Source organism: Streptomyces sp. NPDC001617 (genome assembly GCF_053596855.1).
In genome coordinates, this window is the sequence record NZ_JBSFHA010000025.1 from 57,672 (window position 1) to 114,731 (window position 57,060).

The 57,060-nt window shown below is 71.5% G+C and carries 48 protein-coding genes and 1 pseudogene (2 of these 49 running past the window's edge); 36 read left to right on the top strand and 13 right to left on the bottom strand.

The features are described from left to right. A protein-coding gene (locus ACWC09_RS20435; protein WP_450851965.1) for a Tat pathway signal sequence domain protein crosses the window boundary here: on the top strand, positions 1-488 show its 3' portion. Its footprint begins 166 nt before the window's first position; the window shows 488 of its 654 coding nt (coding positions 167-654); its start codon lies off the left edge, out of view; it ends in the stop codon at positions 486-488. 18 nt (positions 489-506) lie between these two features. Here the strand turns inward: ACWC09_RS20435 and ACWC09_RS20440 are convergent, their stop codons facing one another. Continuing rightward, positions 507-1,424 carry a lytic polysaccharide monooxygenase auxiliary activity family 9 protein gene (locus tag ACWC09_RS20440; RefSeq protein ID WP_450851966.1) on the bottom strand — a complete coding sequence of 306 codons (918 nt, stop codon included), beginning with the start codon at positions 1,422-1,424 and terminating at the stop codon, positions 507-509. Positions 1,425-2,053: 629 nt separating this feature from the next. On the opposite strand from ACWC09_RS20440, the gene ACWC09_RS20445 reads away from it, so the two are divergent. Both ACWC09_RS20445 and ACWC09_RS20450 read left to right on the top strand, forming a co-directional pair. Continuing rightward, positions 2,054-2,701, top strand: a complete 648-nt coding sequence (locus ACWC09_RS20445) for a ScbR family autoregulator-binding transcription factor (protein ID WP_450851967.1) — start codon at positions 2,054-2,056, stop codon at positions 2,699-2,701. A 72-nt stretch (positions 2,702-2,773) separates the two neighbouring features. Beyond that, the gene (locus tag ACWC09_RS20450) at positions 2,774-3,943 is read left to right on the top strand and encodes a damage-control phosphatase ARMT1 family protein (protein WP_450851968.1); all 1,170 of its coding nucleotides are present in this window, start codon (positions 2,774-2,776) and stop codon (positions 3,941-3,943) included. 18 nt (positions 3,944-3,961) lie between these two features. On the opposite strand, the gene ACWC09_RS20455 is transcribed toward ACWC09_RS20450, so the two are convergent. Beyond that, complete coding sequence (locus tag ACWC09_RS20455) at positions 3,962-5,224, bottom strand: cytochrome P450 (RefSeq protein ID WP_450851969.1); 1,263 nt, start codon at positions 5,222-5,224, stop codon at positions 3,962-3,964. A 271-nt stretch (positions 5,225-5,495) separates the two neighbouring features. Between ACWC09_RS20455 and ACWC09_RS20460 the strand changes: the two genes are divergently transcribed. From ACWC09_RS20460 to phsA, 6 genes are all read left to right on the top strand, one after another. Next, positions 5,496-6,455 (top strand): ABC transporter substrate-binding protein, encoded by a 960-nt coding sequence (locus tag ACWC09_RS20460; protein ID WP_450851970.1) that lies wholly within the window; start codon positions 5,496-5,498, stop codon positions 6,453-6,455. Between the two features lie 16 nt (positions 6,456-6,471). Further along, entirely contained in the window at positions 6,472-7,272 is an 801-nt protein-coding gene (locus tag ACWC09_RS20465; protein WP_450851971.1) for an ABC transporter permease, read from the top strand. Continuing rightward, positions 7,269-8,252: an ABC transporter permease gene (locus ACWC09_RS20470; protein WP_450851972.1), complete on the top strand. Its 984-nt coding sequence runs from the start codon at positions 7,269-7,271 to the stop codon at positions 8,250-8,252. The genes ACWC09_RS20465 and ACWC09_RS20470 overlap by 4 nt, the downstream gene beginning before the upstream one ends. After that, the gene (locus tag ACWC09_RS20475; protein ID WP_450851973.1) at positions 8,249-9,010 is read left to right on the top strand and encodes an ABC transporter ATP-binding protein; all 762 of its coding nucleotides are present in this window, start codon (positions 8,249-8,251) and stop codon (positions 9,008-9,010) included. The genes ACWC09_RS20470 and ACWC09_RS20475 overlap by 4 nt, the downstream gene beginning before the upstream one ends. A 476-nt stretch (positions 9,011-9,486) precedes the next feature. Further along, entirely contained in the window at positions 9,487-11,679 is a 2,193-nt protein-coding gene (cyc2, locus tag ACWC09_RS20480) for a germacradienol/geosmin synthase Cyc2 (protein WP_450851974.1), read from the top strand. A gap of 382 nt (positions 11,680-12,061) precedes the next feature. Then, the gene (gene phsA / locus ACWC09_RS20485) at positions 12,062-13,948 is read left to right on the top strand and encodes an O-aminophenol oxidase PhsA (RefSeq protein WP_450851975.1); all 1,887 of its coding nucleotides are present in this window, start codon (positions 12,062-12,064) and stop codon (positions 13,946-13,948) included. Here the strand turns inward: phsA and ACWC09_RS20490 are convergent. Continuing rightward, positions 13,936-14,670 carry a CTP synthase C-terminal region-related (seleno)protein gene (locus ACWC09_RS20490; RefSeq protein ID WP_450851976.1) on the bottom strand — a complete coding sequence of 245 codons (735 nt, stop codon included), beginning with the start codon at positions 14,668-14,670 and terminating at the stop codon, positions 13,936-13,938. The genes phsA and ACWC09_RS20490 overlap by 13 nt on opposite strands. 87 nt (positions 14,671-14,757) lie before the next feature. On the opposite strand from ACWC09_RS20490, the gene ACWC09_RS20495 reads away from it, so the two are divergent. The 5 genes from ACWC09_RS20495 to ACWC09_RS20515 all read left to right on the top strand — a co-directional run bounded on the left by ACWC09_RS20495 (position 14,758) and on the right by ACWC09_RS20515 (position 19,442). Continuing rightward, positions 14,758-15,624: a LysR family transcriptional regulator gene (locus ACWC09_RS20495; protein ID WP_450851977.1), complete on the top strand. Its 867-nt coding sequence runs from the start codon at positions 14,758-14,760 to the stop codon at positions 15,622-15,624. 118 nt (positions 15,625-15,742) lie between these two features. Further along, on the top strand, positions 15,743-16,321 hold the full coding sequence (locus ACWC09_RS20500; RefSeq protein ID WP_450851978.1) for a PDZ domain-containing protein: 579 nt from the start codon (positions 15,743-15,745) through the stop codon (positions 16,319-16,321). Between the two features lie 261 nt (positions 16,322-16,582). Further along, the gene (locus ACWC09_RS20505) at positions 16,583-17,203 is read left to right on the top strand and encodes a LysE family translocator (protein ID WP_450851979.1); all 621 of its coding nucleotides are present in this window, start codon (positions 16,583-16,585) and stop codon (positions 17,201-17,203) included. Between the two features lie 117 nt (positions 17,204-17,320). After that, complete coding sequence (locus tag ACWC09_RS20510; RefSeq protein WP_450851980.1) at positions 17,321-18,448, top strand: aminopeptidase P family protein; 1,128 nt, start codon at positions 17,321-17,323, stop codon at positions 18,446-18,448. 46 nt (positions 18,449-18,494) lie between these two features. Beyond that, positions 18,495-19,442 carry an aminoglycoside phosphotransferase family protein gene (locus tag ACWC09_RS20515; RefSeq protein ID WP_450851981.1) on the top strand — a complete coding sequence of 316 codons (948 nt, stop codon included), beginning with the start codon at positions 18,495-18,497 and terminating at the stop codon, positions 19,440-19,442. A 33-nt stretch (positions 19,443-19,475) separates the two neighbouring features. Here the strand turns inward: ACWC09_RS20515 and treZ are convergent, their stop codons facing one another. Next, positions 19,476-21,221: a malto-oligosyltrehalose trehalohydrolase gene (gene treZ / locus ACWC09_RS20520; protein ID WP_450851982.1), complete on the bottom strand. Its 1,746-nt coding sequence runs from the start codon at positions 21,219-21,221 to the stop codon at positions 19,476-19,478. 172 nt (positions 21,222-21,393) lie between these two features. Here treZ and ACWC09_RS20525 point away from each other — a divergent pair, with 172 nt between their 5' ends. The 3 genes from ACWC09_RS20525 (at position 21,394) to ACWC09_RS20535 (ending at position 23,887) form a co-directional block, all read left to right on the top strand. Continuing rightward, the gene (locus ACWC09_RS20525) at positions 21,394-21,945 is read left to right on the top strand and encodes an FHA domain-containing protein (RefSeq protein ID WP_450851983.1); all 552 of its coding nucleotides are present in this window, start codon (positions 21,394-21,396) and stop codon (positions 21,943-21,945) included. 158 nt (positions 21,946-22,103) lie between these two features. Continuing rightward, positions 22,104-23,468: a M14 family zinc carboxypeptidase gene (locus ACWC09_RS20530; RefSeq protein ID WP_450851984.1), complete on the top strand. Its 1,365-nt coding sequence runs from the start codon at positions 22,104-22,106 to the stop codon at positions 23,466-23,468. Beyond that, complete coding sequence (locus ACWC09_RS20535; RefSeq protein WP_450851985.1) at positions 23,465-23,887, top strand: SSI family serine proteinase inhibitor; 423 nt, start codon at positions 23,465-23,467, stop codon at positions 23,885-23,887. Before ACWC09_RS20530 ends, ACWC09_RS20535 begins: the two co-directional genes overlap by 4 nt. A 104-nt stretch (positions 23,888-23,991) precedes the next feature. On the opposite strand, the gene ACWC09_RS20540 is transcribed toward ACWC09_RS20535, so the two are convergent. Then, on the bottom strand, positions 23,992-25,242 hold the full coding sequence (locus ACWC09_RS20540; RefSeq protein ID WP_450851986.1) for a M14 family zinc carboxypeptidase: 1,251 nt from the start codon (positions 25,240-25,242) through the stop codon (positions 23,992-23,994). Positions 25,243-25,419: 177 nt separating this feature from the next. Further along, positions 25,420-26,874, bottom strand: a complete 1,455-nt coding sequence (lpdA, locus tag ACWC09_RS20545; RefSeq protein ID WP_450851987.1) for a dihydrolipoyl dehydrogenase — start codon at positions 26,872-26,874, stop codon at positions 25,420-25,422. Positions 26,875-26,961: 87 nt separating this feature from the next. Between lpdA and ACWC09_RS20550 the strand changes: the two genes are divergently transcribed. Continuing rightward, positions 26,962-27,873 (top strand): LysR family transcriptional regulator, encoded by a 912-nt coding sequence (locus ACWC09_RS20550; protein ID WP_450851988.1) that lies wholly within the window; start codon positions 26,962-26,964, stop codon positions 27,871-27,873. A 25-nt stretch (positions 27,874-27,898) separates the two neighbouring features. Here the strand turns inward: ACWC09_RS20550 and treY are convergent, their stop codons facing one another. Continuing rightward, on the bottom strand, positions 27,899-30,253 hold the full coding sequence (gene treY / locus ACWC09_RS20555; protein WP_450851989.1) for a malto-oligosyltrehalose synthase: 2,355 nt from the start codon (positions 30,251-30,253) through the stop codon (positions 27,899-27,901). A gap of 718 nt (positions 30,254-30,971) precedes the next feature. Between treY and ACWC09_RS20560 the strand changes: the two genes are divergently transcribed. Both ACWC09_RS20560 and ACWC09_RS20565 read left to right on the top strand, forming a co-directional pair. Then, the gene (locus ACWC09_RS20560) at positions 30,972-31,244 is read left to right on the top strand and encodes a hypothetical protein (RefSeq protein ID WP_450851990.1); all 273 of its coding nucleotides are present in this window, start codon (positions 30,972-30,974) and stop codon (positions 31,242-31,244) included. 56 nt (positions 31,245-31,300) lie between these two features. After that, on the top strand, positions 31,301-31,486 hold the full coding sequence (locus ACWC09_RS20565; protein WP_450851991.1) for a hypothetical protein: 186 nt from the start codon (positions 31,301-31,303) through the stop codon (positions 31,484-31,486). On the opposite strand, the gene glgX is transcribed toward ACWC09_RS20565, so the two are convergent. Then, complete coding sequence (gene glgX, locus ACWC09_RS20570; protein ID WP_450851992.1) at positions 31,483-33,600, bottom strand: glycogen debranching protein GlgX; 2,118 nt, start codon at positions 33,598-33,600, stop codon at positions 31,483-31,485. The genes ACWC09_RS20565 and glgX overlap by 4 nt on opposite strands. Before the next feature lie 161 nt (positions 33,601-33,761). On the opposite strand from glgX, the gene ACWC09_RS20575 reads away from it, so the two are divergent. From ACWC09_RS20575 to ACWC09_RS20590, 4 genes are all read left to right on the top strand, one after another. Next, complete coding sequence (locus tag ACWC09_RS20575) at positions 33,762-34,568, top strand: Tat pathway signal sequence domain protein (protein ID WP_450851993.1); 807 nt, start codon at positions 33,762-33,764, stop codon at positions 34,566-34,568. A gap of 56 nt (positions 34,569-34,624) precedes the next feature. Continuing rightward, entirely contained in the window at positions 34,625-35,944 is a 1,320-nt protein-coding gene (locus ACWC09_RS20580; RefSeq protein WP_450851994.1) for a copper amine oxidase, read from the top strand. 103 nt (positions 35,945-36,047) lie between these two features. After that, positions 36,048-37,295, top strand: coding sequence for an SAV2148 family HEPN domain-containing protein (locus ACWC09_RS20585; RefSeq protein ID WP_450851995.1), 1,248 nt, complete (start codon positions 36,048-36,050; stop codon positions 37,293-37,295). A 103-nt stretch (positions 37,296-37,398) separates the two neighbouring features. Next, positions 37,399-38,121 (top strand): exonuclease domain-containing protein, encoded by a 723-nt coding sequence (locus ACWC09_RS20590; RefSeq protein ID WP_450851996.1) that lies wholly within the window; start codon positions 37,399-37,401, stop codon positions 38,119-38,121. An 82-nt stretch (positions 38,122-38,203) separates the two neighbouring features. Here ACWC09_RS20590 and ACWC09_RS20595 read toward each other — a convergent pair whose 3' ends face one another. Then, positions 38,204-39,154, bottom strand: coding sequence for a DMT family transporter (locus ACWC09_RS20595; protein WP_450851997.1), 951 nt, complete (start codon positions 39,152-39,154; stop codon positions 38,204-38,206). Positions 39,155-39,235: 81 nt separating this feature from the next. Between ACWC09_RS20595 and ACWC09_RS20600 the strand changes: the two genes are divergently transcribed. Continuing rightward, entirely contained in the window at positions 39,236-40,150 is a 915-nt protein-coding gene (locus ACWC09_RS20600) for a LysR family transcriptional regulator (RefSeq protein WP_450851998.1), read from the top strand. Positions 40,151-40,227: 77 nt separating this feature from the next. Here ACWC09_RS20600 and ACWC09_RS20605 read toward each other — a convergent pair whose 3' ends face one another. Further along, a complete protein-coding gene (locus tag ACWC09_RS20605) occupies positions 40,228-41,091 on the bottom strand; it encodes a phosphotransferase enzyme family protein (RefSeq protein ID WP_450851999.1) in 864 nt (287 codons plus the stop codon). A 196-nt stretch (positions 41,092-41,287) separates the two neighbouring features. Between ACWC09_RS20605 and ACWC09_RS20610 the strand changes: the two genes are divergently transcribed. The 5 genes and pseudogenes from ACWC09_RS20610 to ACWC09_RS20630 form a co-directional block, all read left to right on the top strand. After that, positions 41,288-42,229 carry a carbohydrate ABC transporter permease gene (locus ACWC09_RS20610; RefSeq protein ID WP_450852000.1) on the top strand — a complete coding sequence of 314 codons (942 nt, stop codon included), beginning with the start codon at positions 41,288-41,290 and terminating at the stop codon, positions 42,227-42,229. After that, positions 42,226-43,059, top strand: a complete 834-nt coding sequence (locus ACWC09_RS20615) for a carbohydrate ABC transporter permease (protein ID WP_450852001.1) — start codon at positions 42,226-42,228, stop codon at positions 43,057-43,059. Before ACWC09_RS20610 ends, ACWC09_RS20615 begins: the two co-directional genes overlap by 4 nt. After that, positions 43,059-44,336: an ABC transporter substrate-binding protein gene (locus ACWC09_RS20620; protein ID WP_450852002.1), complete on the top strand. Its 1,278-nt coding sequence runs from the start codon at positions 43,059-43,061 to the stop codon at positions 44,334-44,336. Before ACWC09_RS20615 ends, ACWC09_RS20620 begins: the two co-directional genes overlap by 1 nt. 264 nt (positions 44,337-44,600) lie before the next feature. After that, the gene (gene erm, locus ACWC09_RS20625; protein WP_450852003.1) at positions 44,601-45,377 is read left to right on the top strand and encodes an ErmE/ErmH/ErmO/ErmR family 23S rRNA (adenine(2058)-N(6))-methyltransferase; all 777 of its coding nucleotides are present in this window, start codon (positions 44,601-44,603) and stop codon (positions 45,375-45,377) included. Further along, a pseudogene (locus tag ACWC09_RS20630) lies at positions 45,347-45,566 on the top strand (hypothetical protein); the annotation flags it as partial. The gene erm and the pseudogene ACWC09_RS20630, both read left to right, overlap by 31 nt. A gap of 167 nt (positions 45,567-45,733) precedes the next feature. Here ACWC09_RS20630 and ACWC09_RS20635 read toward each other — a convergent pair. Next, entirely contained in the window at positions 45,734-47,989 is a 2,256-nt protein-coding gene (locus ACWC09_RS20635) for an MMPL family transporter (RefSeq protein ID WP_450852004.1), read from the bottom strand. Between the two features lie 386 nt (positions 47,990-48,375). Here ACWC09_RS20635 and ACWC09_RS20640 point away from each other — a divergent pair, with 386 nt between their 5' ends. Continuing rightward, the gene (locus ACWC09_RS20640) at positions 48,376-48,924 is read left to right on the top strand and encodes a DUF1697 domain-containing protein (RefSeq protein WP_450852005.1); all 549 of its coding nucleotides are present in this window, start codon (positions 48,376-48,378) and stop codon (positions 48,922-48,924) included. On the opposite strand, the gene ACWC09_RS20645 is transcribed toward ACWC09_RS20640, so the two are convergent. Further along, a complete protein-coding gene (locus tag ACWC09_RS20645) occupies positions 48,911-49,771 on the bottom strand; it encodes a transglutaminase-like domain-containing protein (RefSeq protein WP_450852006.1) in 861 nt (286 codons plus the stop codon). The genes ACWC09_RS20640 and ACWC09_RS20645 overlap by 14 nt on opposite strands. A gap of 84 nt (positions 49,772-49,855) precedes the next feature. Between ACWC09_RS20645 and ACWC09_RS20650 the strand changes: the two genes are divergently transcribed. The 4 genes from ACWC09_RS20650 (at position 49,856) to ACWC09_RS20665 (ending at position 54,907) form a co-directional block, all read left to right on the top strand. Further along, a complete protein-coding gene (locus ACWC09_RS20650) occupies positions 49,856-50,884 on the top strand; it encodes a ketopantoate reductase family protein (protein WP_450852007.1) in 1,029 nt (342 codons plus the stop codon). Between the two features lie 25 nt (positions 50,885-50,909). Further along, positions 50,910-51,503 (top strand): TIGR03086 family metal-binding protein, encoded by a 594-nt coding sequence (locus ACWC09_RS20655; RefSeq protein ID WP_450852008.1) that lies wholly within the window; start codon positions 50,910-50,912, stop codon positions 51,501-51,503. Positions 51,504-51,558: 55 nt separating this feature from the next. Next, positions 51,559-52,176 carry a mycothiol-dependent nitroreductase Rv2466c family protein gene (locus ACWC09_RS20660; protein WP_450852009.1) on the top strand — a complete coding sequence of 206 codons (618 nt, stop codon included), beginning with the start codon at positions 51,559-51,561 and terminating at the stop codon, positions 52,174-52,176. A 124-nt stretch (positions 52,177-52,300) separates the two neighbouring features. Continuing rightward, on the top strand, positions 52,301-54,907 hold the full coding sequence (locus tag ACWC09_RS20665) for a fibronectin type III domain-containing protein (RefSeq protein WP_450852010.1): 2,607 nt from the start codon (positions 52,301-52,303) through the stop codon (positions 54,905-54,907). Positions 54,908-55,001: 94 nt separating this feature from the next. On the opposite strand, the gene ACWC09_RS20670 is transcribed toward ACWC09_RS20665, so the two are convergent. Then, on the bottom strand, positions 55,002-56,297 hold the full coding sequence (locus ACWC09_RS20670) for an MFS transporter (RefSeq protein ID WP_450852011.1): 1,296 nt from the start codon (positions 56,295-56,297) through the stop codon (positions 55,002-55,004). 56 nt (positions 56,298-56,353) lie between these two features. On the opposite strand from ACWC09_RS20670, the gene ACWC09_RS20675 reads away from it, so the two are divergent. Next, on the top strand, positions 56,354-57,060 hold the 5' portion of the coding sequence (locus ACWC09_RS20675; RefSeq protein WP_450852012.1) for an ArsR family transcriptional regulator. Its footprint extends 304 nt past the window's final position; only the first 707 of its 1,011 coding nucleotides appear in the window; its start codon is at positions 56,354-56,356; the stop codon falls past the right edge of the window.

Consider the following 57,060-nt stretch of genomic DNA (forward strand, 5'->3'; position numbering starts at 1 on the left):
CCAGCGCCACCCTCTACTCCAGCGCGACCGGCACCAGTGGCGTGAAGTGCACGTCCTCGACGTTCACCGCGACCGTCACCGACAACCCCACCGCGCCCGGCACGGCCACCGAGTCGGTCAGCGGCCAGACCTTCGACAGCAGCAGCTGCACCAGCAACGTCGTCGGCGTGCTCGGCGTCAGCAGCATCACGGTCGACAACCTGCCGTACACCACCAGCGTGGCCTCCGACGGCACCCTCACCGTCACCCCGGCCAGCGGCTCCACCATCCAGACCACCGTCAAGCTGACCACCCTGCTGGGCAGCATCACCTGCGTCTACCAGGCCGCCAGCCTGACCGGCACGGCCAGCAACACCGACAACAGCATCAACTTCACCAACCAGGCGTTCACCAAGACGTCCGGCTCGTCGCTCTGCTTCAGCGCCGGCTACTTCACGGCCAAGTACGCCCCGGTGACCGACAACGGCGCCTCGGTCTACGTCAACTGACGCCCGTAGAGCCGTAGTTCAGCGTCGACGCAGACGCAGGGCCAGGGCGGCGCCGCCGGTGAGCACCAGTACCGCCGCGGCGCCGCCCGCCATCATCGGCGCTGAGGGGCCCGAGTGGGCGCTCTCGGTGGAGGCGACGGGGGTGCTGTCGGGGTTCGACGGCGCCGTCGTCGCCTCCGGCGTGGTCCGCGCGGGAGCGGTCTGCCTACGCCGATCGGCCGCCGTCGGGGCTGCCGTGGAGGAGGGCGACCTGCTCTCCGGCGGGGCCGACGTCGCGGAGCCGCCGCTCTGGGCGCCTCCGGGGAACACCACGTCCGAGCACGAGTAGTACGTGTCCGTCGTGCTGCTGTTCTGCCAGATCGTGTAGAGCACCTGATGTCCCGTCCGGTCGGACGGGAGCTTCGCCGTGATGCGGTAGGCGCCGCCCGTCAGTGCCGGGTCCTTGACCGAGGCGAAGGGCTGGGTGGGCAGCTCGGACCAGGTCAGCGGCTTCGTCGGGTCGTAGCCCTGCTTGGTGAGGTAGAGCTTGAACGTCCCGGTGTGCGGGATCGTGGACGCGTACTTCATGGTCAGCGTCGCGCCCGGCTTCAGGTTCGTCGACGGCCAGTCGGCGCGGGCGAGGTCGAGGCCCTTGTAGTCGGGCAGGCCGCCGCTGCACAGCTTGCCGTCCGGGATGACCTGTCGGTCACGACCGTTGACATCGGCTACGCGCTCGTTGTCCCAGAAGGTGAAGGGGGCGCCGTTCGCGGCGACGGCCGCCTTGCAGGCCGCCGACTTCGCGTTCGCCCCGCCGTCCGGGGAGCAGGCGTACGCCCGGCTGACCGGGTCCGTCGGCGCGCCGTGCGCCTGGGCAGGGCCCGCCGCCCACAGGGACAGCAGGAACGGCGTCACGAGGGCGGCCGCCAGGGCGGTGCGGTGTGTGGTCATCCGGGACATCCGGAACGTCTCCTCGGCCGGCGCGGAACGGGTGCTCCCGTGGAGTACGGGAAGTGAGCCGCGTGCGTTCACCCCGTGATGAGCGGGGCCAAGCGGGCATTTCCCGCCAACCGGCCGGCCCGCGGGGGCTTTCCGGCCGGATCGAGACGCTTCGAGCGAGACGGAGGGCACCTGGAAGCTGCGCGTCCAGGACGCGGCGGCGCAGGACACGGGCACGCCGAACAGCCGGAAGCCGACCTGCTGAGGCGGTCCCCGCAAACGGGCGGGCCGGCCGGTGCGAGCGGGCATCGGCCGGCCGCCGTCCGCTCACCGGCCGGTCAGTCGGTGTCGTTGAAAACCAAACGGTTGCCTCGTACGCTGACGCTCGCTGGTGCAAACATGCAGACGCCCCCGGTCGGTTCGACGGGTGACACGTGTCCTCACGGGCCGCCCCGAGCCCGGACGGTCACTCAACTCCCGTACGGGAAAGCCGAGTCGGCGGTCATCGGGTGCACCGTGGACGCCGCCGCACGGTGAGATATCGTGTACGGGGAGTAAGAAACAAATGGCTTGCCCTGTTCTATCCAGTCCCGGGAGGGTTCAGGTCTTTCCCAGGAGTGTTCGGTTCCGGTCCCAGGAGTGTTCAGTCGATGGCGAGGCAGTTACGGGCCGAACAGACCCGTGCGACGATCATCACAGCCGCAGCAGACCTGTTCGACCGTCACGGTTACGAATCGACCAGCCTCAGCGACATCGTCGAGCACGCCCAGGTCACCAAGGGTGCCCTGTACTTCCACTTCGCGGCGAAGGAGGACCTGGCCCACGCCATCATGGAGCTCCAGTCCCGGGCCTCGCGCCAGGTGGCGAGCGAGCTGGAAGGCCGCGGCTACTCCTCGCTCGAGACCCTGATGCGCATCACCTTCGGCATCTCCCGGCTCTCCGTCGACGGCCCGATACAGCGGGCCGGGCTGCGCCTCGCGACCGGCCCGGTGGAGGTGCGGCCGCCGCTCACCCACCCGTTCACCGAATGGCGCGACCTTGCCTCCCGCAAACTCCATGGCGCCGTCAGGGAGTCCGACGTCCACCCGGACATCGACATCGATGCCACCGCCCACGCCCTCGTCAGCTGGTTCGTCGGCACCCGCGTCGTGGGCCGCACGCTCGAACCCGTCGCGCGCCAGCCCCGCCGGGTCGCCGAGATGTGGCACGTCATGATCCGCGGCCTGGTCCCGGTGACCCGCCGCGCCCGCTATCTGAGCCTGGCCGCCCGCCTGGAGCGGGAGCCCGGAACCGCCTGAGGCGCGGGACGGCAGAGCCGTACGGGCCGCGCGACGGCAGAGCCGTACGGGCCGCGCGATACGGTGAGGCGCATGTCCCACGCCCTGTTCGCGCCCGTGATCCTCGGCAACGAGCCAGGTTCCTTCCCGCACAGCGTTCTCGCCGAGCGGCACCCCGCGATCATCCGGCAGGTACGGGAGGCCTTCCCGTACGACCCCGCCCGGCACCGCGCCCTCGACGCGCTCCTCGACAGCTGCACCAAGGGCGTGATCGAACCGCTCCCCACCGACGCGCACGACCGCGACCGCTGGGAGGCCTGGGGCCTCACGGAGCACACCGGCCGCCCTTGGTACGACGTCCCCTGGCTCTGGTCGGAGAGCTACTTCTACCGCCAACTCCTCGCCGCCGTCGGCTACTTCACCCCCGGCCCGTGGCAGGGCATCGACCCCTTCCGGCCGTCCAAACTCGCCGAACTGGCCACCCCGGAGACCGACGAGGAGCTGACCGCTCTCGACGACCTGCCCGCGGAGAACACGGGCCAGGCCCTCCTCCACGGTTCCCTCTGGGGCAACCGCGCCGACCTCGGCTTCCGCCTCTCCGACGCGACCGCAGGCACAGCGGAGGCCGCTCCCGGCCTGGTCGCCGACGACAGCGACACCCTGTGGTCGCTCCTCCCGCCCTCCGGCGCAGGCATCCTGCATCTGATCGCCGACAACGCCGCCCGCGAACTCATCCCCGACCTCCTGCTGATCGCGCACCTCCTGGACAGCGGTCGGGTGCGCCGCGCGGTCCTGCATGTGAAGCCGTATCCGTACTACGTCTCCGACGCGACCATGGCGGACGTACTCGACGCACTGCGACGGCTGAACGAGGCGCAGGACACCGCATCCTCGTACGGCCGCACGCTCTGGTCGGCGATGACCGACGGCCGCCTCGCCGTCCGCGCACACCCCTTCTTCTGCGCCCCGCTGCCGTACGCGGAGATGCCCGCCGACCTCCGTGAGCAACTCGCCGAGGCCACGCTGACGGTGGTGAAGGGAGACCTCAACTACCGCCGCCTGGTGGGGGATCGCCGCTGGCCCCCGACCACCCCCTTCGCCGCGGTCACCGCCCACTTCCCGGGCCCGGTGGCCGCTCTGCGCACACTCAAGTCCGACGTGATCACGGGCTTGGACGCGGAGACGGAGGCCGCTTTGGTGGCGGCGGAGGAGCAGCGGTGGCGGACGGGCGGGACGCATGCGCTGGTGCAGGTGCGGACGTAGGTGGTGCGGGCTCGTGCCTCAAGTGGCCTGCACCGGCAGTGACTTGAGCCCGTTGATGAAGTTCGACGTCAGCCGTCTGGCCGGCCCCGCCGTCCGCAGGACCGGAAACGTCCGCAGTGCCTCCCCGTACAGCACCCGCAGCTGCAACCGCGCGAAGTGCGCGCCCAGGCAGACGTGCGGGCCGTCCCCGAAGGAGACGTGCGGGTTCGGGGTGCGGGACACGTCGAGGCGGTCGGGTTCGGTGAAGGCCCGTTCGTCGCGGTTGGCGGAGGCGTGGAAGACGACCACCTTGTCGCCGGCGCCGATGCGTCGGCCCGCGAGTTCCGTGTCCTGGGCGGCGGTGCGGCGGAAGGTGAGGACGGGTGGGTGCCAGCGGAGCAACTCATCCACGGCGGAGGAAAGTTCGACCTTTCCGGTGCGAAGGAGGCCGTAGGCGTCGGGGTGCTCGGCCAGGGCGAGCAGTCCGCCGGGGGCGGCGCTGCGGACCGTGTCGTTGCCGGCGACGGTGAGCAGGAAGAAGAACATCTCCAGCTCGGGGTCGGTGAGTTCGGGGTCCTGGGCGAGCGTGGTCAGCACATCGTCGGCGGGATGCCGGCGCTTGTACGCGGCCAGCTGCTGGGCGTAGGCGAACATGTCCCGAAGTGCCGCGGGGGAGCGGGGGTTGACCGGTCTGCCGTCCTCGTCGAGCAGGGGTGGGCCTGCCTCGTCCGGGTCCTGGTAGCCGATGACCCGTTGGGTCCAGTGCAGCAGCAGGCCGCGGTCGGTCTCCGGGACGCCGAGCAGGTCGGCGAGATTGAGCAGGGCGTAGTCGTCGGTCACCGTGGTCACGAGATCGACGGTGCCGTCGGCCGCGCGGGCCCCCCGCAGTGCCTCGGCGAACAGCGTGCGGGCCCGGTCCCGGGCGACGGCCGTGAAGCGGTCGATACGGCCTGGGGTGAAGGCACGGCTGACGAGGCGTCTCAATCTCCCATGTTCCGGCGGGTCCTGATTCAGCATCATGCGCCGGATGAAGGGCAGGTCGTCGGGATCGGGGTCGCGGATCTGCGTCGCACCCAGGTGCGAGGAGTACGTCGCCGAGTCCTTGAGTACACGGACGACATCCGAGTGCCGGGTCACCGCCCAGAACCCCGGCCCGGTCGGCCAGCCCAGCACCTCGGACTCCTCCTGCCAGGCCACCGGGTGATGGTCGCGCAGGACGAGATAGGCGGCGTACGGCACCTCGACGGCGTACCGCCGCGGATCGAAGACGTCCGGGACGGGCGGGGCCTCGCGCATGGTCATGGGATCACGGTGACGCCGGGGCCCGACGTGGGCAATACCTTTCAGGGAGGGGAGGTGGTGGTACGGCCGCTGCATGAGGTTGGCGTGCCCCTCCTGCTCGAACCTGGGTCCTGCGCGCCCAGCGCTGGACCGAGCTCACGGTTCACCGCCACAAGTGGCGGACCGGGGGCGGGGACTTGGCCGCGTGGAACCGCTTTCGTGTTTCTCCAAAAAGCGGGGTTCGGCTGATCGATATGTGGTGATCATGACAATTCACTGATAGTCATGCCGCATGGCGTTACGTCGATTGCGAGCGGGAAGTGCCCTGGCGGTTCTGGCAGTGCTCCTGGCCGGGTGCGGCGACGACGGGGACTCCACGTCCACGGGGAACGGCGGGCTGACCAAGGTCACCGTCGCCGCACTGCCGTTGACCGACTCCGCCGCGCTCTACATCGCCCGGGACCGCGGGCTGTTCAAGAAGGAGGGGCTGGACGTCACCATCCAGCCGGTCCAGCAGAGCATCCAGGCGCTGCCCGCCCTGGCCAACGGACAGGTCGACGTGATCGCGAGCGCGAACTACGTGACCTTCCTGCAGGCCGACGAGAAGGGCACGCTCGATGTGCGGATCCTCGCCGAGGGCGTCCGCACGGCACCGCACATGATGGACGTACTGGTGCCGAAGGACTCGAAGATCAAGACCGTCGCGGACCTCGCGGGCAAGAAGGTCGCCGTCAACATCCTCAACAACGTCCAGTCCCTCACCCTCAACGCGATCCTCGCGAAACAGGGCGTCGGCCGACCCGTCTACCGGCAGATCGCCTTTCCGCAGATGGGACCCGCGCTGCAGCGCGGACAGGTCGACGCCGTCCATGCGGTGGAACCCTTCGACAGCGCGATCCAGGGCCAGTTGAAGGCGAAGGTGCTGCTGGACGGGGCGTCGGCGCCGGTCCAGTCGCTGCCGATCAGTGGCTATGTCACGATCAGGAAGTTCGCCGCCGACCACCCGACGACGGCCGCCGCGTTCCGGCGCGCCATCGAGGCGGCCTCGAAGATCGCCTCCTCGGACCCGTCGGCGGTACGGACCGAACTCCCCAAGTACACCAAGGTGACGGCGGACCAGGCGAGCACGATCGGACTGCCGACGTACCCGGCCACGACGGACGCGGCGGCGCTGCGCAGGCTGACCGAACTGATGAAGGAACAGGGGCTGTTGAAGAAGGCCATTGATCCGGGGACGTTGTTGGTCAAGTGAGGGGAAGGGGCGGGGGTTGCACAAGCGGCGGCAGGAGTGGGGCCTCGGGCTGCTCGGTGTGGTGCTGGCGTTCGGAGTGTGTGAGGTCGTCAGCCGTGCCGGCGTCGTACAGCGCAGTTATCTCCCGCCCGCCTCCGAAGTCCTCGCCCGTGCGGTCGAGCTGGCGGGTGACAGGGCCTTCCTGGACGGGGTCGGGGCGACCCTGCGTGCCTGGGCGCTGGGACTCGGGCTCTCCGTCGCCATCGCCGTACCGCTGGGCCTGCTGCTCGGCAGCCTGCCCGTCGTCGACTCCGCCGTACGCGTGATCGTAGAGTTTCTGCGGCCGTTGCCGTCCGTCGCGCTGATCCCCCTCGTCTCCCTCCTCCTCGGCACCGGCACCGAGACCAAGGTCGCGCTGATCACGTACGCGTCCGTCTGGCCCGTCCTCTTCAACACCGTCTACGGCCTCGGCGAGACCGATCCCCTCACCAAGGACACCCTGCGCGCCTTCGGCTTCGGCCGCCTCTCGGTTCTCCTGCGCGTCGAACTCCCCGGCACGGCCCCGTTCATCGCCGCCGGCATCCGTATCTCCGCCGCCATCGCTCTCATCCTCGCGGTCGCCACCGAACTCCTCTCCGGCTTCGGCCAGGGCCTCGGCATCTTCATCGCCCAGGCGGAGATGTCCACCGACGGCACTCGAGACGTCCTCGCGGGCGTGGTGTGGGCGGGCGCGCTCGGGCTGGTCATCAACGGCGTACTGGTATGGGGCGAACGGCGGTTGTTCCCGTGGACTCCGGAGCGTCGGGCGGCGGCCGGGCGGGGTGGGGGAGCGGCGTGAGCGGCGGCAAGGGCGAGGGGGAGGAGCACGACCGAAGGGTGGCGAGGGAACCCGGCCGGGAGGTGCGGGAGGAAGCCGGCCGGGAGGTGCAGGAGGAAGCCGGCCGGGAGGTGCAGGTGGAACGGCCGTCTGCTGCCCCGGACATGCCTGCTGTGCGCCCCGAGCACTCCCTGGGCTCCGCCTCACTCCTGCGCCACACGCTCCTGCGCCACACCCTCCTCCGCCTCCTCGTCCTCCTCCTCGCCCTGACCGTCTGGCAGTCCGCCGCCCGAGCCCACGGCAGTGTCTACTTCCCGCCCCCGAGCCGGATCGCCCACCGCGCCTACGACCTGTGGTTCTCCGGGCCCGTCCGGCACGCCTTCCTCACCGAGGCCGCCGTGGGGGACGTCCTGCCGAGCCTCGGGCGGATGGCGGCCGGTTTCGGGATCGCGGGGGTCGTGGGGGTCGGGCTCGGTGTCGTGGTGGGGCGGTCGCGGTGGGCGTACGCGCTGTGCAACCCGGTGCTGCAGTTCGCCCGCGCCGTGCCGCCCCCGGCGCTCGTGCCCGTCTTCGTCGTCGTCCTCGACTTCGGTACGCCGATGCAGATCACGTCGATCGCCTTCAGCGCCGTATGGCCCGTGCTGATCAACACGGCGGAAGGCGTCCGCAACACCGATCCGCTCCGGGTCGACGTCGCCGCCGTGCTCCGTCTCCATCCCCTCGAACGCCTCCGCTTCCTGCTCCTGCCCTCCGCCCTGCCCCGCATCTTCGCCGGCCTCCGTCTGAGCCTCTCCCTCTCCCTCATCCTCATGGTGTTCTCGGAACTCCTCCCCGGCACCGCCAACGGCATCGGCTTCACCCTCACCGACGCCCAGTCCCGCTCCGACCTGCTCACCGTCTGGGCCGCCCTGCTCCTGCTCGGCATCCTCGGCCACCTCCTCAACACCGGCCTGCTCGCGGTCGAAAGACGCGTGGTCGGACGGGGAAGGACGACGGCATGACGCTCCGCCTCGACGCCCTCGGCCAGCGCTACGGCGACCACCCCGTCCTGCACGGCATCACCCTCACCGTCCCGGACGGCCAACTCCTGTGCGTGGTGGGCCCGTCCGGCTGCGGCAAGTCCACGCTCCTGCGCACCCTCGCGGGTCTCCAGCCCGCCCACGAGGGCACCGTCACCCTCGACGGCACCCCCGTCACCGGCGTCCCGGACCACCTCGCCGTCGTCTTCCAGGACTACGGCCGCTCCCTCTTCCCCTGGCTCACCGTCCGCGACAACGTCGCCCTTCCGCTGCGCCGCCGCGGCCTCGCCCGCCGTGAGCGCCGCGCCGAGGCCGAGCGCATCCTGGAGCGCGTCGGCCTCGACGGAGCCGCCCGCCGCCACCCCTGGCAGCTGTCCGGCGGGATGCAGCAGCGCGTCGCCATCGCCCGCGCCCTGGTCTGCCGACCCTCCCTGCTGCTCATGGACGAACCCTTCGGCTCCCTGGACGCCCAGACGCGAGAGGACCTGGAGGACCTCCTCCTGGAGGTCCACCGCACCGACGACACGACCATCGTCCTCGTCACCCACGACATCGACGAGAGCGTCTACGTCGGCGACCGCGTCGTCGTCCTCTCCCCGGGCCCCGCCTCCCGCCTCGTCCTCGACCTCCCCGTCGAACTCCCCGGCAAGCGCGACCAGATCGGCACCCGCGGCCTGCCGGAGTTCGTCGCGCTGCGGGCGGAGGTGGGGCGGGCCGTGCGGAAACCGGGCGGACAGTAGGGCCGGTTGCGAGAGTCCTGCCTGCCCCGCGACGCCCGGCACGCCGAGGGCACGCACCGGACGTCGCAGGGCCCGCCCCACGGGCGGGCGACGGGACTTTCGCAACAGGCCCTGGCCGTGCCCCGGCCCCGAGCCGGCCCTCGCCGGCCGCACCACGGCAGGCCGCCGCTCAGTACACCCGCACCTCTTGCCACGCCATCCGGTGATCCGAGGTCATCATCGTCGTGCCGTCCCCGACGAGCCGGTACAGCGGATCGTCGGATGTTGGCCAGAACCCCCGTTCGCCCGGGACCAGCCCGGCTTCCTGCGAACTGGGCGAGGGGTGGGAGACACGTGGACTTCGGTAGTCCGCACGCGTAGAGGTGAACGTCACAAGAGCCCGCGAGAACTCCCGGATTCACCCTCGCTTCACGCGATGGTGTGATCATGTCCGGCCCCGCGGATGGCTTCGCGGGGCGGCGGGTAGGGCCCCGGCCATGACGCAGCAGCCCTTCGAACTCCCGCACTTCTACATGCCGTTTCCCGCGCGGCTGAACCCCCATGTCGACGAGGCGCGCGCCCACTCGACCCAATGGGCGCGCGAGATGGGCATGTTGGAGGGGTCCGGGATCTGGGAGCGGTCCGACCTCGACGCGCACGACTACGGACTGCTCTGCGCCTACACCCACCCCGACTGCGACGGCCCGGCGCTCTCGCTGATCACCGACTGGTACGTGTGGGTCTTCTTCTTCGACGACCATTTCCTGGAGATCTTCAAGCGCACCCAGGACCGCGCCGGCGGCAAGGCCCACCTGGACCGGCTGCCCCTGTTCATGCCGTTGGACCTCGCGACGCCCGTACCGGAGCCGGAGAACCCGGTGGAGGCCGGCCTCGCCGACCTGTGGGCACGCACCGTGCCGTCGATGTCGGCGGACTGGCGGCGCCGTTTCGCCGTGGCGACCGAGCACCTTCTCAACGAGTCCCTGTGGGAGCTGTCCAACATCAACGAGGGGCGGATCGCCAACCCCGTCGAGTACATCGAGATGCGCCGCAAGGTGGGCGGCGCGCCCTGGTCGGCGGGGCTCGTGGAGTACGCGACGGCCGAGGTGCCCGCGTCCGTGGCCGGTGCGAGGCCGCTCAGGGTGCTGATGGAGACCTTCTCCGACGGCGTCCACCTGCGCAACGACCTGTTCTCGTACCAGCGCGAGGTCGAGGACGAGGGCGAGAACAGCAACGGCGTGCTCGTCCTGGAGACCTTCTTCGACTGCACCACCCAGGAGGCCGCCGACACCGTCAACGACATCCTGACCTCCCGCCTCCACCAGTTCGAGCACACCGCGCTCACCGAAGTGCCCGCGCTCGCCCTGGAGAAAGGTCTCACCCCGCCCGAGGTGGCCGCGGTGGCCAAGTACACCCAGGGTTTGCAGGACTGGCAGTCCGGCGGCCACGAATGGCACATGCGTTCCAGCCGCTACATGAACGCCCGTGCCCGGTCCACCACCCCCTGGCACGGCCTGACCGGCCCGGGCACCTCCGCAGCCGACGTCGGCGCGCTGCTCGCCTCGGCCGGTGCCATGGGGGTATCTCCCACGCCCTTCGGGCAGTGGGGGAGGCTGCGCGCGTACACGCACGTGCCCTACCAGAAGGTCGGCCCCGCGCTGCTGCCCGACTTCCACATGCCCTTCCAGGTCGAGCTGAGCCCGCACCTGGAGGCGGCCCGGCCCCGTCTGACCGCGTGGATGCACGCGATGGGCATGCTTCGGGAGGGCGTCTGGGACGAGGACCGGCTGGCCGCCGCCGACCTGCCGCTGTGCTCCGCCGGCCTCGACCCGGACGCGACCCCCGAGGCCCTCGACCTCAGTTCGCAGTGGCTCGCCTGGGGGACATACGGCGACGACTACTACCCGCTCGTCTTCGGCAACCGCCGCGACCTGGCCGCCGCCCGCCTGACCACCCGGCGCCTGGCGGAGTGCATGCCCGTCGACGGCGAGCAGGTCGTCGTCCCGCTCAACGGCATGGAACGCGGCCTGATCGACCTGTGGGCGCGCACGACGGCCGGTATGACGCCGGACCAGCGGCGCACCGTGAAGGACTCGGTGAACGTGATGACCGAGAGCTGGGTGTGGGAACTCGCCAACCAACTACAGAACCGCATTCCCGACCCGGTCGACTACCTGGAGATGCGGCGGGCCACCTTCGGCTCCGACCTCACCCTGAGCATGTGCCGCATGGGCCACGGCCCCGCCGTCCCGCCGGAGGTCTACCGCAGTGGCCCCGTGCGCTCGCTGGAGAACGCGGCCATCGACTACGGCATGCTCATCAACGACGTCTTCTCCTATCAGAAGGAGATCGAGTACGAGGGCGAGCTCCACAACGCGATCCTCGTCGTCCAGAACTTCTTCGGCATCGACTACCCGACCGCCCTCTCCGTCATCCACGACCTGATGACCCAGCGCATGCGGCAGTTCGAGCACGTCGCCGCCAACGAACTCCCGGTCGTCTACGACGACTTCGCCCTCTCGGCCGAGGCCCGCGAGGTCATGCGCAACCACGTCGCCGACCTCCGGAACTGGATGGCCGGCATCCTCAACTGGCACCGGAAGGTCGACCGCTACAAGCCCGAGTACCTGGCCCGCCGCATCCACACCTTCCTCCCGGACCGGTCGCCGGCGCGGCCTCTCGTCGGCTGAGCGCCAGGTCCTGTCGCGGGGCGCTGTGGAGCCGCCGGGCAGGCAGCGCCTGTGCCCGCTCGCCCGGCCGCTCGAAGTCGGCGGCGAGAGCGGCGAGTTCGGAGGTGTCAGCGGCGTCGGGTCGTCGGCCCGAGCCCGGCCTCGCCGAGGGATGTGCCGAGCGCGCACGCCGTGTCGAAGTCCTCGCGCCTCTCGCCCTCCACCTCGGTCACGTGCGCGAGGACCTTCCCCTCCCCGTCCCCCGGAACCGTCGCACACGCCTCCGCATGCCGTTTCGGAACCTTTTCGTGCGGAATGGGGTATTCCGGGAACTTGGGTGAGATTCCGGGAGTCTTCTGAGGTGAGGGGAACAATCGACAAGAACACACGGGGGTGTTCGATCTTGACCGACATCATCGAGAGGATCACGGACGGCTACAAGGAGCGTGAAGGTGAGGGGCAGCCGCTCGACGCCGGTGAACTGACGCCGTACGTCGCCGAGTTACCCGTCCCGCCGGTCCTGCGACCCGGCTCCGGCGACGTCCTGCACGAGACCGAGATCGCCCTGCGGCCCACCTGGGTGCGGCTGCACCCGCAGCTCCCGCCGACCCTGATGTGGGGCTACGACGGGCAGGTGCCGGGACCGACCATCGAGGTGCGCCGGGGGCAGCGCGTCCGTATCGCCTGGACCAACCGCATTCCCAAGGGCAGTGAATATCCCGTCACTTCGGTGGAGGTGCCCGTCGGCGCGCCCGGCACCGCACCGCCGAGCACCGAGCCGGGCCGCGCGGGCGTCGAGCCGAACAAGGACGTCGCCGCCCTTCCCGCCTGGTCCGTGACGCACCTGCACGGCGCGCAGACGGGCGGGGGCAACGACGGGTGGGCGGACAACGCGGTCGGATACGGCGACGCACAGCTGTCGGAGTATCCGAACGACCATCAGGCGGTGCAGTGGTGGTACCACGACCACGCCATGAACATCACCCGGTGGAACGTGCACACGGGCCTGTACGGCACCTACCTCCTCCGTGACGACGAGGAGGACGCGCTCGGGCTCCCCCGCGGCGAGCGGGAGATCCCGCTGCTGCTGGCCGACCGCAACCTGGACACCGACGAGGACGGCCGGCTCAACGGCCGGCTGCTGCACAAGACGGTGATCGTCCAGCAGCAGAACCCGGAGACGGGCAAGCCGGTCTCCATCCCGTTCACCGGCCCGTACACCACGGTCAACGGCCGCATCTGGCCCTACACCGGGGTGGACGCCGCCTGGTACCGCTTCCGGCTGGTCAACGCGTCCAACGCGCGCATCTACAACCTCGTCCTGGTCGACGAGGACGACAACCCGGTCCCGGGCGTCGTCCACCAGATCGGCAGCGACGGCGGCCTGCTGCCCCGGCCGGTCCCGATCGACTTCGACGGCACGCTGCCGACGCTGACCGCGGCCCCGGCCGAGCGTTTCGACCTGCTGGTCGACTTCCGCGGTCTCGCCGGCAAGAAGCTGCGCCTGGTCAACAAGGGGCGAGGACAGGCGCCGGGCGTGCCCGACCCGGCGAACGACGTGCGCTATCCGGCGGTCATGGAGTTCCGGGTGGGCGACAGCTGCGAGACGGACACCTTCGAACTGCCCGAGGTGCTCTCCGGCTCCTTCCGCCGCCTCACCCACGACATCCCGCACGGCCACCGCCTGATCGTGCTCACCCCGCCTCCCACCAAGGGCGCGGGCGGCCACCCGGAGATCTGGGAGATGGCCGAGGTCGACGACCCCGGTGACATCCAGATCCCCACGGACGGCATCATCCAGCTCACCGGTGCCGACGGCACGACGAAGACGTACCGGCGCACCTCCCGGACGTTCAACGACGGCCTGGGCTTCACCATCGCCGAGGGCTCCTACGAGCAGTGGAGCTTCCTCAACCTCGCGCCGATCGTCCACCCGATGCACATCCACCTGGCCGACTTCCAGCTGCTGGGCCGCGACGCCTACGATGTCTCGGGCTTCGACCCGACGGTGGGCGGCACACGCGTGCCGATCAGGTTCGACCCGGCGACCCAGCTCCCGCTCGCGCCCAACGAGCTCGGATACAAGGACGTGTTCCGGGTGCCCGGCAGTCAGATCCTGCGCGTCATGGGGAAGTTCGACGGCGCGTACGGGCGGTTCATGTACCACTGCCATCTCCTCGAACACGAGGACATGGGCATGATGCGGCCCTTCGTCGTCATGCCCGAGGAGGCGATGAAGTTCGGCCACGGCGGGGCGCACGGCGGTCACGGAGAGGGTCACACGGGCTGACGCTCCACCCGCGCCGCGTGCTCCACGGCGGCTCGCGCCAGCGCCCGGACCATCGGGTGCGGGCGCGAGCCGTCGCCGGCCAGCTCCGGCTGGAAGAGGGAGGCCAGGAAGAAGGGGTGACCGGGCAGTTCGGCCATTCGGACGTGGCCGTCCTCGTCGAGGCCGGAGAAGCGCATCCCGTGCGCGCGCAGCGTGTCGAGGTGGCGGGAGGGGCCGTACTTGCAGAAGTAGCGCTCGACCGTCCGCTCGGAACCGATCACGGACTGGGCGAGCGAGCCCGCCTCGAGCACGATCACGCCCTCGTGGCCGACGAGCGAGCAGGCCAGCGGTTCGATGAGGAGGTCCTCGGCGTCCGGGTCGCTCTCCGCGTGCGCCACCCGGGTCAGCCCGCACACGTCGTGGGCGAACTCCAGCATGGCGTGCTGGAATCCGCCGCACGTGCCGAGGAAGGGGATGCCGTCCTCGCGCGCCGTGCGGATGGCCGACAGCACTCCCGCCTGGCTGCGGTACGGGCTGCCGGGCACCACCCACACCGCGTCGAACCCGTGCACCGCGCCCGTCTCCTCCGCGTCCTCGGACGGGATCCAGTAGGCGTCGAGGACGAGCCGCTCGCGTTCCGCGAGGGCGTCGAGCAGAAGGGGGATGCGGGTGTGCGCCACGACATTGGGTGAGCGGTCCCCGACCAGGGCGATCTTCGCGATACGGGCTGCGGTGTTCGTCATGACGTCATGGTGGTCGCGGGCGTGGCATCGCGTCCAACGATGATTTCTGCACTCTCGATAAGTGTGCCTAATGAGACCCTGATGCGCATGGACCCGCACCTCCTGCGCACCTACGTCACCGTCGCCCGCCTCGCCTCCTTCTCCGAGGCCGCGCGCGAGCTCGGCTACACCCAGTCGGCGGTCTCCCAGCACATCGCCGCCCTCGAACAGGACCTCGGCGCGTCGCTGCTGACCCGCCGCCCGGTCGCGCCGACCGCGGCCGGCGAGCGGCTGCTCGAACACGCGGGCCCGCTGCTGCTGCGCCTGGACGCCGCCCGCGCCGACGTCGTACGGATGGCGTCCGCGCCGGAACACGGACTGACGCTGGCCGCAGCCCCCACCGCGCTCACCCCGCGCGCGGTCGCCGCCCTCCCGGCAGCCGGCGTGACCGTGTGCGTGCTGCCCCGCGACGACATCCCGGCCGCCGTCGCCACCGGCACGGCGGACCTCGGCCTGGTCGACGGCCTCGCCGCCCCCAACGACCCGCTGCGACTGCCGGACGTGGCACCCCTGATCACCCAGGGCGTGGCGGAGGAGCGTGTGAGCGTCCTGCTGCCGGCCGCGCACCCCCTGGCCGGCCGCCCCGGTCTGCGCCTGGCCGACCTCGCCGACGCCCGCTGGCTGGACGCCCCCGACGCGGCCCTGCCCCTGCCCCAGCTCCGCGCCGCGAACGGCGGCCACGGCTTCCGCCCCGCCCTGCGCTACGAGGGCACCGACGTCCGCACCCTCACCGCCCTGGCCGCCGCGGGCCACGGCCTGACCCTGCTGCCCGGCTCGGCGGCCGGCGGCGTACCGGGCACGGCAGCCGTCCCGCTCACCCACCCACGTGTCGTGCACCGGACGGAACTCCTGTACGCGGGCTCACCCACAGGGGCGGCGGCGACGCTGGTGACGGAGCTGGGCGCCCGCGGGTGACCTCGGGCGCTTCCTCGAGCCGCCCAAGGATTCCCGCCCTTGACCCACGGTCAGTCTCACTCGTTCGTGGCTCGTCGTGCGCCGGTGCGCCGGGTAGAGCTCCAGCCGGAGGCGAGACATGGAACAGACTGCGTTGCGTCCCAAGCCGATGCCCGGCCGGGACCCCGGTGGCGGCACCACGCCCGGCACCCCCACCCGGCGCCCGCATGCCGCGCGACGGCGAGCCCGACGGCTCAGGACGGCGCTGTTCGCGCTGTTCGTCGGGACCGTCCTGGTGATGACCGGCGTAGGCCTGGGCACGGTCGGTGCCACCGTGATCGGCATGAGCAGATTCGCCGATCTGCAGCACTGGGCGCAGCCCCGAGGAGGCCCGTCGGCCCACCCCGGCGCCTCGCCGCAGCCCACCGCCGCCACCGCGTCCCCGGCGCCCGCCGCCGCGACCCTGGGCCTGGAGGCCGTCGACGCCGAGAAGGCCGGCGCCCTGATCGTCGGCGTCCACGTCCCCGGCCCCGGCTACACGGCGGGTCTGGTCCGCGGCGACGTACTCCTGGCCTTCGACAGGACCCACATCGACACGGCCGCCGACCTCGCCCGAGCCGTCGCCCACGCCCACCCCGGCACCGAGGTCACCCTGACGATCCGTCACCGAAGCGGCGGCTACCAGCAGTTGACCGCCGTACCCGGTGTCGTCACATGACCACCGGAAGTGGGCATGTCACCCCGGGCGCGACGACCAGCGGCCGCCCGGCGAAGACGCCCGTGGCGGGTGAGGGAAGGCGGGCGGATGGCCGGCCCGTCGACCGCGGGATGCCCCGGCAGGGTCTTGCGGTACGGCGCCCGTGCGTTCACCAATGGACCACGAGGTCTAAGCACCAGTAATAATGCTTGGCGACCATCAATCCATTAACTCTGGAAAACCGCTGGTCCCCGTCCGCACCCCCGCGCCACGATGGCCCCCATGCTGAGCACCCTCCTCGCCTTCCTCGGCGCCTGTACGCTCATCGCCGCCTCGCCCGGCCCCAGCACCGTGTTGATCATCAAGCAGTCGCTGCGCAGCAGGCGTTCCGGCTTCCTGACGGTCCTCGGCAACGAGACAGGCGTGTTCACCTGGGGCGTCGTCGCCGCGTTCGGCCTGACCGCGCTGCTCGCGGCCTCCGAGGTGGCGTACGACGGGATGCGGATCGTCGGCGCGGTCGTCCTGGTCGGCTTCGGCGTCCAGGCGCTGCGGCGGGCGCGGCACGCCAAGGACGAGACCGCGGACGGCCGGGAGGACGGTGGGAAGGCCGGCTGGGCCGCCTACCGCGGCGGGCTGCTGATGAACCTCGCCAACCCCAAGGCGGCGATCTTCGCGATGTCCTTCCTGCCGCAGTTCGTGCCGGAAGGCGCCCCGCACCTGCCCACCATGATCGGACTGGCCGCGCTCTGGGCCGTCTACGAGGTGGGCTACTACGGCCTCTACGTGTGGTTCGTCGGCCGGATGCGGGCCGTCCTGTCGCGCGCCGGGGTGCGCCGGAGGCTGGAGCAGGTCTCCGGGGGCGTGCTGCTGCTCCTGGGCGTCCGCCTCGCCCTGGAGAGCTGACGCCATGGCCGCCACGGCGCCCGAAAGACCAGCGGACCGGTCGCGCGGCCCCTTCTGTACGGGCAGGATGCTGCCCGTAGTCCCTTGTGGTCCCTTCACCCGCCCCGGGAGGCCCGGATGACCGGCAGCACGCCCGCGCCCTTCACCGCCGACGACTACCGGGCCCGTATGGACCGCGCGGCGCGCGCGGCGGCCGACGCGGGGCTCGCCGGGCTCCTCGTGGCACCGGGCCCCGACCTGGTCTGGCTGACCGGCTACGCACCCACCGCGGCCACCGAACGCCTCACTCTCCTGGTCCTCGCCCACGGACGCGCCCCCGTCCTCGTCGTCCCCACCCTGGAGGCCCCCGACGCCGCGAAGGCGACCGGCGCCCCCGCCCTGCACCTGCGCGACTGGACCGACGGCAAGGACCCCTACGCCGCCACCGCCGCCCTCCTCGACGTGGACGGCCGCTTCGGCATCAGCGACAACGCCTGGGCGATGCATCTGCTCGGCCTTCAGCGGGCGCTGCCCGGCACCGGCTACGCCTCCCTCACCGAGGCCCTGCCGATGCTGCGCGCCGTCAAGGACGCGGCGGAACTGGAACTGATGGCGGCCGCGGGCGCGGCCGCCGACCGGGCGTTCGAGGAGATCCGGGAAGTTCCCTTCGCCGGCCGCAGGGAGTCCGACGTGGGCGCCGATCTCGCCGATCTGCTGCGGCAGTTCGGCCACTCCCAGGTCGACTTCACCATCGTCGCCTCGGGCCCGAACGGCGCCAACCCGCACCACGAGGTCGGCGACCGCGTCATCGAACGCGGCGACATGGTCGTCCTCGACTTCGGCGGCCTGAAGGACGGCTACGGCTCCGACACCTCCCGCACCGTCCACGTCGGCGAACCCACCGACGAGGAACGCCGGGTGCACGACCTCGTACGCGAGGCCCAGGAGGCCGGCTTCCAGGCGGTGAAACCCGGCGTCGCCTGCCAGGAGGTCGACCGGGCCGCCCGCGCGGTCATCGCGGACGCCGGGTACGGCGAGTACTTCATCCACCGCACCGGGCACGGCATCGGCGTCACCACGCACGAGCCGCCGTACATGATCGAGGGCGAGCGGCAGCCCCTCGTACCCGGCATGTGCTTCTCCGTGGAACCCGGGGTCTATCTGCCCGGCCGCTTCGGGGTGCGCATCGAGGACATCGTGACGGTCACCGAGGACGGCGGGCGCCGCCTCAACGACACCGACCGCGAGATGGTCATAGTGGACTGAGCGACGCAGCAGCCCCCGCACACCCCCGAGTGACAACGGCGCGACCATGACCCAGGCACCGACACCCACCGCGGACACCGTCCGCCGGCTGGTCAGTTCCCTGCTCAAGGAGGGCACAAGAGGCGGGGCCGGCGCCGCCGGACCCGAGGTGCGGCCCGTCGCCGAGGGCGGCGAGCACTCCACCTGGTGGGTCGGAAGCCGCCATGTCCTGCGGCTCGCCCCCGACCGCGAGGCCGCCCTGCGGCAGCACCGCGAGCTGCGCCTGCGCGACCTCGTGCGGCCGTATCTGCCGGTCGCCGTGCCGACCAGCGTCGCGCACGGCGAGTGGGCGCCCGGGCTGACGTACACGCTCGACACCAAGGTGCCCGGCGGCACGGCCGAGGAGCACGACGTGTCCGCCGTGGGCGAGGCCGACCTCGCGGCGCTGCTCACCGGGCTGCGCGACGTGCCCGCCCGGCAGGCCGAGACACTCGGCGCCCCGCGCACCGCCCCGCGCTCCCTGGAGGCCCTGCGCAAGGCCGCCGTGCGGGCCTCCGGGCGCCTGGCCGTGGCCGACGAGTTCGACTCGGCCCGACTCCACCAGCTCACCTCCCCGGCCGCCGTCCAGCTCGCCGCGCAGCCCGGCACCGCGGTCCTCGTGCACCACGACCTCAAGGGCGAACACCTCGTCGTCAGCGCCGACGGCCGGGTCCGCGGCGTCCTCGACTGGACCGACGCGGCCGTCGGCGACCCCGCCGAGGACATCGCCGGGCTCGCGATCGCCGTCGGCTCCCCGGCGGCCGTCCGCGCCGCCACCCTCGCGGGCTACGGCGCCCGACCCTGTCTGCGCGGCCTGTGGCTGGCCCGCTGCGACACGGTGATCCGACTGGCGGACCGCCTGGAGAGCCGTGGCACGGTCCCGCTGCTGCGGATGCAACTGCGCCGCGCCTGGGAGGCGATCCTGCTGGAGAGGGTGACGGAGTTCCGGGAGGACGACCTGGACGAGGAGCCGTAGGCAGGGGTACGTGACCGTTTGGGTGACCCCGGCTCAGCTCTGCAGCAGCACCACACTCGACTCCCCGGGCACATGCAGCACCCCGTCCGCCCCCGGCGCCTCCACCGGCTCCCACGCGGCCAGTACGCGCGCGTGGCGCGGCCCCAGGGGGATCGCCGCCGGCTCCTTCGCGAGGTTCACGGCGACGCGGACGTCCCCGCGCCGGAAGGCCAGCCAGCGCTCCTGCTCGTCGTAGGCCACCTTGGTGTCGGCGAGGTCCGGGTCGGTGAGGTCGGCCTGTTCGTGGCGGAGGGCGACGAGGCGGCGGTACCAGTCGAGCACGCGCGCGTGGGGCTCGCTCTCCGGCTCGGTCCAGTCGAGGCAGGAGCGGTCACGGGTGGCGGGGTCCTGCGGGTCGGGCACGTCCTCCTCGGCCCAGCCGTGCGCCGCGAACTCCCGCCGCCTGCCCCGTCGTACCGCCTCCGCGAGTTCCGGATCGGTGTGGTCGGTGAAGAACTGCCAGGGCGTCCTCGCCGCCCACTCCTCGCCCATGAACAGCATCGGGGTGAACGGCGCGGTGAGCGTGAGGGTCGCGGCACAGGCCAGGAGGCCGGGGGAGAGCGTCGCCGAAAGGCGGTCGCCCAGCGCCCGGTTGCCCACCTGGTCGTGGGTCTGGCTGTAGCCCAGGAGCCGGTGCGCGGCCACGCGTGTGCTGTCCAGGGGACGCCCGTGGTGTCGGCCCCGGAAGCTGGAGTACGTGCCGTCGTGGAAGTAGCCGCGTGTGAGGGTCCTGGCCACCGCGGCCAGCGGAGCGCGCGCGAAGTCGGCGTAGTAACCCTGGGATTCGCCGGTCAGCGCCGTGTGCAGGGCGTGGTGGAAGTCGTCGTTCCACTGCGCGTCCAGGCCGAAGCCGCCCTCCGCGCGCGAGGTGATGAGCCGCGGGTCGTTGAGATCGGATTCGGCGATCAGGAACAGCGCCCTGCCGAGATCGGCCGAGAGGGCGTCCACGGCCGTCGACAGCTCCTCCAGGAAGTGGCACGCGCGCGTGTCCGCCAGTGCGTGCACCGCGTCGAGCCGCAACCCGTCGATCCGGTAGTCCCGCAGCCATGCGAGGGCGCTCTCCAGCAGAAAGGCCCGCACTTCGTCCGACCCCGGCGCGTCCAGGTTCACGGCGGAACCCCACGGCGTGTGGTGCGTGTCCGTGAAGTACGGGCCGAACGCGGGCAGGTAGTTGCCCGACGGCCCCAGATGGTTGTGTACGACGTCCAGGACCACCCCCAGGCCGAGTTCGTGCGCCCGGTCGACGAACCGTTTCAGCGCCTCGGGGCCGCCATACGGCTCGTGCACGGCCCACAACGAGACGCCCTCGTACCCCCAGCCGTGCCGCCCGGGGAAGGGGCACAGGGGCATCAACTCGACGTGTGTGACGCCCAGTTCGACGAGGTGCCCGAGCCTGCCGGCGGCCGCGTCCAGGGTGCCCTCACGCGTGTACGTGCCCACGTGCAGCTCGTACAGCACCGCGCCCGTCAGCGGACGCCCGGCCCACTCGGTGTGCCACGCGTACCGCTCGTGGTCGACGACCGCGCTCAGCCCGTCCGGACCGTCCGGCTGTCGGCGCGAGCGCGGGTCCGGAAGCACCGGGCCGTCGTCCACGGCGAAGCCGTACCGGGAGCCGTCCCCTGCCTCCGCCTCGCCCCACCACCAACCCTCTCGCTCCGGATCGCGCTCCAACGCGTGCGTGGCGCCCTCGCACTGGAGGGTCACTCGGCCGGCCTGCGGTGCCCACACCTCGAACTGCACGGACGGTCCCCTTCGTCTGCTCACCGTGATGTAGCCCGTCCATGGTGCTTCAAACGAGATCAAATGGCTTTTGAATCTTCCCTTTTGCGGCGGGTGTCGTCAGGCACGCACGCGTGGCGGGCGTTTTCTCGTTTTCTGGACACCCGAGGTTCACTGACCGACAATCGCCAACGTGACGTCGTCTTTCGAGTTCAACACGTACCCCGCGCGGCTGTCCGACGCGGAGCGCGACAAGGCGCTGCAGGTGCTCCGTGACGGCGTCGCCATGGGCCGGCTGTCCCACGACACGTTCATCCGCCGCATGGAGCTGGCCCTCGCCGCCCGCCGCTCGGACGAGCTCGTCGCCCTCACCGCCGACCTGCCCCAGGAGAGCCGGCTCGCGCGCCTGGTGTTCGGCACCGTGGAGGCCGTCTCCGGATTCACCGTACGACTGCGCAGGGCCTGGCAGGCCGAACGCCTGCCCAAGCTGCTGCTGCCGCACCCGTCGGGCAGCCACCCGCTGCGGATCGGTCGGGATCCGGCCAACGGACTGCGCCTGACCCACGAGACGGTCTCGCGCGTGCACGCCGAGCTCAGCCGCCAGGGCGGTATGTGGGTGCTGCGGGACCTCGGCTCCACCAACGGCACCACGGTGAACGGGCGGCGGGTCATCGGCGCCGCCGTCGTCCGCGAGGGTGACCAGGTCGGCTTCGGGCGGATGTCCTTCCGGCTCGCCGTCGACTGAAGTGACTGAGCCCCGCCTTAGCTTTGGCCTGAGCATGACACGGCGTTGACCTGGTGTGATGGCTCAAATCCCTTTCCTCTCTGCGGTGTTGACGTACCCGTCAACTCGTGACTGACTGTGCGTACGCCATGTACGTCAGGTGAACCGACGGCACCGCATTGTGGAGGTGTGCCCTGCCGCCCCTCCTCCGCTACCCGACCGTCGACGAACTCGGCGCGCGGGCCGCAGCGCTCGTCGCCCGCCGTCCCCGGGACGCCCGTCTGCGCCGCGTCGGCACCTCGCGCGCGGGCGCGCCCATGTGGCTGCTTTCCGTCGGTCACGGCAGTCGCCAGGCCCTCGTCGTCGCCGGTCCGCACGCCAACGAACCCGTCGGCGGCGCCACCGTGCTGCGCCTGGCCGAACGTGCCCTGGCCGACCCGCGGTTCACCGAGGGCAGCGACGCCACCTGGAACCTGCTGCTCTCCCTCGACCCCGACGGACTGCGCCGCAACGAGGGCTGGCTGAAGGGCCCGTACACCCTCGGCCGCTACTTCCGGAACTTCTTCCGGCCCGGCTTCCTCGAACAGCCCGAATGGCTGCCCGACGGTGCGGCGGGCGCCGCGCTGCCGGAGACCCGCACCCTGCTCGACCTCCAGGACGAACTGCGGCCCTTCCTGCAGTGCTCGCTGCACGGCGTCGACGTCGGCGGCGGCTTCGTCGAGCTCACCCACGACCTGCCGGGCATCGCCCAGCGGGTCGCCCACACCGCCGCCCGCCTCGGCATCCCGCGCGAGCTCGGCCCCTACGACACCCTGTACTGGCCGAGCCTGGGCCCCGCCGTCTACCGCATCCCGCCGCCCCGCGTCGGCGACCTGGCAGCCGCCATCACCGAGGCCGCCGTCGAGTCGACCTGGTACCACCCCTACCGGCACGGCACGGTGACGGCGATCGTCGAGGCGCCCATGTGGGGCGTGGCGGCCGTGGAGGACGGCTCCCCGCCCGCGGACGCCGCCGGCCTGCTGCGCACCGTCAGCCACGGCCTGCGCCACGACACGCGGCTCCTGGAGCAGCTCCTGGCGCGGATCCGACCGCACCTGGCGGACGTGCCGGACGCGGCCCGTCTGCTCGCCCCGGTGGACGACTATTTACTGGTCTGCCCCGGGCTGGCCGACGCGTGGGACCCCGACGTCGCCGACGGGGCACGCCCGCTGCCGCCGATGAGCACCGCCCACCTGGCCGCCCTGCGCATCGCCGGCCGGCGGCTCGTGCTGCGCACGGCGGGGCTGCTGCACCAGCTGGTCAGGGGCGCCGGACGCGATCCGGCGGGGGTTATGCCGGACCTGGACCGGCTCGTCGACGAGTGGTGCCTCGACTACCGCGACGGCTGCGGGGCGCGCTGGATACCCGTCGCGCGCCAGGTCGAGTACCAGTCCGGGGTGGTGCTCGCCGCGTTCGAACTCGCCGGGCAGTACGCGCCCGCGTGCTCCCGTTCGGGTGAGTCGGGCTGGGGTTCCGAGGCCGCCGTGCCGATGCATCTGGAATGACGATCAGCACCACAGCGAAAGCGGTACGGGGCGGGCTGCTCGCGGCCGCCCTCCTTGTCACCGGCGCCGCCCCGGCGCAGGCGGCGGCCGAGGCCGCCCTCCCGATCTCGGGCAACTACCTCTATCTGACGGTCACCCCGGGTGACGCCCGCTCCAGCGGAACCCGCGGCACCCTGCTCCTGTGCGACCTGCCCCAGAGACACAGGCACGCGGCCGACGCCTGCGCGGAACTGACGAGGGTGAACGGCGACATCGCCGCCCTCCCGGCGAAGGACGTCTTCTGCCCGATGGTCTACGCACCGGTGACTGTCCGGGCGCACGGGAGGTGGGGCGGCCGACAGGTCGAGTACGCGCAGACCTTCGCCAACGGGTGTGTGATGGCGGCGCGCACAGGGTCGGTGTTCACGCTCGACGGCTGACGGACCGGGCTACGGCGGTGAGCTGCACGCGCGTGTACGGGACGAGGACTCGGCACGCGCGTGTGCCGTGCGCGCTCCCGCACGCGTGCGTGCGGCTCGGTTCCTCAGGCCGCCCTGTCGCGCGCGTGCAGCGCCGCCGCGACGACCGTGCGGGACTGGTGCTCGACCTGGTGCTCCAGAGGGACCCAGCGGGCGCGGAAGCGTTCCGCGAAAGCGTCGCTCCATGTGGCCACGAGGCGTTCCAGGCGCGGGGCCGCGCGGTCGTCGGTCTCCTGGAGGACCCGCAGCAGCATCGCCGCCGACCGTAACGGCAGCCGGCGGCCGAACGCGTCCACGCTGCCGACGTACGCCATCGTGTTGTCGGCGGGAGGCGTGTGCATCCAGTCCGCGGCCAGCCCCGGCACCAGCTCCAGCGCCCACCTCGCCGCCCGCAGCAGCGGCCCGTCGACGCCCTCCAGCCGCGGCAGCGCGTCGACGAGCACCCGCTCCACCTCCAGCCCGTCCCGCAGCAGCCGGCGCGCGAGCCGTCGTATCGCCGCGGCCGGGGCGGGATGCGGCGCCGGGTCGTCCACCAGATCGCTCGCCCACATCGGCACCTCCACCACGGCCGTCAGCCCGCCGTAGCGGTGGGTGTGGTACCAGGTGCTCTGCCGGGCGTCGTCCGGCATGCTCGGGTACGCCGCGCCCGCCCCCGGCGAGGGCATCACATGCACCCCGGGCCCGGACGCCGACCAGCCCGCGGCGTCCGAGGCACCCGTCTCCACCGGGATGTGCAGCTCCGCCGCGGACTTGGCGAACGGCTCGGCGAGACCAGGTATGTCCTTCGTCAACTGCACCCAGCTGCCGCCCAGATCCGTCCCGTGCAGCGTCACCTGGAGGTAGGGGCGCAGCTCGTCGATGACCCGGGTCAGGGCCTGCGTCTCCGGCGGCAGCCGGTCGGGCGGCAGCACGGCCGGCGACCACTCCGGCTGCTCCTCGGCGGCCGGCCGGAAGAAGCCGAGGTGGTAGTCGAGCAGACTGCGCGGCGCCGGGGTGACGTGCAGGCTCGCGCCGTCCGGGTCCGCGCACAGCAGGAAGTGCCAGGACGTGTCGGTGCGCAGCTCCCGTTCGCGCAGCACCCGTTCGGCGAGCGCGAGGAGGGTCGGTCCGCCGGTCGGCTCGTTGGCGTGGGCGCCGGCGACGACCAGCACGGCACGGCGGGCGGGCCCCACGGACAGCAGGTGGAGGGGTCTGCCCGCGCGGGAGACACCCACTTGCCTCAGTGTGCACAGACCGGGCCGGTGGGCGGCCAACGCCCTCGCGGACGAGAAGAGTTGGGTCACGGTGGGGTAGCGCAGCTCCGGCAGGAGACTCACCCCCGTCACATCCGCCCGGCTTCGCAATCCGCAGTACCCCACGGTCTCCGGCAACTGTCAAGGTCACGACGGGGGAGGCTCCAGGGGGCGCCCAGATGCATTTACCGTCAGCCGGAAGGGATGTTGCTGCCTGCGGGGGCGCGGAGGCAGTACGGGTGGGGGCGCGGGCCCCGGCGCTCACTGCTGGTGCAGCCCGCGCCCTGCCAGCGTCAGAAACGCCTCGCCGACCGCCTCCGACAGCGTCGGGTGCGCATGGACGTGCCGGGCCACGTCCGAAGGGTACGCGTCCCAGCCGACGACCAGCTGGCTCTCGGCGACCATCTCGGACACGTGCGGGCCCACCAGATGCACGCCGAGCACCCGCCCGCCGCCGGTCTCGGCGACGACCTTCACCATCCCGCCCTGCCCGTGCACCATGCCCTTCGCGACGGCCGTGAGCGGCATGGTGTTGACGTCCACCTCGTGCCCACGCGCGCGTGCCTCCGCCTCGCTCACTCCGACGGCCGCGGTCTGCGGCGACGAGTACGTCACCCTCGGCACGGTTGCGTAGTCCACCGGCACGGAGGGCACCCCGGCCAGGGTCTCCGCCACCAGCAGCCCCTCCGCGAACGACGCGTGCGCCAGGCCGAGCGACGGCGGTGGCAGCAGGTCGCCCACCACGTGGATGCCGGGCACGGCCGTCTCCAGCCGCGCCCAGTCCGCCGGTACGACGAAGCCCCGCGGGTCCGTCGTGAGCCCCGCGGCGGCCAGGTCGAGGCCGTCGGTGACCGGTGCCCGTCCGACCGCCACCAGCAGCCGCTGCGCCTCGACCGTACGGGTCTCGCCGCGAGCCGTACGCACGCGTGCGCGTACGCCGTCATCGAGCACCTCGGCATCCAGCAGCCGGGCACCCGTCCGCACATCGATACCGCGCTTCTTCAGCCCCCGCGTCAAGTGACGGCTCACGTCCGCGTCCTCCAGCGGCACGATCCGGTCGGCGGCCTCCACAAGGGTGACCTCCGCGCCCATGGACCGGTGGAACGAGGCGTACTCGACGCCGATCGCACCCCCGCCGAGCACCAGAACGGATGCCGGAAGCACGGGCGCGAACAACGCGTCGTCACTCGTCACCACACGCCGACCGTCCGGTTCGAGCCCCGGGAGCGTGCGCGGACGCGAGCCGGTCGCAAGGACGACGCCACGGCGCGCGATGAGGTCGTGCACGCCGGGCGCGAAGCTTTCGAATGAGCCCTCAACGCGCATCGAGCGCTGCCCAGTCAGCCTCGCGCTCCCTCGCACGACGCGCACGCCGGCGTGCGCGAGATGCGCCTCCACGCCCCGGTGGTTGCGCGTCACGATGCCGTCGCGCGTGGCGACCAGCGCCGGCCAGTCCACGGCGTCCAGGCTCGCCTTCACCCCCCACCGCTCGCGCGCCTCGGCGATCCCGTCGACGAGTTCGGCGGCGTGCAGCATCGCCTTGCTGGGGATGCAGCCGCGGTGCAGACAGGTCCCGCCGACCTTGTCGCGCTCGACGAGGACGACGTCGAGGCCGAGGGCGGCGGCGCGCAGGGCGGTGCTGTACCCGCCGGTGCCGCCGCCGACGACGATGACGTCCGCGGTGCTCAAGTCCCTTGTGCCGTCCGTGTCTTTCATGGCTCCACCCTCTGCCCGCTGCTTGCCATAAGTCCAAGGCAATGTTCTTGTGGAACCGATGCAGGATGTTTATGGACAGGGAGCGGGATGAGTCTGCGGCAGATGGAGTACTTCCTGGCGGTCGTCGACGAGGCGTCCTTCACGCGCGCGGCCGAGCTGCTGCACGTCTCCCAGCCCGCGCTCTCGCACCAGATCAAGGCCCTGGAGCGTTCGGTCGGCGGCGCGCTCCTGGAGCGCATGCCGCGCGGGGTGCGTCTCACGCCGATGGGCCGCGCCTTCCGGCCGCACGCCGAACGCGCCGTCCGCAGCGCCGCCCAGGCCCGTCGTGCGGCTCGTGCCGCGTCCGGAGCCGAGGGCGGCGAGCTGCACGTGGCCGCCGTCCACTCGGTCGCGGTCGGTGTCCTCCCGGACGTCTTCGCCCGCTGGCGCGCCGCCCACCCCAAGGTCCTGCTGCACCTGCACGAGTACGCCACCACCCAGGCCCTGGAGGAGGAGGTCGAGCGCGGCACCGCGGACCTCGCCGTCGGCCCCGCCCCGGCGGACTGGCCCGGCACGGTCGTGCCCGTCGGTGAGGAGGAGGCGGTGCTCGTGGTCCCGTTCGACGACCGTTTCGCGGGCCGTACGACGGTGACGCTGCCCGAACTCGCCGACCGCCACTGGATCCGCTGCGCCATGGAACCCGTCGTGCACGGCGAGCGCTTCCTCGACCGGGCCTGTGCGCGCGTCGGCTTCCAGCCGCGTACCGCCGTCTGGACCGAGCACACGTCGACGGCCGTACGCATGGCGGCCGCCGGAGTCGGGGTGTGCGTCGCGCCCTCGCACATCGTGCGCGGAGCGGTCGGCGAGGACTGCGCCGTCCTCTCGCACGACCCGCCCTGGAGCCGCGGCATGACGGTCTTCGCCCGTGTGCCGCCGGCCGGTGCCGCGGAGGCCTTCGTGGACCTGCTGCGGGCCGCGTGGCCGGGGCCGGGAGCGCCTGCCTCACTCGTACAGGCGTAGCGGCGCACCCGCCCCACTCGCGGGCTCAGTCTTCGTCGACCCGCTCCAGCAGCACCACCGGCAGCCGTCCGAAAAGCTCCTGCACGCGTGCGTGCCCTGCGAACTCCCGCTCCGGAGCCATTACGTCGGACCAGCGCCCCGGCGGCAACGGCAGCAGCGTGTCACGCCAGCCGCCCGCCTCCGCGAGCCGCAGCGACAGCCGGGTCACCGCCGTGACGACCTCGCCGGACCGGGCGAACGCCGCACAGTGGGCCGCCGCCGGGCCTTCGGCCGTGAGCGGCGCGTACGTGGCCGCGTCCCCGAAGGCGCCGGGCCGCCGCGCGCGCAGCCCCAGCGCGGCCGCCGTGAGCGCCCCCTTGTCGCCGGCGTTGTCGGGCGGGAACGGCACCGGCCGCCGGTTGTCCGGATCGACGAGCGCCAAGTACTCGCCCTCGGTGCCCTGGTAGACGTCCGGCACGCCCGGCATCGTCAGATGGACCAGCGCCGTGCCCAGCGCGTTGGCCCGGATGTGCGGCTCCAACGCGCTCCGCAGGGCCACGACGTGCTCGCCCTGCGCCCCGCACGGCCCCGCCGCGACGAACGCGGCCACGGCCTCCTCGTAGGCGGGCTCCTGCTCCGTCCAGCTGGTGAACAGCCCCGCCTCGCGCACATGCTTGAGCAGCGCCTGCCCCACCCGCTCCCCGTCCGCGGCGCCGAGCCCGAACACCGTCTGCCAGGCCGCCCAGCCCACCTGCGGATCGGGCACGTCCTCCCCGTCGCGGGTCACCTCCGCCAGGACCTCCGCCCATCGCCCGGGGCACTCGGTGAGCACGGCCAGCGCCGCCCGTACATCGGCACTGCGCTTGGTGTCGTGCGTCGAGACGACCGTGCCCGTCGCCGGCCAGTCGCGCTGCACGCGCGCGCAGTACGCGTGGAAGTCCTCCGGGGACACCGCCGGGCTCCCCGGGTTGCCGCCCACCTCGTTCGCCGACAGCAGCGGGACGTAGCGGTAGTACGCCGTGTCCTCCACGGACTTGGCGCGCAGCGCTGAGGCGGTCTGCGCGAACCGGGCCCGGAACTCCACATGGTCGGGCCCGGCGCCGTACCGCCCCAGCACCAGGTCGCGCACCACGTCGACCGCGCCGGCCTCCTCCGGGACGACGAAGGCGCGCCGGGCCTCCGCCGCGGCCTCCTCGGTGACGACCAGGGAGGCGTCACCGGAGGCATAGGGCCGGTAGACCTCCAGCCGGACCAGGAGCTCCTGGAGCGCCGTGCGCAGCGCCCAGGGGGCACGGTCGCGCAGGGCCGGGTCCGGGGCGGTGGCGCACACCCTGCCCGCCACCCGGGTCAGCCGGTCCATCTCGGTGGCCAGCTCGTGCGTGAGCACCTTGTACGCCGCTCTGCGCACCGTCGCCGCCCAGTCGCCGCCGCGGTCCGTCTGCGGGGCCGCGAACCGCCGGTACTGGCCGAGGAGTTCGCCGACCCCCGCCGGGTCGGCGAAGAGCCCGTCGACGTGCCGCAGGGCGTCGTAGCCCGTGGTGCCCGCGACGGGCCAGGAGGCCGGCAGGGGCTCCCCGTCCGCGAGGATCTTCTCGACGACCGTCCAACGGCCGCCACTGGCCTCGTGCAGCCGCGCCAGGTACGCGTCGGGGTCGGCGAGCCCGTCCGGGTGGTCGACCCGCAGCCCGTCGACGACACCCTCGCGGAGCAGCTGAAGGATCTTCGCGTGCGTGGCCTCGAACACCTCCGGGTCCTCGACCCGCACCCCGATCAGCTCCGAGATGCTGAAGAAACGCCGGTAGTTGAGCTCGGTCCGGGCCAGCCGCCACCACACGGGGCGGTACCACTGCGCGTCCAGCAGCCGCGGCAGCGGCAAGTCCTCGGTGCCCTCCCGCAACGGGAACGCATGGTCGTAGTAGCGCAGTACGTCGCCGTCGACCCGCAGCTCGCCGATCACCGAGCCGAGCGGGCCGCCCAGCACCGGCAGCAGCACCTGGCCGCCCTGCGCCTCCCAGTCGATGTCGAACCAGCGCGCGTACGGCGACTTCGGACCCTCCCGAAGCACCTCCCACAGGGCGCGGTTGTGCCGCGGGGACATGGCCATGTGGTTCGGCACGATGTCGACGACCAGACCGAGACCGTGCTCCCGCGCGGTCCGCGCCAGCGCGCGCAGACCCTCCTCGCCGCCCAGTTCCTCGCGCACGCGTGCGTGGTCGACGACGTCATAGCCGTGCGCCGAGCCGGGGACGGCCTCCAGGACGGGGGACAGGTGCAGATGCGAGACGCCGAGCGAGGCCAGGTACGGCACGGCCGCCGCCGCGGCCCCGAACGGGAACTCGGGCTGCAGCTGCAGCCGGTAGGTGGCCGTGGGCACCAAGGGGTCGGGTCGCTCAGGTGTCATGCAAACCTACGTACCCGCCCTGCCGCCCTTCGTGTCATCGCACCCGCCACGCGTGCACGCACGCGTGGCCGGCTTCGAGCGATGGGGAGCACGGGACGAACGTATGGAGACGTCATCGGACCGACCGGGCCGCCGCTGCCGGGGGTGTCCTTCCTGGGGCGGCCGGCGACGGCCACGATCCGGTTCGCAGCGTGCTGCTCGTCGCCCGCACGAGCGGCTCATTGACTGCCGCGGGCCTGACCGGCGGCCGGCGACGCCGGGCTTCTCGCTCGTCAACGCGCTCGCGATCGGCGTACTGATGAGGGGCGCGCTCGCGGGACTGTCCCCCCGTGCCGGCAGCTCTCGGGAGCGGTGGCGGGTGCGACCGTGCCGCTGATCGGCCCCCTGGGCCGCACGCGCCTTGTCGCGCTGGCCCACCCTGAGTATGCGCCGACCGACGCCGCGCTCCTTGTCGGCATCTGCGGCGTGGGCGCCCTGCACCCGACGGCCGTGGCGACACGGCCCGGTTCCGTCGCAGTGCCCGCGGGAGGACGATCCCGTTCCGTCCCGACGCCGACGAAGCGACGATCCGGCCGCGTCGCGACGCTCCCGACACGACGGCCCGGTCCCGTCCCGACGCCCCAGCCCCGCCCGAGCCACGACCCGCACGCATGCCGCCCGCCCTCGCATCCCTCGCTCCGTCCACCCCCTCCGCCCGGCCCTCGCCCTCCAGGGCGCGATGTTCGGCGCATGCCAATCAGGCATCACGGCACTCGCGGAACGCCTCGGCCCATCGGACCAGGCCGGCCTCGTCTACGCCGCCGTGGGCGTGATGAGCGCCGTGGCGGGGCTCTCCATGGCCGCCGTGCCCGCCCGCGTCGCCCACGACCCGCTGGCGGACGGCGACCGCGGCCGCGTTCCTGCTCTCCCCGCCCCTCCTCCGGACGGACAGCCACGGGTGCCCTGTACGCCGTCGTCACCGTCCTGGGCGTCGCCTACGCCCCGCATCTGATCACCGTCTTCGGGCTCATCGAGCGCGTCGCACCGCCCACACGGCTCGCCGAGGCGATGACGTTCACGACGAGTGCGATCGTCGGCGGGCAGGCCCTCGCCGACACCGGCCGTCTCACCGAGTCCTACGGCCCCGTCGCGCTGACGGCGCGCGCGAAGTCGTACGGCGGCCCCGCCACCGAAACCATCCTCCACGCGCGCGGGCCCGACCAGCGGACGCAGCAGCCGAGCGCCTCCGCCTAGACCGGCCGCTGCAGCACCGCCAGACTCCGGTCCACCAGCGTCAGCCGGTCACCGGCCGCCACCTTCGGGCCCTCGCCGGGCGGCACGCCGTCCGCGCGGGCGGTGTCGACGACCACCTGCCACTGCCGGCCGTGGTTGACCGGCACCACGAAGTCCAGCGTCTTCGGCGAGGCGTTGAACATCAGCAGGAACGAGTCGTCGGTGATCCGCTCCCCACGGGAGCCGGGCTCGGAGATCGCGTTGCCGTTGAGGAACACCGACAGCGCCGAGGCCGGCGCCGAATCCCAGTCCCGCTGGGTCATCTCGTTGCCCTCGGGAGTGAACCAGGCGATGTCCGACAGCTCGTCGTGGGTGCCCTCCACCGGCCGTCCGTGGAAGAAGCGGCGGCGGCGGAAGACGGGATGGTCCTTGCGCAGCCACACCATCGCGCGCGTGAAGGCCAGCAACTGGCTGTCCTCCGTGTCGGCGTCCAGCCACTTCACCCAGGCCAGCTCGTTGTCCTGGCAGTACGCGTTGTTGTTGCCGCTCTGGGTGCGCGCGAACTCGTCGCCGTGGCTGATCATCGGCACGCCCTGGGACAGCATCAGCGTGGCCACGAAGTTCCGCATCTGGCGCGCCCGCAGCGTCAGCACCTCGGAGTCGTCGGTCTCGCCCTCCGCCCCGCAGTTCCAGGACCGGTTGTGGCTCTCGCCGTCCCGGTTGTCCTCGCCGTTGGCCCGGTTGCGCTTGTTGTTGTACGACACCAGGTCGTGCAGGGTGAAGCCGTCGTGGCAGGTCACGAAGTTGATCGAGGCCAGCGGGCGGCGGCCGTCGTCCTGGTAGAGGTCCGAGGAGCCGGTCAGCCGGGACGCGAACTCCGCGAGCGCGCGCTGCTCGCCGCGCCACATGTCCCGCACGGTGTCGCGGTACTTTCCGTTCCACTCGGTCCACAACGGCGGGAAGTTGCCCACCTGGTACCCGCCCTCGCCCACGTCCCACGGCTCGGCGATCAGCTTCACCTGGGAGACCACCGGGTCCTGCTGCACCAGGTCGAAGAACGACGACAGCCGGTCCACCTCGTGGAACTGCCGCGCAAGGGTGGCCGCCAGGTCGAAGCGGAAGCCGTCGACGTGCATCTCGGTGACCCAGTAGCGCAGCGAGTCCATGATCAGCTGCAGGACGTGCGGGGACCGCATCAGCAGGGAGTTCCCGGTGCCGGTGGTGTCCATGTAGTAGCGGGGGTCGTCCGTGAGGCGGTAGTACGAGGCGTTGTCGAGGCCCTTGAAGGACAGCGTCGGGCCCAGGTGGTTGCCTTCGGCCGTGTGGTTGTAGACGACGTCGAGGATGACCTCGATGCCGGCCTCGTGCAGCGCCCGCACCGCCGACTTGAACTCCAGGACCTGCTGGCCGCGGTCGCCCCAGGAGGCGTACGCGTTGTGCGGGGCGAAGAAGCCGATGGTGTTGTAGCCCCAGTAGTTGTTCAGGCCCATGTCGACCAGCCGGTGGTCGTTCACGAACTGGTGGACCGGCATCAGCTCCAGCGTCGTCACGCCGAGCTCCACCAGGTGCTCGATGATCACGGGGTGCGCGAGCGCCGCATATGTGCCGCGCAGCTCCTCCGGCAGCCCCGGGTGCCGCATGGTGAGGCCCTTGACATGGGCCTCGTAGATCACCGTCTCGTGGTAGCCGCGCCGGGGCCGGCGGTCGTCGCCCCAGTCGAAGTACGGGTTGACCACGACCGACGTCATCGTGTGCGGCGCCGAGTCCAGGTCGTTGCGCCTGTCGGGGGCGTCGAAGTGGTAGCCGTAGACCTCCTCGCCCCAGCGGATGGAGCCGCTGATCGCGCGCGCGTACGGGTCGAGCAGCAGCTTCGCCGAGTTGCAGCGCTGGCCGCGACCGGGGTCGTACGGGCCGTGCGCCCGGAAGCCGTAGCGCTGTCCCGGCATGATGCCGGGCACGTACGCGTGCCGTACGAACGCGTCGCTCTCGCGCAGTTCCACCGCCGTCTCCGAGCCGTCGTCGTGCAGCAGACACAGCTCTACTCGGTCCGCGGCCTCCGTGAAGACCGCGAAGTTGGTGCCGGCGCCGTCGTACGTGGCACCGAGCGGATACGCCTCGCCAGGCCAGACCTGCATGGACACGACTCTTTCAGGTGGAGCAAGCCCCGGGGGGCGCCTTGACGTCGAGTCTCCCCGAAAGTGATGGAACCACCTATGACTTACGTCCCTCTTACCGATCGACCAACCACTGGGGCAAACACGTACTCCCGAGAATGAAGGGGGAGTAGGGGGAAGATGTGCGCAAGATAGTGCACCGCCATCTGGGAAAGGTGGTGGCCGGTGCGGCCATAGCGGTGGCCGGGACCGCTGTGATGGTCGGAATCACCCTGCCGGGGACGGCGGGGGCCGACGAAACGGGAGGAACCGGGGCGGGGACCCAGGCCCAGCAGGCGGGCCAGGCCGGGGCCGCCCGGCCGGGCGTCGTCGAGTCGGCGCCCGCCGACGGCGACAAGGGCAAGGGCACCGACCCGCTCACCGACGACGAGACGAAGCGGGCCGAGCAGATCGCCGCCAACCGGCAGCTGCTCACCTCCGCCGAGAACGTGGACGGGAAGCGCGGTCCGCAGCGCCTGACCGTCGATCTCGCCGACCCGGAGAACGACGAGACGGACGACCCGAACCCGCCGCGGCGCGCCGATGTGACGTTCTACGACTACAAGAACGACACCTTCGTCACCAGGACCGTCAACCTCGACACCGGCAAGGTCGAGGAGACCGGCGTCCAGCACGGCGTGCAGCCGCCGCTGAGCCGTGCCGAGAACGCCGAGGCGGCCGCGCTGCTGATCGCCGACCCGCTCGGCGCGGGCCTGAAGGCCGACTACAAGGACGCGACCGGCAGGGAGCTCACCTCCCCGGACCAGCTGCTGCTGAACGGCGCGGTCTACCGGGCCACTCCGGGCGCCCAGCCCGCCGTACTCGACAAGTGCGGCGAACACCGGTGCGTGCGGCTGTTCCCGAAGGTGAAGAACGGCCCCTGGATCGACGCGCGGTCGATCATCGTCGACCTCAGCGCCCGCAAGGTCGCCCAGCTGAAGCGCGGCTGAGCCCGCCCTCCATCCACTTTTCCCGCTTACTCCTCCGGTAAGGGAGTCACTTCGTCATGCCCACCACCAGAACGAGTCGTGCACGCACGCGTGCGGCCGTCGGTCTCTCGGTGGCCGCGCTCGCCGTCGGCGCGACCACCGGCGCCGGACCGGCCGCCGCCCAGCCGAAGACCGCCGCCGCGGCCGCCGCCGGGTGCAGCACCAATTACAAGATCGAGCAGAAGCTCTCCAGCGGCACCACCTGGCGGATGTGCTGGCGCTACGACAGCAAGGCCGGGCTCGTCCTCGACGACGTCTCCTACCAGCCCAAGGGCGAGGCCCAGCCGATCAAGGTCCTCAACAGCGCCCGGCTCGCCCAGATCGACGTCCCCTACGACGACGGCAGCGTCGAGTACGACGACCTCACCGGCTTCGGCTTCGCCCAGGGCCTGGTGAACCTGGCGCCCGGCGAGTGCCCCGGCGGCACCATCAAGTCCGTCAAGGTGCCCGATTCCTGGGACCCGGCCCACCCGAACGTCAACGGCCTGTGCACCACCACGCGCTCGCGCGGGCACGCCTACCGCATGCAGGGCGACACCGCGAACAAGGTCTACCAGGCGCAGGGCAAGGACCTCCTCGTCTACACGGTCAACCAGGTCGGCTGGTACGAGTACATGACCGAGTGGCGATTCCAGGACGACGGCACGATCAACATGAACGTCGGCGCCACCGGAAGCCTCTCCTACGACGACTACGACGCCGGCGACGGCCGCGGCTGGCCGATCGGCAAGGGCGCCACGGCCTCCGCCACCAGCCACAGCCACAACGTCTTCTGGCGCCTCGACTTCGGCCTCGACGGCTCCTCCAAGACGAAGATCGAGCAGTACGACTCGGCCGTCAGCGCGCCCGTGCACGGCCAGGAGGCGCCGACCAACAAGACCACCCGCACCAAGGTCACCAAGGAACTCGCGGGCGACGCCAAGACCTACCGCTGGTGGCGGGTGGTCAGCGCGACCGGCAAGAACAAGGACGGGCACGCGCGCTCGTACGAGATCGTCCCCGGGCCCACCACCAGGTACCCGGGCCGCAGCTTCACCAAGCACGACGTGTACTTCACCGAGTACAACAAGTGCGAGCAGTTCGCCAGCAACAACACCGGCAACTGCCCCGCCGGAGCGGGCAAGACCGTCGACAAGTGGGTGAACGGCCAGACCCTCACCCATCCGATCGTCTGGATGAACGTGGGCTTCCACCACATACCCCGGGACGAGGACCAGCAGCCCATGCCGGTCCACTGGCAGGGCTTCTCGATCGCCCCCAGGGACGTCACCGCTATGAATCCGCTCACTCCGGACGAGCTCGCCTGGCAGAACGGCCACTGGCGACCGCGTAGTTGAGAAACGACCCTGTCCATCCGGCTGCATCGCCGACCGGTCCCGGAGTACCCTTCCTTGATCGTTGACACGGGGAGAGCTCGGGGGAGCGGAAGGCGGTGCTCGGGTGGGGTCGGGAGGGCTGGAGTTGCCCCCTGGTGACGAGGGTCACGAGGGGAACTCCCCAGACGTCCCGCCCGGCACGGTGTCCCTGGCGAGGCCCATGGAGACGAGTTCCATCGGGCCGGAGCTGGACTGGGACGCCGACGCCTGGCGTGAGGTGCGTACGCGCGCTCAGCGAGCCGGCCGGGCCTACATCTGGCTGAACCTCGTCGAACAGCGGCTGCGGGCGGTCGTGGCCGCTGTTCTGCGTCCCATCTACGAACCCGTCCACGGGGACGAGTGGGTGATCGCGGCAGCCGGACCGGCCGGCCAGGAGTGGGTGCAGCGCGCGGTCGCCGTGCGCGAAGTCAGCCGCCGCAAGGGCTACTTGCTCGACCCGGCCGACGACAACGTCCTCAGCTTCCTCACCCTGCCCCAACTGCGCGAGCTGATGGTGCAGCACTGGCCCTGCTTCGAGCCGTACGTCGACGACCGCCGCGACGTCGAACTCGCCCTGGACGAGCTGGAGGTGACCCGCAATGTCGTCTCCCGCAACCGCGCCCTGTCCGAGGCCGTCCTGAACCAGGCCGAGCGGGCCTCGGCCAAGCTGCTGGACGTGCTCGCCGCGGGCGGCGACGTGCCGTCCTCGCGCCGGCTGCCCGTGGACGCGGTGGAGGACCTGGTCGGCGACCGGTACGCCGACGTGGTCGCCGTGCACCCCGACCGGGTGCGGCTGCTGCGCCAGTTCCCCGCCGAGGACATCTTCGGCGGCGCCCGCCGCCTGGACGCCGTCGGCATCGGCCTCAACCTGCTCGTGCAGAACTTCTCCGGCCGCCGCCTGGTCCGCCTCGCCGAGGCCGGCTGCCGGGTCCGGCTGCTGTTCCTCAACCCGGCCTCCAGCGCGGTCAAGCGCCGCGAGCGCGAACTCGGCATGAAGCGGGGCGAGTTGAGCCGCGCGGTCGAGATGAACATCCTCCACATGCGCCGGGTCCGGTCCCGGTTGCGCGACCCGGGCGCCTTCGAGATCCAGGTCTACGACGAGACCCCACGCTTCACCGCGTACCTCGTGGACGGCGACGGCTCGGACGGCATAGCGGTCGTGCAGTCCTATCTGCGCAGGTCCCGCGGTATGGAGGCGCCGGTCCTCGTCCTGCGCAACGACAACCGCGTGGTCAAGCCGGACGAATCCGATACGGGGGTCGACAACGGTCTCTTCCCGACATACCGCGAGGAGTTCGAGACGGCCTGGGCGGATTCGCGCCCGGTGTCCTGAACTATCCGGGGCCGGTAAGCGGAACGCGGTCCTCTGATTGTCAGTGGCCCATGGGAAGGTGGAGACCACTGGGGGAAAGCACCACCAAGAAGGGGGACCGCCCATGGGCTGGCACCGGGAGCTGCTGATCGGCTTCGACCTGGAGACGACCGGGACCGATCCGCGCGAGGCGCGCATCGTCACGGGGGCCGTGATCGAAGTCAGGGACGGGCAGGCCATAGGGCACAGGGAGTGGCTGGCGGATCCGGGCGTCGAGATCCCGGCGGACGCGGTGGCCGTGCACGGGATCAGCAACGAGCGCGCGGCCGCCGAGGGCCGCCCCGCCGACCAGGTGGCGGAAGCCATCGCGGACGTCCTCACCGGCTACTGGAAGACAGGCGTCCCGGTCGTCGCCTACAACGCCGCCTTCGACCTGAGCCTGCTCTCCGCCGAACTGCGCCGCCACGGACTCCCGTCCCTCCGCGACCGCCTGGGCGGCCTCGACCCCGCCCCGGTCATCGACCCGTACACCATCGACCGCTGGGTCGACCGCTACCGCCGCGGCAAGCGCAACCTCGAAGCGGTCTGCACGGAGTACGGCGTCCCCCTCGACGCCGCCCACAACGCCTCGGCCGATGCCCTCGCCGCGGCCGGCCTGGCCTGCGCGATAGCCGCCCGTCACCCCAAGATCGCGGCCCTCGGCCCGGCGGAACTGCACCGCCGCCAGATCGAGTGGTACGCGGAATGGGCTGCGGACTTCCAGAGCTTCCTGCGTCGCAAGGGAGACGCGACCGCCGTGGTGGACGGAACATGGCCACTACGGGAGCTGACGGACGAGCCGGTCTGAGGAGCAGCGGCCGGTGACCACGCCGACGAGCCATCGGGCGGGCCGCCTCTGACGTACGGCGCCGGTGCGGCGACGAGTTCGCTCAAACGACCGTCGGCGTCGTGGCCCGCCCTCGGACATCCGATGCGTGCTGTACGTCGGTCTCGTGCTGGGCCGCCGCACGGTGGGCCCGTTCCACGGCCTGCCCCCAGTACGTGCCGGCGACCATCAGGGCCGCGCCGAGGCCGGTGAGCGGGGTGAGGTGCTCGCCGCCGAAGGCGATGCCGACGGCGACGGCCCAGACCGGCTCCGTGCCCAGTAGCAGGCTCGCCCGGCTGGCGGAGGTCCGCTGCACGGCCCACGTCTGGACGAGAAAGGCGAACACACTGCAGAACAGGGCGAGATAGAGCAGCTGAGCCCAGGTCCCGCCGTCGGCCCGGGCGAGCGTCGGCAGGCCGAGCACGCCCGCCGGCAGGAACAGCACCGTGCCGACGAGGGTCTGCACGGTCGTCAGATGCAGCGGCCGGACGGCCCGCCGCGCCGTGAGCCGTCCGACGAGCGCGACATGCACCGCCCGTACCAGAGCGGCGCCCAGCATCAGCAGGTCGCCGAGGCGCGGGGCGTGAAAGCCGTTGCCGGACATCAGCAGCCCGACGGCCAGGACGCACACACCGGCGGCGGCGAAGAAGACGGGAGGCAGCCCGCCGTGCCTGCCGCCACGGTCGAGGAGAGGGGTGAGCACGATGGTGAGGCTGATGATCAGCCCCGCGTTCGCGGCACTGGTGTGGGCGACGCCGTACGTCTCCACGACCAGCACCGCGGCCTGCGTCACCCCCAGAGGCACACCGGCCCGCAACTCGTCACGGGTCCACCGACGCGGCCCGCGACCGGCGGCGACGAGCCCGAGACAGGCGAGTGCCGAGAGCGCGTACCGCGCGAAGAGCACCAGCAGCACAGGCAGGACAGAGGTGGCCGTCTGGGCGGACAGATAGCTCGAACCCCAGACGACGGCGACAAGGAGGAGTACCGCATCGGTACGGCGCATTGTGGACACCCGCCCACAGTGCACCGACCACGACCCTGAAGCCCAGAACCAACTTCTTAACAAACCTTTTAGTACTCCTACACTGGGGCCATGGACGAACGGCAGCTGCGCATCCTGCGGGAACTCGGCGAACTGGGCAGTGTCACGGCGGTCGCCGAGGCGCTGCTGGTGACCCCGTCGGCGATCTCCCAGCAACTGCGACTGCTGCAGCGCTCGATCCCCGTACCGCTCACGGAGCGGGACGGCCGCCGACTGGTGCTCACGGACGCCGGCCAGGCGCTGGCGGGCGCGGCCATCGAGGTGGAGACGGCGCTGGCCCGCGCCCGGCACACGGTGGGGGAGTTCCTGGACCGTCCCGACGGAGAGGTGTCGGTGGCGGCGTTCCACAGCGCGGCCGCGGCCTTCTTCCCACCCCTCCTCAGGGTATTTACCGCACCGGACGCCCCCACCCTCGCGCTCGCCGACGAGGACGTGGCCCAGGACGACTTCCCCCGCCTGACCCGCGCGTACGACCTGGTCCTGGCCCACCGCCTGGACCACGCCCCACCCTGGCCGAACACGGTCACGGCGACAACGCTCCTACGCGAACCGCTGGACGTGGCCATGCCGGCGACCCACCCCCTCGCCGCCAAGCGCCGCGTAACCCCGGGAGACGTCGCCGACGAACCCTGGATCACCGTCCACGAGGGTTTCCCGGTCATGGCCACCATCGAGGCCATCGCCGCCGCAGCGGGCCGCCATCTCCACCTGGCCCATCGCGTCAACGATTTCGCGGTGGTGGCGGAACTGGTGGCAGCGGGCGGCGGCCTCGCCCTGATGCCCCGCTGGACCGTGCGCCCCCACCCGGCACTGGCCTTGAGACCACTGAGCGGAGTCCAGGCACGACGCCACATCGACGCCCTGTACCGCCCCGAGCGCACGGCCCGCAGGGCGGTCCGCACGGTCCTCACGGAATTGAGGCGGGCGGCAAGCTCTGTCCGAGAGGGCGAGGAGAACCGCTTCTAGGGGCGCGGGGAACTGCGCGGCCAGCCACAACGAACCCGCGGCCGCCCACAGACAACAAGTCCCCACCCCTTGGGCGCTCAGAACGGATACCACCGCACGGACTCATCCCCGCTCCGCAACGACCCCACCCGCCGCTCGAACTCGGCCAACGCCTTCGGATGACTCGGCGCATGCTGAGCCACCCACGCACAGCTGGCCGTCTCGCGGGCACCCCGCAGTACCGAACACCCCTCCCACTGTCGTACGTCCCAGCCGTACGCCGTGGTGAAGGAGTCGTAGGCCTCGTCGGACATCCCATACCGGTCACGCGACAGCGCCATCACCACCAGATCGTGCTCCCGCAGATCCGAGGAAAAGGTCTCCAGATCCACCAGCACCGGCCCGTCAGGACCGACGTGCACATTCCGGGGAAGGGCATCACCATGGATCGGCCCCGGCGCGAGACGCGGCGTCAGCGCAGCCGCGGCCTCGGCGAAACCGTCCCGCCGCTCCCGCAGATACGCCGCGTCCGCCGGATCGATCGCATCCCCCGCAAGCCGCAGCCACCGCTCCACCCCACCCAGCAACTCCCGCGGCGGCAAGGCGAACTCAGGCGTGGGCAACGCGTGCACGACCCGCAACAGTTCGGCCAAATCCCGCGGCTCGGCCGGCCGCACGGCCTCCGGCATCCGGTGCCACACCGTCACCGGATGCCCCTCGACCAGCAATGGCTTCGCCTGGGCCGCCCGCACCGCCGGCACGCCCTCCTGCGCGAGCCACACGGCGATGGCCAGCTCCCGCCGCGCCCGATCCAGCAACTCGGCACCACGGCCCACCTTGACGACCAGGTCACCGGCGGCGAACACCGCGTTCTCGCCGAGGGCGAGGAGCAGCGCGTCCCCGGCCGACCCCGGCAGCACCCCCGCCGCGGCCAGTACGTCCCGCGCCCGTGCCTCGTCCATCGTCCGCCTCCCCTGTCCGCGTAGGCCTCGGTTGCCCCCGTGAACGGCGTCGAGTTCACGCCACCCGTCGGCCAGTCTCGCATTCGCACAGGTCGGACCGTGTGCGCGCTGCCTTGACGGTGCATACCTCCTTCACGACCATGACGGAGGCCGACCGGCCCGGCACCGTCCCGACCCGCGCGAAGGAGCCGATGACGTGGCATTGGTGAGCGCGACAAGAGGGTCGACGCAGCGCACGCCACGCACCGCCCGCGCCCGGGAGGGCGCGCTTGACGACCACGGGGCCTGGTTCCTGGTCCTGCCCGCCCTGATCCCGATCCTCGTCCTGAGCGTCGGCCCCCTCCTCTACGGCATCCTGCTGGCCTTCACCGACTCCCAGGCGGGCCGTACCCGGCCCACCCAGTGGATCGGCGGCCTCAACTTCCAGGATCTGCTGCACGACACGCTGTTCTGGGAGTCGTTCCGGATCGGCCTGGTGTGGGCGGTCGGCGTCACCGTGCCGCAGTTCCTGCTCGCACTCGGCCTCGCCCTCCTCCTCAACCAGGAGCTGCGCCTCCGGTGGCTGGCCCGTGCGCTCGCGATCATTCCGTGGGCGATGCCCGAGGTCGTCGTAGGCATCATGTGGCGGCTGGTCTACAACCCGGACGCGGGCGTCCTCAACGAGACCCTGCACGATCTCGGCCTCGGCGACGGCCACGACTGGCTCAGCGGTCTCGGCACCGCGCTGCCCGCCGTGATCGTCGTGGGCGTCTGGGGCGGCATGCCCCAGACCACGGTCGCCCTCCTCGCCGGTCTGCAAAGCACCCCGCGCGAACTCCACGAGGCCGCCGCGGTCGACGGCGCCGGAGCCTGGCGCCGCTTCCGCACGGTCACCTGGCCCGCCCTGAGACCGGTCGCCCTCGCCATCACCGCCCTCAACCTCATCTGGAACGTCAACTCCTTCGCCCTGGTCTACGTGTTGACCAACGGCGGCCCCGGCGGCCGTACCCGGCTGCCCATGCTCTTCGCCTACGAAGAGGCTTTCCGCTACGGCCAGTTCGGTTACGCGGCGGCGATGGGCTGTGTGATGGTCGCCGTGATCTCGGTGCTTCTGGCCCTGTTCCTGGTGGGCCGGCTCAGGGGAGGCGACGAGGCATGAGGACCAGGACGACCACCCGGACCGGCCAGTACGCGGCCCTGCTCGCGTATCTCGTCTTCCTCGCCTTCCCGTTCCTCTGGCTGCTCTCCACTGCCTTCAAGACACCCCGCGAGCTGGGCAGTCTGCATCCCACCTGGATCCCCCGGCACCCCACCCTCGACAACTTCCGCCAGGCCTTCGACGAACAGCCCCTGCTGCACGCGGCCCTCAACTCCCTCCTCGCGGCGGCCGGGGCGGCGATCGTCGCCGTGGTCATCGCGACGCCGCTCGCCTACGTCATGGCCCGCCGCCGCACCGCGCTGACCCGGGCCGCCATCGGCTGGGTGATCGTCAGCCAGGCGTTCCCGCTGGTCCTGGTGATCATCCCGCTGTTCCTGGTGCTGAAGAACCTTCGGCTGATCAACTCCCTGGCCGGGCTGACACTTGTGTACGTCGTCTGGGCGCTGCCGTTCGCCCTGTGGATGCTCGCGGGATACGTACGGGCGGTGCCGACCGAGGTCGAGGAGGCGGCGGCCGTCGACGGGGCCGGGCGGGCGCGAACGCTCGTCTCGGTCGTGGCGCCGCTGCTCGCCCCGGGGATCGTGGCCACGGGACTCTTCGCGTTCGTCACCGCGTGGAACGAGTTCTTCTTCGCACTCGTCCTGCTGAAGACGCCCGGGAAACAGACCCTGCCGGTCGTCCTCACCCACTTCATCGGCGCGGAGGGCGTCGCCGACCTCGGCCCGCTCGCGGCGGCGGCCTTCCTCGCGACCCTGCCCTCACTCGTCGTCTTCGCGATCGTCCAAAGGCGGATCACCGGCGGCATGCTCACCGGGGCGGTGAAGAACTGATGCGCGGCAGACTGATCGGCCTTCTCGTCCTGACCCTGCTGCTCGCCGGCTGCACGAGCGGCGGCTCCGCGAGAGACGGCCGGATCACCCTCCGTTTCCAGTCCCTGGCCTGGCAGGAGGAGTCCGTCCAGGCCAACAAGGAGCTGGTGAGGGAGTGGAACGCCGGCCATCCGAACGTCAAGGTCGAGTATGTGCAGGGCAGTTGGGACAGCGTCCACGACCAGCTCCTCACCTCCTTCGAGGGCGGTGAGGCACCCGACATCATCCACGACGCCTCCGACGACCTCGCGGACTTCGCCTACGGCGGCTACCTCGCCGACCTGAGAGACTTGCTGCCCGCCCGCCTCACATCAGATATCCCGCAGCGCAGTTGGGACACGGCGACCTTCGGCGACGGGATCTACGGCGTGCCCTTCCTCCAGGAGCCACGCGTCCTCATCGCCAACGCGACCTGGCTGAAGCGGGCCGGGGTGCGCATCCCGACGGCCCGGCGCCCCTGGAGCTGGCACGAGTTCAGGAACATCACCGAGCAGCTGAGCGGCAACGGCAAGTACGGCATCGCCTGGCCCCTCAAGGAACCCGTCTCCGCGACCCTCAACCTCTCCCTCTCGACCGGCGGCGAGCTCTTCCACCGAGGCGCGGACGGCAAGGTCACGGTGCGCTTCGAGGCGGCCGACCAGGTGGTGCCCCGCACCATCCACGACCAGGCGAACACCGACCGCAGCGCCTCGCCCACCACGCTCGGCAGCGGCGGCTCGGACACCCTGCCCGGCTTCTTCGGCGGCACGTACGCGATGGTGCCGCTCGGCTTCTCCTACCGCCAGCAGATCGCGCAGCAGGCCCCGAAGGGCTTCGACTGGCAGGTGCTGCCCGCGCCCGCCGGCGCCGACGGACCGACCCAGGGCGTCAGCCCGCAGACGCTCTCCGTCGCCCAGGACAGCGAGCACAAGAAGGAGGCCGCCGCGTTCATCGACTTCCTGTTGCGGCCCAGGAACATGGTGCGGCTGGCGCTCGGCGACTGGATGCTGCCCACCGGCACCCAGGCGCTCAAGGATCCGGCCCTCCACACGGCCAAGAACGGCTGGGCCACCGGCACCGCCCTCGCCGCCCACCTGCGCTCGGCGCCCGCGCAGTCCGTCCGCGGCTACCCCGAGTGGAAGGACAAGGTCGCCACCCCCGCCTTCCAGGAGTACTACAGCGGGGCCATCGGGCTCGACGAGCTGCGCCACCGCCTGGAGAAGGACGGCAACCTGGTGCTCGCCCGCTACCAGCGCTGAAATTCCGTTGCCCGGCGGGTGGCCGTCCGCCTAGCGTGCCGTCCGTGGCAGCTTGCAACGCGATCATCAACTCCGGTCTCGGCCGGGGCGTCACGCACTCCGTCCGGATGCGTCGAGGCCCCGGTGCCCTGACCGGTCCGGGGAGTCGCATCCGCTGAGCCGCGCCCGCTGAGCGTCGCGCGAGCCACTCTTCTTCCTTCTGCCTTCCGGTCAGGGCCTTCGGCTGCCCTTCTCCCTCTCTCCGGAAGACAAGGACCGCAGGCCATGGCCCGCCCCACCCGAAACTCCCGCGCGCTCTCGCAGAACTTCCTCGCCGACCGCGCCACGGCCGAACAGCTCGCCCGCCTCGCCGTCCCGCACGGCGAGCAGTCGCCCCTTCTCCTCGAAGTGGGAGCGGGAAAAGGCGCGTTGACCGAGCCGCTCGCTCCCCGTTGCCGGGAGCTGCGCGCGTACGAGATCGACCGACGCCTCGTCCCCCTCCTGCGTGACCGCTTCTCCGCCACACCCCAAGTCACCGTCGTCAGCGGAGACTTCCTCGCCGCCAAGCCCCCGCGCACCCCCTTCTCCGTCGCCGGGAACGTGCCCTTCTCCCGCACCGCCGCCATCGTCGACTGGTGTCTGCGGGCCCCCGCCCTCACCGACGCCACGCTCCTCACCCAGCTCGAGTACGCCCGCAAACGCACCGGCGACTACGGCAGTTGGACCCTGCTCACCGTCCTCAGCTGGCCCCGCCACGACTGGCGGCTGGTCGGGCGGGTCGCCCGGACCCGTTTCCGGCCGGTACCGCGCGTGGACGCCGGTGTCATCCGCATCGAGCGCCGCCGCACCCCGCTGCTCGCCCCCGCCGCCCACCACAGCTGGCGCCACCTGGTCGAGCTCGGCTTCTCGGGCGTCGGCGGCTCGCTGTACGCCTCGCTGCGGCGGGCCCACCCGAGGCGGCGCGTGGACGCCGCGTTCCGGGCGGCGGGGCTGGATCCGCACGTCCTGGTGGGCGAGGTGCCGCCGGGGAGGTGGCTGCGGCTGCACGCGGTGCTGTCGTAAACACATCGCACGAGACGTCTCGTCTCGCCTGCGGTCGCCGGCATGACCAGTCGCTCCCGTACGGCCCGTGCCCACATCGCCCTGTTCTCCATCGCCGCGCACGGCCATGTGAACCCCAGCATCGAGGTCATCCGCGAGCTGGTCGCGCGTAGCCACCGGGTGACGTACGCGGGGTCGCCCGCCGTCTCAAGGCGATCCGGACCGAGATGGCCCAAGAGGGCGGTGCGCAACGGGCGGCCGACCTCATCGAGGCCGAACTCGACCGCGAGCGCGCATGATCGAGGGCCCGTTGGTTCCCCCGGGAGACCAACGGGCCCTCGTCACAGGAGGGTTCGGACCCTCTGTCGTAGGAGGGTTCAGACCCTCAGTCGCTCACCCTGCTCCGGAGCCGACGCCACCACGGCCTCCGGCGCCTCGTCGTGGGTGAGGTCGGGCAGCCGGTTCAGCCACGTCGGCAGGTACCAGTTGCGCTCGCCGAGCAGTGCCATGACCGCCGGGAGCAGCACGCCCCGGATGATCGTCGCGTCGATGAGGACCGCGGCCGCCAGGCCCACGCCCATCTGCTTCATGGACTGCATGGACAGCGTGCCGAAGATCGCGAACACGGCGACCATGATGACCGCGGCGCTGGTGACCACACCGGCCGTGGTGACCACACCGTGCTGGATCGCGTCCCTCGTCGTACGGCCGCGCAGCCGCGCCTCCCGGATCCGCGAGACCACGAACACGTGGTAGTCCATGCTCAGCCCGAACAGGATCACGAACAGGAACAGTGGCAGCCAGGTGATGATCGCGCCGACACCCTCCGCGCCCACCAGCGAGGCCCCCCAGCCGTGCTGGAAGACGGCGACGAGGATGCCGTAAGCGGCGCCCACGGAAAGGAGGTTGAGCACGATCGACGTGATCGCGATGGTCAGCGAGCGGAACGACAGCAGCATCAGCGCGAAGGCGAAGACCACGACGAAGGCGAAGACCGGGACGACCGCGCCGCCGAGCTGGGCGTTGAAGTCGTGCGAACCGGCGACCTGTCCGGTGATCGGCGCCTGAACGCCGTCCACCGTGCCCAGGGTTGCGGGGCGCACCTCGTCACGCAGCTTCTCCAGGCTGGCACCGGCCTTGTCCAGATCGGAACCGCCGACCAGGGGGACGTACACGTAGGCGATGTTCTGCGCGTCGTGCAGCGTGATCTGGACCGGGCCGCGCGAGGCGCCCGAACTGACCGCCCGTGCCTTGAAGTCGGCGAGGGCGGACTTCACCTCCGGGGCGTTGATGTCCTTCGCCTTGACGACGACCTCGGCCGGCTCCGAGCCGCCCGGGAAGGCGTCGTTGACGCGGTTGTACGTCTGCACGATCGGCAGCGAGTTCCCGAACTCCTGGTCCAGCGTGAGGTTCTGGGTCTTCATGCCGACCGCGGGAGCGGCGACGGCGAGCAGGGCGCCGGCCGCCACGACCACCGACAGCAGCGGCCTGGCGAGCACCCCGCGCAGAACGGCCGTCCAGAACCGGCTCTCCCCGCCCGTGCGGGCGGCACGGCGTTCCATGGCCTTGGCCAGGAAGGGGACACGGCCCTTCTCGACCCGCTCGCCCAGCAGCGAGAGAAGAGCCGGCAGGACGGTCACCGAGCCGACCATGGCGACGGCGACGACCATCAGCGAGGCCAGGCCCATGCCCTCGAAGGTGGCGAGCCCGGTGAAGAGCATGCCCGCCATCGCCACGCACACCGTGATGCCGGAGACGATGATCGCCCGGCCACTGGTGGCGGCGGCGATCCGCAGCGCCGTCTGGCCGTCACGGCCGGCGGCCCGCTCCTCGCGCTCGCGGCGCAGATAGAACAGGCAGTAGTCGACGCCGACGGCCAGACCGACCAGCAGCATCACGGAGTTGGCGGTGTCGGTCATCGGCTGGACATGGCTGACGATGCCGATCAGACCCATCGTCGCCATGATCGCGGTGATCGCCAGCGCGACCGGAAGCAGCGCGGCCACCAGCGCGCCGAAGGCGATCAGCAGAATGCCGAGAGCCACCGGCACCGCGGAGAGCTCGGCCTTCTGGAAGTCGTCCCCGAACGCGTCGTCGAAGGTCTTCTGCATGCTGGCGCTGCCGATCTCCTCGATCCGCAGCGTCCCGTGGTCCTTCTGCACCCCGGCGACGGCCTTCAGCACGGGCGCCACACGGTCGCCCGCGGTCTCGGCGTCGCCACGCATGTCGAACTGCACCAGAGCGCTGCGCCCGTCCTTGGAGATCGTGTCCGTGGTGTACGGCGACTTCACGTCCGTGACCTTGCCGGTCCCGTCGACCGCCTTGACGACCGCCCCGACGGCCGCCCGGAACTCGGCGTCCGTGGCCTTGAGCCGGCCGTCCTTCGCCTGGATCAGGACCGTCTCGCTCGCCGGTTCCTTGATCCCCGCGTCATCGATGATCTTGGCGGCGGTGTGCGTCTCGCCGTTGAGCTGGTCGCTGTCCTTGAGGTCGACCCGGCCGGCCGCCGAACCGATCCCCATCGCCAGGACGACGAACAGCACCCAGATACCGACGGCAGCCCATCGGTGCCGGGCACTCCAGCCGCCGGCCCGGGCGGCCATGCCCCGCACCCGCGTTTCTCCGTTCCCCATGACGGGCCTGCCCCCTTGTATGCGGTGACAGCCCCCTGCCGCCACCTTCCGCTTCGAAGGTATGGCCGCGATAAGACCGTCTCGTCGTGCTCCCCGGTGAAGTGCCGTGGCCCGGACTCATCCCCACGGACCCGGCCGCCTCACCGTTGGGGAGGACCGAGGCCCCTTACATCTATCCGGGCTACTCGGCGGTAATGATCGGGGTGTCCGGTCCGTCGGCCTCGCTCCTCTTTGTGATGACGAAACCTTGTTGAGTAAGTAACAGCTGCGTGTAGCCGTTGCCTCCGGCCCGGCCGGTCGGCGAGAGTTTCGCGCAGCCGCGCCACGCGGACCCGGCCGTCGTGCCCACCCCCACGGGGCACGACGGCCGCTCTATGGTGTGCGCCATGACGACGACGTATGCGGCGCTGCTGCGTGGGATCAACGTGGGCGGCAAGAAGAAGGTGCCGATGGCCGAGCTGCGGCAGCTGATGGAGGGCCTCGGCCACGACTCTGTACGCACCCACCTCCAGAGCGGCCAGGCCGTCTTCGCGTCCGGCCACGGCGACGCGGAGTCCCTGGCCGACGAGCTCGCCCAGGCGATCGAGAAACGGTTCGGCTTCTCGGTGGACGTGATCGTGCGCGACCACGCCTATCTGCGGGCGATCGTCGAGGCCTGCCCCTTCCCGGCCGCCGAGCTGGAGGCCAAGCAGCTCCACGTCACCTACTTCTCCGGCCCGGTCGATGCCGACAGGTTCGAGGAGATCGACCAACAGGCCTATCTCCCGGAGGAGTTCAGGCTCGGCGACCGTGCGCTCTACCTCTACGCCCCGGACGGCCTCGGCCGGTCCAAGCTCGCCGTGCACCTCGCCAAGCCGCGCATCAACAAGGGGTTGATCGCGACGACCCGGAACTGGAACACCGCGACGAAACTGGTGGAGCTCACGGCAGAGTGACGGTGCGGAGGCCCAGGTAGGGGGCCAGCGAGAGGATCTCGCGCGGCGCGGCCAGACGAGGGTCCGAGGAGAGGCGGCCGGCCTCTTCCTCGGAGGCGGCGGCCACCGCGTCGAGGAGGGCGAGGTCGTCGGCCGAGGGTGTCCCCGGCTCCTCGACGCCGGCCAGCGGGAGCCAGCCGTCCCACGGAAGGGTCTCCACACCGTTGCGGCAGGCCAGGTCGAGGACGAGGCTGTGGCGGACGAACCAGTCGCCCCGCAGACTCTCGTCCCACGAGAGCCCGAAGGTCGCGGGATCGGCCGTCCCCTTCCGGACGGCCCGCCATGCCTCGCCGGCCACGACGAACCGGTCCCGCGGCACATCCAGCGGATCGAAGTCCGGGTCGTACCCGGGATGCAGGATCTGAGGGTCCATCAGGCCCCAACTCCCGTCCGGGCGGCGGTACTCGGTGATCCAGTGATCCTCGTGGAAGCCGTCGACGAAGTACGTGCCGAAGCCCCCGCGCACCCGGGCCGCGGTGCCCGTCGCCCGCAGCAGGGCCACGTGCAGCAGGGCGAAGTCCCGGCACGTCCCGACGAACCGCTCTCCGTACGCCCGGGGTTCGCCGAAAACCCTGTCCGAGCGCTCGCGCAGGATCCGCAGGATCTCACCGACGTACCGAGACTCCGCGTCGTGGTGCAGCCGCTCCCGCGGGATCTCGTGGCCGAGACGCTCGCCCTCCGCCCGGTGGATGATCAACCCCCTCACCAGATGGGCGAGTTCACCGGGGTCATGCGGCAGCCGACTCGTGTCCAGGTCTCCCGGATCGCTGTACGGCGTCTGCTTCAGATAGCTGTCCATGCTGTCCATGTCCAGGACGCTCGACCCTGCCCCAGGGGCAAGGTCAACCCCGTGCTTCATGCCCTGTACACACGCCTGTGCGAGGCTCTTCCCATGCGCTACATCATCATCGGAGCGGGCGCCGTCGGCGGTGCGATCGGCGGGCGTCTCGCGGGGGCCGGGCACGAGGTCGTTCTGATCGCGCGGGGCGCGCACCACGAGGCGCTGCGGGACGGCGGGCTGCGGCTGCGGGTGCCGGACGGCTCGTACACGTACCACCTCCCGACCGTCGACGGCCCGGCCGGCCTCGGCGAGCTGCGCCCCGACGACGTGCTCGTCCTCGCCGTCAAGACGCAGGACACGGTGGCCGTCCTGCAGACCTGGGGCCCGGCACCGGTCGCGGGCGGCGGCACGGCGGCCGAGCGGCTGCCCCTGTTCTGCGCGCAGAACGGGGTGGAGGGCCAGCGCCTTGCCCTGCGTGTCTTCCGGCACGTGTACGGCGTCTGCGTCTGGCTCCCGGCCACCCACCTCCAGCCGGGTGAGGTCTCCGCCGGCGGCGCCCCGCTCACCGGCATGCTGCACCTGGGCCGATACCCGCACGGAACCGACGAGACCGCCCGGCTGGTCGCCGCCGACCTGGAGAAGACAGGGTTCCTCGAGGCGCCGGTCGTGGAGGACGTGACGCGCTGGCAGTACGCCAAGCTGCTGACCAACCTCACCAACGCCCTCCAGTCGTTGGCCGGGCAGGACGAGGGACAGGAGGGCCGCGCCGCGCTGCGCGCACGCGTGCGGGCCGAGGGCGAGGCCGTGCTCGACGCCGCCGGGATCCGGTACGCGAGCGTCGAGGAGCAGCAGGCGCTCCGCGGCCACAAGGTCGACCTGGTGCCCCTCGACGGCGCCCCGCGCGGCGGCGGCTCCTCGTGGCAGTCCCTCACCCGCGCCACCGGCACCATCGAGGCCGACTACCTCAACGGCGAGATCGCGCTGCTCGGCCGCCTGCACGGCGTGCCGACCCCGCTCAACGACCTGCTGCAGCACCTCTCCAACACCTTCGCCCGTGAGCGCCGGGCACCGGGCTCGATGCCGATCGAGGAGCTGATCCGCCTGGCCGACGAGGCTGTCGCGTTTGTTCAAGAGTCCTGAGCGGGCTCTTCCTAGCGTGGGGTGCATGACGTACGACGACCCCAAGCACCTGCACACGTACATGACCGAGTGTGCCGCCGAGGCGGCCCGCGTAGCGCGTGGCGTCCCGGCGGCACGGCTCGGCGAGCCCACCCACTGCACCGACTGGGACGTCCGCGCCCTCGTCAACCACTGGGTCCTCTACACCTCCCACGGCCTGGAGCACCGCGCCCTGCGCAAGCAGCTCCCCGAGGAGCTGACCTCCCGCGACTTCACCGCCGACCCGGACTGGCCCGCGGCCTACGCCGCCCAGCTGGACCGCGCCGTCGCCGCCTGGGCCGACCCCGCGGTGTGGGAGGGCGAGGTCGACCTCGGCATGGCGAAGGTGCCGGCCCTCGACATCGCCTCCATGGTCATCAAGGAGATGGCCGTGCACGGCTGGGACGTGGCCACCGCCACCGGTCAGGCCTTCCGGGTCTCCGACGACGCGGCCCGCTTCGTCCTCCACGTGGTCGACCGGCACGGCGACCTCTACCGCCAGTACGACGGCTTCGCCGACCCCGTGCCGGTGCCGGAGGACGCGCCCGTGTTCGACCGAGCGCTCGCCTCCAGCGGACGGGACCCGAAAATGGGCCAGTAGAACACTGCACCATTGGGCCGCGACCTTGTACCGCATCGCGACTAGCGTCGTTCGCATGACGAACACCGCACCCACCCGTGTCGACTTCTGGTTCGACCCCGCCTGTCCCTTCGCCTGGATCACCTCCCGCTGGTTGCTGGAGGTCGAGCGCGCCCGCCCGCTCGACCTCCGTTTCCACGCCATGAGCCTCCATCTGCACAACCTCGGCAACGAACTCCCCGACTGGTACCGGGACTTGGTGGACAGGTCGATCGGCCCGGTGCGGGTCGCCGTCGCGGCCGCGGAGCGGCACGGGGAGAAGGTGCTGCGCGATCTGTACACGGCCTTCGGCACCCGCATCCACGAGCGGAAGACCGAGGACTTCGACACCGTGGTCGCCGAGTCCCTCGCCGAACTGGGCCTGGCGGCCGACCTGGCCACCGCCGCGCACGACCCGTCGTACGACGAGGCGGTCCGCCGCAGCCACGAGGCCGGTGCCGAGCCCGAGTCGGGCGGCCATGTGGGCACGCCCACCCTTCATGTGGAGGGCACGGTGTGGTTCGGGCCCGTGCTGCGGGCGATTCCCCGGGGTGCTCGCGCGGCCGAACTCTTCGACAGCTTCCGGGTGGTGGCCACCGACCCGGACCTCTTCGAGCTGAAGCGCACCCGCACGGGAATCCTTCGCTTTGACTGATCCGATGAATCCTTATGGGGGAGTGCAGAGTTACGACGATTTCCGTCCCGTTCATTGACTGGGGCACCCAATTGCTCCTACCTTTCCCGGCGTTGGGTACAGGCTGATCCCACGGGAGGGGTACATGCCCACGCACCGAAGAGCCGCCCTGGTCACCCTCGTCACCGCCGTACTGGCCCTCGGCGTCCCGGGCCTTGCGGCCCCGGCCCAGGCCGCGACCTCCGACCTCTATGTCTCACCCGCCGGCGACGACCACGCCGACGGCAGCGCACGCCATCCCGTCCGCACCCTGCAGCGAGCCCGCGACCTGGTCCGCGTCCGGGCCGCCGACCTGAAGTCCGACCTCACGGTCCACCTCGCCTCCGGCACCTACCGCCAGTCGGGCCCGCTCGTCCTCGACGCCCGCGACTCCGGCACGGGCGGCCACCAGGTGATCTGGCAGGGCACCGGCGCCACCGTCGTCAGCGGCGGCCGCCAGGTCGTCGGCTGGCACCAGGTCCCGGGCCGCAAGGGACTGTGGTCCGCGCCCGCACCCCAAGGGCTCAGCGACACACGGCAGTTGTACGTCGACGGAGTGCGCGCCCAGCGGGCTCGCGGGGCCGTACCGGTCACGCTCACCCAGACGGCCACCGGCTACACCGCCTCCTCGGACACCATCGCCCACTGGAAGCACCCCTCCGACGCCGAGTTCGTCTACACCAGCGGCGAGGCCCTCTGGAACGTCGAGCGCAACGGCCTCGGTCAGTGGACCGAGCCGCGCTGCCGCATCGCCTCCGCCGAGGGCACCACGATCACCATGGCCCAGCCCTGCTGGGACAACTCCAACAAGCGGGTCGAGTTCCCGGACATCCCCGGCCGTACGGTCAGCATGGTCGGCCCGGGACATCTCACCAACAGCGGGAAGGCGTCCTACGTCGAGAACGCTTACGAACTCCTCGACCAGCCCGGTGAGTGGTACCTCGACAAGAGTGCGCGAACCGTTTACTACCTGCCGCGCAAGGGCGAGGACCTCGCCCGCGCAGATGTCGAGGCCGCGGCGGCCGAGAAGTTGGTCGACGGGCGGGGCACGGCGGAGGCGCCCGTGCACGACATCGCCTTCCGCGGCATCCAGTTCAGTTATGCGACCTGGCTGACGCCCTCGCAGCCCGAGGGCTTCTCCGAGATCCAGGCCGGCTACACCATCACCGGCGCGACGGGCTGGGCCACGCAGGGCCTGTGCCAGTACGTCGAGGGCGGGACGTGCCCGTTCGCGTCCTGGACGAAGATGCCCGGCAACGTGTCATTCGCCTACGGGCAGCACATCCGGTTCGCCGACGACGTCTTCGCCCATCTCGGCGCGTCCGGGCTGGACCTGGGAACAGGGAGCAAGGACTCGTCCGTGAGCGGCAGCGTCTTCACCGACATCTCCGGCAACGGGCTGGAGATCGGCACAGTGGACGGCGAAACCCCGGCCTCCGGCGTCCAGGTGACGGACAATCACCTCTACGGCCTGCCGCGCGAGTACCACGGCGGTGTCGCCATCCTCAACGGATACACCCAGGGCAACACCCTCGCCCACAACCAGATCGACCACGTCGGCTACTCCGCCGTCTCGATGGGCTGGGGCGGCTGGCCCGACAAGATCAGGGACGCGGCCACCCCGAACCCGAGCCATGACAACACCGTCCGCGACAACCTGATCTTCGACTACATGCAGGGTCTCGACGACGGCGGTGGCATCTACACCCAGGGGTTGACCGGCACCTCCATGACCGACGGAGAGAAAGTCACCGGAAACGTCATCCACGACCAGTGGGGCCTGGGCAAGAACGTCTACACCGACAACGGCTGCACCTACGAGACCGTCCAGGGAAACGTCCTCTACAACGCTTCCTATGCCAACGTCGCCTCCCGGCACACCGACTACCGCGACGACCTCGGCAACAACGACCCGACCCTTGTCAAGGACAACTGGTGGGAGGAGGGCACGGCCGACGGCGACGACAAGGGGCTGGTGACGACCGGGAACCGGATCATGACCGCCCTGTCCGACGTACCGTCGGACGTGCTGAACAACGCCGGACTGGAGCCCGCCTACCGCGGTCTGCTCGACCGACGTGTCGGCGCCGTGTCCGTGCCCGAGGCGCCCTCGCGCGTCGGCACCAGCACGGCGGGCGCGGACGCGTTGTACGTGACCTTCAACCCGACCTTCGCGGACGGTGGTTCGCCGGTGACGTCGTACACGGCACGGGCGTACGACACGGCGGGCAAGCTGGTCGGCCAACAGGGCGTATCCGCCGCCGAGTTCAAGCGGTCGGCCCTGGTCCGGATCGGTGGACTGCCCTCGTCCGGCGGGCCGTTCACCGTGACGGTCACCGCGAGCAACGCGCACGGCACCAGCGCCGCGTCCCTCGCCTCGCTGCCGCTGACCCCCACGGCGGCGACCGCCCTGCCCGCCGCGCCCACCGCCCCCAAGCTGCGCGCGGCGTCCACGGCGGCCACCCTCGCCTGGACCCCGCCCACCGCGACCGGGGACGCGAAGATCGTCGGCTACCGGGTGACCGTCTCCGACGGCCGCACCCCGATCGACGTCACCGGCCGGGACGTCCTGGTCACCCAGCCCTCGGCCAAGGGCATGTTCCGGGTCATCGGTGGTCTGAAGCCCGGTACGTCGTACACGGTGACCGTCGCGGCGGTGACGGCGGCGGGCACCGGGCCCACGGCCACGGTGACGGCGACGACGAAGTCCTGAGAGAACACTTCCTGAGAGAACAGTCCCGAGAGTGACGTCCTGCGAGGGCCGTCCTGAGAGCGCAGCCCCGAGTGTGAAGTCCTGCCGGCCGCACTCAGGCCGTCGCCTCGCCCCGCCACTCCCCGTCCCGCCGTGCCCAGCGCACGGCGGGACGGATCGCGAGGCCCGCGGCTGCGAACAGCACGCCGAGCACGGCCCAGCCGACCCGGCCGTGCTGGATCGCGGTCACCGTGACCAGGGCCGGGCCCGCCATCATCCCGGCCGAGAAACCCGCGCCGAACACGCCCTGGTAGACGCCGTGGGCGCGGGCGTCGGCGAGTTCGTAGCCAAGGGTCCAGCCGCCCGCGGCCGAGAACACCTCGGCGAAGACCTGCACCACCGCGCCGACCGTCAGCGCGAGCACCGCCCAGACGGGGGAGAGGCCGGCCGAGACGGCGTACACCGCGCAGGCCGCCGCGAGCAGGAGGCCGGACCAGCTCATCGCCCTCACCGCGCCGGGGACTCGGGAAGCGCGGCGGGCGACCCGTACCTGGAGCAGGGCCACCAGCACGCAGTTCACGATCATCAGCAGGGCCGCCGTCCAGCGCGGTGCCTCGGTGCGCTCCACGATCCAGAGGGGCAGGCCGACGTCGGACAGCGTGTACTGGACGACCAGCACCGCGTTGAGGACGGTCACCGCGAGGTACGGCAGGTCCCGCACCGCCCGCCATCGGTCGGTCACCGGTGCGTCGGCCGCGATCCGCTCCCGCGCGTGCGGCGCGAGCGGCAGCCGGCGCAGCAACAGGGCGGGCGCCAGGAACGACAAGGCGTTGACCAGAATCACCGTCACATAGGCTCCGCGCGTGTCGAGTTGGAGTGCGACCGCCCCGAACGCGCCGCCCACGCCCATCCCGACGTTCGTCACCATCCGCAGATACGCCCGCGCCTCCACCCGCGATGCCGCCGGCAGCACATCGGCGTACACGGCGCCCTGCACCCCGCGGCTCGCCATCTGCAACCCGGTCCCGCAGACGACCGCGGCGAGGAAACCGGCGTAGGAGTGGACGAACACGTAGCCCGCCGTGGCCATCCCCGTGCCGGCCCACAGCAGCGCCCCCACCTGCCGGGCGCCCCACCGGTCCGCGGCCCGCCCGGCGGGCACCCCGGCCGCCACGCCGACCAGCCCCGCCACCGTCAGTCCGAGGCCGACGGCGGTCGCGTCGAGGCCGACAATGCGGGTGAAGTACAGGACGCCGAGGGGGAAGTAGAGACCGTTTCCCAGGGAGTTGAGGATCGTCAGCACCGTGGCGCGGCGCAGGGCGGGGTCGGTGGGGAGGAGGCCGGCGGCGCGTGTGGCGCCGGTACCTCCACCGTCCCGGTCGGACGCGGGCGAGACGGGTGTCGTGGTCATGCGTACAGCGAAGCCGCCGACGGCCCGGCTCGGACAATGATTTAGCGTGGGACTCAATGGACGAGAGCCGCACGATCGAGTTCCGCTTCGCGGTGGGCGACCTGGCCACCACCTCCTTCGCCTACTCGCCGCTCCAGGAGACGGTGTTCTCGCTGCGCTGTCTGCACGACCCCGCCCGCTATCCGCACCACCGCCCGTGGCTGCGCCGTATCCGCCCCCGCCTGGCCGCCCTCGACGCCGAGGTGCTCACCGCCCTGTCCGCCCCGTGGTTCTGGGTGCCGGACTTCCTCACCCCGCGCCCCGCACGCGCCCGCCCCGCCTTCACCGACGAGCTGGACACGCTGCGGCAGACCCCGCCGGACGTCGTCGTCACCGATTTCCACGCCACGTACCGGACCGGGGACGGAGGCTCTCTGCCGCCGGTCGTCTCCGACGGTCTGACCGACCCCGTCGCGTTCCTCGCCCGTCTCACCGACGCCCTCGACGCCTACTGGCACACCTGCCTCGCCGAGGCCTGGTGGCCGCGGGTGCAGAGCATCCTGGAGGCCGATCTCGCCCACCGGGCACGGGTGTTGGCGGAACAGGGCGCGGGCGCGCTGTTCGCGGGGCTCGACGACCGGCTCGCCTGGACCGACGGCCAACTCCTGCTGTCCACGCGGGACTTCGTGCTGCAGACCTCCTGGACCGACACGAGCATCGCCGGACGCGGCCTGGTCCTGCTGCCGACCATGTTCGCGAAGGGCGCCCAGCCCCTGATCGACCC

Bases quoted from the DNA above. Each gene is read 5' to 3' on its own strand.
- ACWC09_RS20440 (WP_450851966.1), bottom strand. From the start codon at position 1,424: ATGTCCCGGATGACCACACACCGCACCGCCCTGGCGGCCGCCCTCGTG.
- ACWC09_RS20445 (WP_450851967.1), top strand. From the start codon at position 2,054: ATGGCGAGGCAGTTACGGGCCGAACAGACCCGTGCGACGATCATCACA.
- ACWC09_RS20450 (WP_450851968.1), top strand. From the start codon at position 2,774: ATGTCCCACGCCCTGTTCGCGCCCGTGATCCTCGGCAACGAGCCAGGT.
- ACWC09_RS20455 (WP_450851969.1), bottom strand. From the start codon at position 5,224: ATGACCATGCGCGAGGCCCCGCCCGTCCCGGACGTCTTCGATCCGCGG.
- ACWC09_RS20460 (WP_450851970.1), top strand. From the start codon at position 5,496: ATGGCGTTACGTCGATTGCGAGCGGGAAGTGCCCTGGCGGTTCTGGCA.
- ACWC09_RS20475 (WP_450851973.1), top strand. From the start codon at position 8,249: ATGACGCTCCGCCTCGACGCCCTCGGCCAGCGCTACGGCGACCACCCC.
- cyc2 (WP_450851974.1), top strand. From the start codon at position 9,487: ATGACGCAGCAGCCCTTCGAACTCCCGCACTTCTACATGCCGTTTCCC.
- ACWC09_RS20490 (WP_450851976.1), bottom strand. From the start codon at position 14,670: ATGACGAACACCGCAGCCCGTATCGCGAAGATCGCCCTGGTCGGGGAC.
- ACWC09_RS20495 (WP_450851977.1), top strand. From the start codon at position 14,758: ATGGACCCGCACCTCCTGCGCACCTACGTCACCGTCGCCCGCCTCGCC.
- ACWC09_RS20500 (WP_450851978.1), top strand. From the start codon at position 15,743: ATGGAACAGACTGCGTTGCGTCCCAAGCCGATGCCCGGCCGGGACCCC.
- ACWC09_RS20505 (WP_450851979.1), top strand. From the start codon at position 16,583: ATGCTGAGCACCCTCCTCGCCTTCCTCGGCGCCTGTACGCTCATCGCC.
- ACWC09_RS20510 (WP_450851980.1), top strand. From the start codon at position 17,321: ATGACCGGCAGCACGCCCGCGCCCTTCACCGCCGACGACTACCGGGCC.
- ACWC09_RS20515 (WP_450851981.1), top strand. From the start codon at position 18,495: ATGACCCAGGCACCGACACCCACCGCGGACACCGTCCGCCGGCTGGTC.
- ACWC09_RS20535 (WP_450851985.1), top strand. From the start codon at position 23,465: ATGACGATCAGCACCACAGCGAAAGCGGTACGGGGCGGGCTGCTCGCG.
- lpdA (WP_450851987.1), bottom strand. From the start codon at position 26,874: ATGAAAGACACGGACGGCACAAGGGACTTGAGCACCGCGGACGTCATC.
- ACWC09_RS20550 (WP_450851988.1), top strand. From the start codon at position 26,962: ATGAGTCTGCGGCAGATGGAGTACTTCCTGGCGGTCGTCGACGAGGCG.
- treY (WP_450851989.1), bottom strand. From the start codon at position 30,253: ATGACACCTGAGCGACCCGACCCCTTGGTGCCCACGGCCACCTACCGG.
- ACWC09_RS20560 (WP_450851990.1), top strand. From the start codon at position 30,972: ATGTTCGGCGCATGCCAATCAGGCATCACGGCACTCGCGGAACGCCTC.
- ACWC09_RS20565 (WP_450851991.1), top strand. From the start codon at position 31,301: ATGACGTTCACGACGAGTGCGATCGTCGGCGGGCAGGCCCTCGCCGAC.
- glgX (WP_450851992.1), bottom strand. From the start codon at position 33,600: ATGCAGGTCTGGCCTGGCGAGGCGTATCCGCTCGGTGCCACGTACGAC.
- ACWC09_RS20580 (WP_450851994.1), top strand. From the start codon at position 34,625: ATGCCCACCACCAGAACGAGTCGTGCACGCACGCGTGCGGCCGTCGGT.
- ACWC09_RS20590 (WP_450851996.1), top strand. From the start codon at position 37,399: ATGGGCTGGCACCGGGAGCTGCTGATCGGCTTCGACCTGGAGACGACC.
- ACWC09_RS20600 (WP_450851998.1), top strand. From the start codon at position 39,236: ATGGACGAACGGCAGCTGCGCATCCTGCGGGAACTCGGCGAACTGGGC.
- ACWC09_RS20605 (WP_450851999.1), bottom strand. From the start codon at position 41,091: ATGGACGAGGCACGGGCGCGGGACGTACTGGCCGCGGCGGGGGTGCTG.
- ACWC09_RS20615 (WP_450852001.1), top strand. From the start codon at position 42,226: ATGAGGACCAGGACGACCACCCGGACCGGCCAGTACGCGGCCCTGCTC.
- ACWC09_RS20620 (WP_450852002.1), top strand. From the start codon at position 43,059: ATGCGCGGCAGACTGATCGGCCTTCTCGTCCTGACCCTGCTGCTCGCC.
- erm (WP_450852003.1), top strand. From the start codon at position 44,601: ATGGCCCGCCCCACCCGAAACTCCCGCGCGCTCTCGCAGAACTTCCTC.
- ACWC09_RS20635 (WP_450852004.1), bottom strand. From the start codon at position 47,989: ATGGGGAACGGAGAAACGCGGGTGCGGGGCATGGCCGCCCGGGCCGGC.
- ACWC09_RS20640 (WP_450852005.1), top strand. From the start codon at position 48,376: ATGACGACGACGTATGCGGCGCTGCTGCGTGGGATCAACGTGGGCGGC.
- ACWC09_RS20645 (WP_450852006.1), bottom strand. From the start codon at position 49,771: ATGGACAGCATGGACAGCTATCTGAAGCAGACGCCGTACAGCGATCCG.
- ACWC09_RS20650 (WP_450852007.1), top strand. From the start codon at position 49,856: ATGCGCTACATCATCATCGGAGCGGGCGCCGTCGGCGGTGCGATCGGC.
- ACWC09_RS20655 (WP_450852008.1), top strand. From the start codon at position 50,910: ATGACGTACGACGACCCCAAGCACCTGCACACGTACATGACCGAGTGT.
- ACWC09_RS20660 (WP_450852009.1), top strand. From the start codon at position 51,559: ATGACGAACACCGCACCCACCCGTGTCGACTTCTGGTTCGACCCCGCC.
- ACWC09_RS20665 (WP_450852010.1), top strand. From the start codon at position 52,301: ATGCCCACGCACCGAAGAGCCGCCCTGGTCACCCTCGTCACCGCCGTA.
- ACWC09_RS20670 (WP_450852011.1), bottom strand. From the start codon at position 56,297: ATGACCACGACACCCGTCTCGCCCGCGTCCGACCGGGACGGTGGAGGT.